Below are 56,074 nucleotides of genomic sequence, written 5' to 3'. Positions count from 1 at the left end.
GCGAACTGCGCCTGGGTCGCGATTACACCCCGCAATTCTGGAACCTGACCGTGTTCGATCCGTTCGGCACCAACGGCGTTGGCACCTCGCAGGTCCTGAACTCGTCGCTCGGCGGCCCGGTCACGGTTCGCGCTTCGAACAGCATCGGCTACTTCCTGCCGGGTAACCTGGGCGGCTTCTACGGCCAGCTCCAGCACTATCGCGGCGAGAACGCAAGCAACGTGGCCAACGACGGCACCGGCAGCGCCATCCGTCTCGGCTACGCCAACGGCCCGATCAACGTTGCTCTGGCTTACTCGAGCACCAAGTACTCGACCGGCGACATCAAGACGACCAACATTGGCGGCCAGTGGGACTTCGCTGTTGCCAAGCTGATGGGCTACTATGACCGCGACCAGATCAGCGGTGGCGCGACCGGCAAGGGCGGCCTGATCGGCGCTCTGGTGCCAGTGGGCCCGGGCGAAATCCGCCTGGCTTACTCCACGTACAAGAACGACCTGGCCGGCACCCCCAAGACCAACAAGTGGGCTCTGGGCTACGTGCACAACCTGTCGAAGCGCACGGCTGTCTACGCAACGTACGCTCAAGCGCGCAACTCCGGCGGAGCCGCTCAGGGTCTGAACGGCGCCATCACCGCAGCCAACACCAACTCGTCTGGCTACGACTTCGGCGTCCGCCACAGCTTCTAAATATCGTGGGGCCGGCGCTGCCGGTCTTTCGATCCAAGGAGATTCAAGCCGCCTTCGGGCGGCTTTTTTGTTTCCGCTGCACCCGCGTCTGATGTTTGCCGGCGTCGACGCGCGCTGCCGCTTGCGAATGCTGGACGGGTGAAGAAAACCCTGAGGTCGGCACGACGCTTGCTCTGCTAGCATCGTCGTTTCCGCCATTTCCGAAATGCTCGCCTTCGTCCTGCGCCGTTTGTTCCAGGCTGTGATCGTCATGACCGCAGTTGCGTTCATCGCCTTCATGCTGTTCCAGTACGTCGGTGACCCGATCGTCTTCCTGCTCGGACAAGACGCCAAGCCCGACCAGATCCGCCAGCTGCGCGTCGATCTGGGGCTGGACCAGCCCTTCTTCGTGCAGTTCTGGCACTTCCTGGTCAACGCCGCCCAGGGCGAGTTCGGCCTGAGCCTGCGCCAGGGCGCCAAGGTGTCGCGCCTGATCGGCGAGCGCTTCCCGGCCACGCTGGAACTGGCGCTGGTGGCCGGCGTGCTGGCGGTGGCGATCGGCATTCCGATGGGCGTCTATGCGGCGCTGCGGCGGGGCACTTTCATGAGCCAGGTGTTCATGACGCTGTCCCTGCTCGGCGTCTCCCTGCCCACCTTCCTGATCGGCATCCTGCTGATCCTGCTGTTCACCGTGGTGCTGGGCTGGTTCCCGAGCTTCGGCCGCGGCGAGGTGGTGCGGGCGGGCTGGTGGACCAGCGGCCTGTTCACCCGCGACGGCTGGCACCACATCGTGCTGCCGGCGATCACGCTGGCGATCTTCCAGCTCACGCTGATCATGCGGCTGGTGCGCGCCGAGATGCTGGAGGTGCTGCGCAGCGACTACATCAAGTTCGGGCGGGCCCGCGGCCTGACCAATCGCGCCATCCACTTCGGCCATGCGCTGAAGAACACGCTGGTTCCCGTCATCACCATCATCGGGCTGCAACTGGGCACGCTGATCGCATTTTCCATCATCACCGAGACCGTCTTCCAGTGGCCCGGCATGGGGCTGCTGTTCATCCAGGCGGTGACCTTCGCCGACATCCCGGTCATGGCCGCCTACCTGTGCCTGATCGCGCTGATCTTCGTGGTGATCAACCTGGTCGTCGACCTGTTGTACTTCGCAGTCGATCCGAGGCTGCGCATGGGCGGCGCTGGAGGACATTGATGCTGTCTCCCCGACTCAAGGCCAATGGCCGGGCCTTCGCCCATATCGCCGCCTTCCATCCCGAGCTGGTGGCGCTGCGCCGCGACCTGCACGCCCACCCGGAACTCGGCTTCGAAGAGGTTTACACGGGCAGTCGTGTGAAGGAAGCGCTCAAGCTGTGCGGCGTGGACGAGATCCACGAAGGCATCGGCAAGACCGGCGTGGTCGGCATCGTCCGCGGCAAGACATCGGCCAGCGGCCGGATGATCGGGCTGCGCGCCGACATGGACGCGCTGACGATGACGGAGAACAACGACTTTCCGTGGCGCTCCACCAAGGCCGGCATGATGCACGGCTGCGGCCACGACGGCCACACGGCGATGCTGGTGGGCGCCGCCCGCTACCTGGCCGAGACCCGCAACTTCGACGGCACGGCGGTGCTGATCTTCCAGCCGGGCGAAGAGGGCTTCGCCGGCGCCAAGGCGATGATCGACGACGGCCTGTTCGAGCGCTTCCCGGTGCAGTCGGTGTTCGCGATGCACAACTGGCCGGCGATGAAGCCTGGCACCGTCGGCATCAATTCGGGTCCGATGATGGCGGCGGCCGACCGGGTGACGATCGAGATCACCGGCAAGGGCGGCCACGGCGCCCACGCCTACCTGACGATCGATCCGGTGCTGGTGGCCGCGCACATCATCACCGCGGTGCAAAGCATCGTCTCGCGCAACGTCAAGCCGATCGACAACGCGGTGGTCAGCCTGTGCGCGATGCAGGCCGGCGACCTGGGCGCGATGAGCGTCGTGCCGGGCAAGGCCACGCTGGTGGGCACGGTGCGCACCTTCAGCCCCGACGTGCAGGAACTGGTGGAGCGGCGGCTGCAGGAGCTGTGCAGCGCGATCGCGCTGGGCTTCGGCGCCTCCGCCTCGGTCACCTTCGACCGCATCTACCCGGCGACCATCAACACGCCGGACGAAGCGGCCTTTGCCGGCGACGTCGCCGAATCGATCGTCGGCGCGCCCAACCTGGTGCGCAACATGGAGCCCAGCATGGGCGCGGAGGACTTCTCCTTCATGCTGCAGGCCAAGCCGGGCGCCTACCTGCGCCTGGGCCAGGGCGGAGAAGGCAGCTGCTTCCTGCACAACAGCCGCTACGACTTCAACGACGACGTCCTGTCCCTGGGCTCGGCGCTGCACGCCAGCCTGGCCGAACAGGCCATGCCGCTGGCAGGATCCCCAATTTCATGAAGACGTTTAACAAGAGGAGCAAGAGATGAACCTGAAGTCGACACCCGTTGCAGCCGCGGTATTCGTGGCATTGGCCTGCCTGGGAACCACGGCCGGCGCCGTCACGCTCAAGATCGGCAACCAGGGCGATGCCCTGTCGATGGATCCGCACTCGCTCAACGAGTCGCTGCAGCTGACGGTGCTGGAGAACGTGTTCGAGACCCTGGTGTCTCGCGGCCCGGACTACAAGCTCACGCCGGGGCTGGCCACCGCCTGGAAGCAGACATCGCCGACCGTCTGGCACTTCGATCTGCGCAAGAACGTGCAGTTCCACGACGGCACGCCCTTCACCGCCGACGACGTGATCTTCAGCTACGAGCGCGCCAAGAGCGACGGCTCCGACATGAAGACCTACGTCGGCCAGGTCAAGGAGATCCGCAAGATCAACGACCACTCGATCGACGTCGTCACCAACGCCCCGTTTCCGATCCTGCCCGAGCTGTTCTACCGCTGGTTCATCATGAGCAAGAAGTGGTGCGAGGCCAACCAGGCCACGCGCCCGGTCGACCGGCGCAAGGGCATCGAGAACGCCGCATCCTTCCGCGCCAACGGAACCGGCCCGTACCGCGTGCGCGAGCGCCAGCCGAACGTGCGCACCACCTTCACCCGCAACGGCAACTACTGGGGCAAGGTCCAGGGCAACGTCGACGAAGTGATCTTCAACGTGATCGGCAACGATGCCACCCGCGTTGCGGCGCTGCTGTCCGGCGAGGTGGACGTGATGGAGCCGGTGCCGGTGCAGGACGTGGACCGCATCAAGTCCGCGTCCAACCTCAAGGTGCTGCAGGGCCCCGAGCTGCGCGTGATCTTCCTGGGCATGGACCAGAAGCGCGACGAACTGCTGTTCTCCAATGTCAAGGGCAAGAACCCGTTCAAGGACAAGCGCGTGCGCCAGGCGTTCTACCAGGCGATCGACATCGAGGGCATCAAGCGCAGCGTGATGCGCGGCGCCTCCACGCCGATCGCCGAGATGTTCCCGGCGCAGGTCAAGGGCTTCGCGCCCGACCTGAACAAGCGGCTGCCGTACGACCCGGAAGCCTCCAAGAAGCTGCTGGCCGAAGCGGGCTACCCGAGCGGCTTCGAAGTGGCCATGAACTGCCCGAACGACCGCTACGTCAACGACGGCGCGATCTGCCAGGCGGTGGCCGCCAACCTGGCACGGGTGGGCGTCAAGATCAAGCTGGAAGTCGAGACCAAGGGCACCTACTTCCCCAAGATCCTGCGCCGCGACACCAGCTTCTACATGCTGGGCTGGACCTCCAGCACGGTGGACGCGCACAACGTGCTGTATTCCATCATGTCGTCGCCGGGTGAGGGCGGCCGCGGCCAGTTCAACCTCGGCGCCTACAGCAACGCCAGGGTCGACGAGCTGACCGAGAAGATCGCCTCGGAGACCGACGACAAGAAGCGCACCGACATGATCCACGAGGCGATCAAGATCCACGAGGACGACATCGGCCACATCCCGCTGCACCAGCAGGCCCTGAACTGGGGCGCCAGGAAGAACATCGAGCTGGTGCAGCTCCCGGGCGATGAAATGGTGTGGAAGTACATCACCGTCAAGTGATGACAGGCACGCAGCAAGGCTGGTTCCATCGGGCCTGGCAAAGTGACGTCGGCTACAGCTTCCGCACCTCGCCGGTGGCGGTGGCTGCGGCCGTGGTCGCCTTCGTCTGCGTGTTCTGCGCGGTGTTCGCCAACGTGGTCGCCCCGTACAACCCGTTCGACCTGGCGACGCTGGAACTGTCCGACGCCTTCCTGCCGCCGGCGTGGGTGAGCGGCGGCAGCTCCAAGTACCTGCTGGGGACCGACGACCAGGGCCGCGACATCCTGTCGGCCCTGATGTTCGGCGCCCGGATCTCGCTGCTGGTGGGGCTGGCGTCGGTGGTGCTGTCGGTGATCGCGGGCGTGAGCCTGGGATTGCTGGCCGGCTTCCTGGGCGGCACGGTGGACGCCATCATCATGCGCGTCTGCGACGTGATGCTGTCCTTTCCGGCGATCCTGATCGCGCTGCTGATCGCCGGGGTCAGCCGCGCGCTGTTTCCCAACGGCAGCGAATACATCGCCTTCGGCGTCCTGATCATCGCGATCTCCATGACCGGCTGGGTTCAGTACGCGCGGACGGTGCGCGGCTCCACGCTGGTGGAGCGCAGCAAGGAGTACGTGCTGGCGGCGCAGGTCACCGGCGTCGCGCCGCTGCGCATCATGCGGCGCCACGTGCTGCCCAACATCCTGGGCCCGGTGATGGTGCTGGCCACCATCCAGGTGGCGACGGCCATCATCACCGAGGCCACGCTGTCGTTCCTGGGCGTCGGCGCGCCGGCCAACTCGCCCTCGCTGGGCACGCTGATCCAGGTCGGCAACAAATTCCTTTTCTCCGGCAACTGGTGGATCACCGTGTTTCCGGGCCTCATGCTGGTCGTGATCGCCCTGTCGGTGAACCTGCTGGGCGACTGGCTGCGCGACGCGCTGAACCCGAGACTGCGCTGAAGCGCCCCCAATGAGCCTGCTCCAAGTCCAGAACCTGGTGGTCGAGTTTCCCGGCCGCCGCGGCACCCTGCGTGCCCTCGACGACATTTCCTTCGAGATCGCGCCCGGCGAGATCCTCGGCGTGGTGGGCGAATCGGGCGCCGGCAAGTCGCTCACCGGCGCGGCCATCATCGGCCTGCTGGAGCCGCCCGGGCGCATCGCGTCGGGCCAGATCATGCTGGAGGGCAGCCGCATCGACAACCTGCCGTACGAGCAGATGCGCCGCATCCGCGGCCGCAAGATCGGCGCCATCTTCCAGGACCCGCTGACCTCGCTCAACCCGCTGTACACCGTGGGCCGGCAGCTGATGGAGACCATCCGGACCCACCTGCCGGTGGACGCGCAGGAGGCGCGCAAGCGCGCGATCGGCCTGCTGGAGGACACCGGCATTCCCGCCGCGGCGGAACGGATCGACCACTACCCCCACCAGTTCTCCGGCGGCATGCGGCAACGGGTGGTGATCGCGCTGGCGTTGGCAGCCGAACCCAAGCTGATCGTGGCCGACGAGCCGACCACGGCGCTGGACGTCTCGATCCAGGCCCAGATCATCCAGCTGCTCAAGCGCGTCTGCCGCGAGCGCGGCGCCGCCGTGATGCTGATCACGCACGACATGGGCGTGATTGCGGAGACCTGCGACCGGGTGGCCGTCATGTACGCCGGCCGGATCGCCGAGAGCGGGCCGGTGCACGAGGTGATCAACCAGCCGGCCCATCCCTACAGCATGGGCCTGATGGCGGCCATCCCCGACATCACCCAGGACCGGGAACGGCTGCACCAGATCGACGGCGCCATGCCGCGGCTCAACGCCATCCCGCCCGGCTGCGCCTACAACCCGCGCTGCCCGCGGGTGTTCGCGCGCTGCCTGGTCGAGCGGCCGGAGCTGCTGGATGCCGGCGCGACGCGCGCGGCGTGCTGGCTGCACGACGCCCACGCCGGGGCCGCGCAATGAGCGCCACCGCGGGCTCCGCACCGCTGGTCCAGGCGCACGACCTGGCCAAGACCTTCGACGTCTCGCCGCCCTGGCTCAACCGCGTGCTGGAGGGCAAGCCGCGGCTGCTGCTCAACGCCGTGGACGGCGTGAGCTTCGACATCGAGAAGGGCCAGACGCTGGCGCTGGTGGGCGAATCCGGCTGCGGCAAGAGCACCGTCGCCAAGCTGCTGGTGGGGCTGTACCGGCCGACCCGCGGCGGCCTGACCTTCGACGGCCAGGATGCCCACGCCGCGTTCAAGACAGCCGAGGGCCGCAAGCTGCGCCGCCGCATCCAGATGATCTTCCAGGATCCCTACGCCAGCCTGAACCCGCGCTGGATCGTGGAGGACATCGTGGGCGAGCCGCTCAAGGAGCACGGCATCGTCACCAACGAGGCCGAACTCGAGGAGCGGGTCGGCGGCCTGCTCAAGTCGGTCGGCCTGTCGCCGCTGGACATGGCGAAGTACCCGCACCAGTTCTCCGGCGGCCAGCGCCAGCGGATCTCCATCGCGCGGGCGCTGGCCACCCAACCCGAGTTCCTGGTCTGCGACGAGCCGACCTCGGCGCTGGACGTCAGCGTGCAGGCGCAGGTCCTCAACATCATGAAGGACCTGCAGCGCCAGCACGGCCTGACCTACCTGTTCATCTCGCACAACCTGGCCGTGGTGCGGCACGTGAGCGACCAGGTCGGCGTGATGTACCTGGGCCGCCTGGTCGAACTCGCCGGCAAGCACCACCTGTTCGACAACCCGCGCCATCCCTACACGCGGATGCTGCTGGACGCGATCCCGAAGATGCACGACACCGGGCGCGCGCGCACGCCGGTGCAGGGCGAGGTGCCCAACCCGCTGAATCCGCCCACCGGCTGCACCTTCCATCCGCGCTGCCCGCACGCCAATGCGCGCTGCAAGGCCGAGCGTCCCGCGCTGCTGACCTTCCAGGGCGTCAAGGTGGCCTGCCACGCGGTCGAGGAAGGCCGGATCTAGCCTCCCGGGTGAGTGACGCTTACGCGTAGCGCTTGCTGCGCAGGTTGTTCTTCATCTCGCGCAGCAACGGCTGCAGGCGCGCGCCGCCGATCCGCAGCGCCACCGAGGTGGCCAGCACGTCGATCACCATCAGGTGCAGCAGCCGCGACACCATCGGGCTGTAGCGGTCGTAGCCCTCCGGATGATCGGCCGCCAGGTGGATGTGACCGGCCGCCGCCAGCGGCGATCCGGTGGCGGTGATGACGATGGTGGTGGCGCCGTTCCTGCGGGCGATGTCGCAGGCGTCCATCAGGTCGCGGGTGCGGCCCGAGTTGGAGACCACCACTACGCAGTCGCCCGGTCCCAGCAGGGAGGCGCTCATCACCTGCATGTGGCCGTCGCTGTACGCGATGGTGTTCACGCCCAGGCGGAAGAACTTGTGTTGCGCGTCCTGCGCCACGATGCCCGAATTGCCCACGCCGTAGAACTCGATCCGCCGGCCGGTCTTGTAGGTTGCCGCCAGCGCCTCGCAGGCCTTGTCGATGGCCACGGTGGAGGCGTCGTTGCGGTATTTCAGGAAGGCGGCGACCGTGTTGTCGATCACCTTGACCAGCACGTCGCTGACCTTGTCGTCGGCGTCCACGCTGCGGTGGATGAAGGGCACGCCCTCGCTGACGCTGCCGGCCAGCTTGAGCTTGAAGTCCGACAGGCCGTCGTAGCCGACGCTGCGGCAAAAGCGCACCACGGTCGGCTTGCTGACGTGGGCCCGCTCGGCCAGTTCGCTCACCGGCAGGTTGGCGAACGACCGCGGATCGGACAGCACGAGGCGCCCCACGCGCTGCTCCGCGGGAGCCAGCGAGGGGATGGAGGCCTTGATGCGATCCAGCATGACAACCTGTTCTCAATCAGTCGGGGACAGAGCTGAAGATCTGTCCGCGCGTCAACACGCTTCCGACCAGCAGTAGCCGTCGCGGGCGATCATTGCGCTCGACGCGCTCGGTCCCCAGGTGCCGGCCGCGTAGGGGCGCGGGCCCTCGGTGTCGGCCGCCCAGTGATCGAGCACCGGCTCGACCCAGCGCCACGCCTCCTCCTGTTCGTCGCTGCGCACGAACAGGTTCAGCCGGCCGTGGATCACGTCCAGCAGCAGCCGCTCGTAGGCGCCCACCCGCTCGGAGCCGAAGCGCTTGTCGAAGTCCAGGTCCAGCTGCACCGGGCTGAGGGCGGCCTGCTGGCGCCGGTTGTCTGCACCTTGCGCCAGCAGGTGCAGCTCCAGGCCGTCGCGCGGCTGCAGGTTGATCACCAGGCTGTTGGCGGCGCCCAGCGGCGACTTGAAGATCGCATGCGGGGCCGGACGGAAGTTGATGACGATGTGGGCGTCGCGCGCTGCCAGCCGCTTGCCGGTGCGCAGGTAGAACGGCACGCCGGCCCAGCGCCAGTTGGCGATCTCGGTGCGCAGCGCAACGAAGGTTTCGGTCGGGCTGTCCGGGTCCACGCCCGCTTCCTGCCGGTAGCCCGGCACCGGCTCGCCGTTGACCACGCCCTCGGCGTACTGGCCGCGCACGACCTCCTGCGACAGCGCCAGCGCGCTCCACGGCTTGAGCGAGCGCAGCACCTTGAGCTTTTCGTCGCGGATCGCATCGGCATGGGCGTTGATCGGCGGCTCCATCGCCACCGCGCACAGCAGCTGCAGCGCGTGGTTCTGCACCATGTCGCGCAGCGCGCCGGTGCTGTCGTAGAAGGCGCCGCGCTTTTCCACCCCCAGGTCCTCGGCGATGGTGATCTGGATGTTGGCGATGGTCTCGCGCCGCCACAGGGGCTCGAACAGCGAGTTGCCGAAGCGCAGCGCGAACAGGTTCTGCACCGACGGCTTGCCCAGGTAATGGTCGATGCGGAAGATCTGGCGCTCGCTGAACGCGCGCCGCACCGTCTCGTTGATCGACCGGTTGGAGGCCAGGTCGTGGCCGAGCGGCTTTTCCAGCACGATGCGGGTCGCCGGCGTGTTCAGGCCGGCCGCCGCGAGCTGCTCGCAGGCGACCGTGAACAGGGACGGCGCGGTGGCCAGGTACATCACCACCGTCTCGGCATTGCGCTCGCGCAGGACCTCGGCCAGGTGCCGGTAGTCGGCCGGCTTGGACAGGTCCACGCGGATGAAGTGCAGCAACGCGGCGAAGCGGTCGAACTCCTCGGCCGACGGCCGCTTGGCCAGTTCCACCTCGTCGAAGCGCGAGCGGATCAGGGCGCGGTACTGCTGGTCGGTGAGCGCGTCGCGGGCGACGCCGATGATGCGGCCGCCTTCGGGCAGCGTGCCGTGGCGGAAGGCCTGGAACAGCGCCGGCATCAGCTTGCGCCAGGCGAGGTCGCCGGTGCCGCCGAACAGGACGAGATCGAAACTCATGGGTGGATCCTGGACATTTCGAAGCCATCCACTGTAACTTAGTTTCATGGGCCGGGCCCGCCGCCGTAACCGCCCGCAGCCGCGGCGCGGCGCTGTGGCGACTGGTGTTTTCCCCGTGGGTTGCGGACAGGTGCCGCCGCTATGCTCGCCAGGTAATCAAATTACCGAAAGTGCAGCATGAAGAACATCCTGGCGGCGGCGCTGCTGGCGGGCTCGGCGATCGGGGCGTCGGCCCAGGGCCAGGTCAACGTGATCTGTTCGGTGCAGGCCGACTGGTGCAACAACATCGCGACCATCTACTCGCGCACCACCGGCACCAAGATCAACGTGGCGCTCAAGGGCTCGGGCGAGGCGCTGGCGCAACTGATCGCCGAGAAGGACAACCCCAAGACCGACGTCTGGTTCGGCGGCACCGGCGACCCGCACCTGCAGGCGGCGGAGCAGGGCCTGACGCTGGAGTACAAGTCGCCGACGCTGTCCCAGCTGCATCCCTGGGCCCAGCAGCAGGCGCAGCAGTCGAAATACCGCACCGTGGGCATCTACTCGGGCCCGCTGGGCTTCGGTTACAACCCCGAACTGCTGGCCAAGAAGAAGCTGCCCGTGCCCAGGACCTGGGCCGACCTGACCAAGCCGATCTACAAGGGCGAGGTGCAGGTGGCCAATCCAGCGTCCAGCGGCACCGCGTACACCATGATCGCCACGCTGGTTCAGTTGATGGGCGAGGAAAAGGCCTTCGACTACCTCAAGGCGCTGCACAAGAACGTCAGCCAGTACACCCGCTCCGGCACGGCGCCGATCAAGGCCGTCGCCCGCGGCGAAACGGCCGTGTCGATCAGCTTCGTGCACGACGGCCCGGGCGAGAAGATGCAGGGCTTCCCGGTGGAGACCATCACGCCGGCCGACGGCACCGGCGCCGAGATCGGCTCCATGAGCATCGTCAAGGGCGCGCGCAACCTGGAAGCCGCCAAGAAGTTCTACGAGTGGGCATTGACGCCGAGCGCGCAGGAGATCGCGTTCGCCGCCAAGTCGTTCCAGGTGCCGTCGAACAAGGCCACCAGGATCGATCCCAACGTGCCGGACTTCCGCAAGATCAAGTTCATCAACTACGACTACGCCAAGTACGGTTCCAGCAGCGAGCGCCGGCGGCTGATCGCGCGCTGGGAAAAGGAAGTCAACTCGCTGCCGCGCTGAGCGGCGCCGGGGCCTGCCGTGCAGCGACGCTCACCGAACTCGGCGCTGCTTGCCTGGTGCGCGGTGGGCGCGCTCGGCTACCTGCTGCTGCCCTGGTATGCGCTGCAGGACGGCAATGGCCTGCTCGCCGTGGACCGCGTGTTGGGCGATGCGGAGACGGCCAACGGCCTGCTGCAGGCCGCCCTCTACGGCCGACCCTGGCTGGCGCTGGGCGCGCTGGGTCTGGCGATTGCGTTCGCCGCCGCCCTGCTGCGGCCGGGCCGCGCCCAGGGCGGCGTGCTGTTGCTCGGCGGGCTGGTCGGTGCGGTGGGGCTCGCCGCCAGCGGCTTCCTGATCGGTGCCAAGGGCTGGAGCTTTGCCTGGCTGAACGCCGCCTTCGGCGAGCTCGGTCGCAACCAGTTCGGCATCGGCTGGGGCGGCTTCATCGCGCTGTCGTCGCTGGTGCTGCTGACGGCCTTCGGGCTGGCGCGGCTGGGCCGCTTCAAGGGCGACCTGTTCGTGGCGGCTGCGGTGGCCGCCTGCGGCACGCTGATGGCGGTGTTCATCCTGTTTCCCGTGCTCAAGGCCCTGAGCAGCGCCTTCCTGGCCGAAGACGGCAGCCTGTCGCTGGCGGCGATGTGGGAGCGCGTGGCCAGCGAACGCAACTTCGGCCTGCAGTGCCTGGCCGGCGGCGTGCGCTGCGGCGTGGCCTGGAACACGCTGTTCCTGGGGCTGATGACGGCGACCGCCACCACGGTGCTCGGCACGATGATGGCGCTGATGGCCGAGCGCACCGGCAAGCGCTTCGGCCGCGCGCTGAACGTGCTGGCGATGCTGCCGATCATCACGCCGCCGTTCGTGGTCGGCCTCGGCCTGATCCTGCTGTTCGGCCGGGCCGGCATCGTCAACCAGCTGCTGGAGCAGGCATTCGGCCTGACGCCCTCGCGCTGGTTCTACGGCTGGTTCGGCGTCTGGATCGCGCAGACCTTCGCCTTCACGCCGATCGCCTTCATGATCGTGCGCGGCGTGGTGCAGGCGGTCTCGCCCAGCCTGGAGGAGGCCTCGCAGACCCTGCGGGCGACGCCGCGCCAGACCTTCCTGACGGTGACGCTGCCGCTGCTCACGCCCGGCCTGGCCAACGCCTTCCTGGTCGGTTTCATCGAGAGCATGGCCGACTTCGGCAACCCGGTGGTGGTGGGCGGCCAGTTCTCCGTGCTGTCCACCGAGATCTTCTTCGCCATCGTCGGCGCGCAGTTCGACCAGGGCCGCGCCGCGTCGCTGGCCTGGATCCTCACGCTGTTCGCGCTGGCCCTGTTCGCCGTGCAGCGGATGCTGCTGGGGCGCCAGAGCTTCACCACCGTCAGCGGCAAGGGCGATGGCGGCGTGGCGATGGCGCTGCCGGCCGGCGTGCGGCGCATCGTCTACGGCGTCGCGCTGCCGTGGATCGCCTTCACCCTGGTGGTCTACCTGTTCGCCTTCGCCGGCGGCTTCGTCCAGACCTGGGGCCGCGATTACACCCCCACGCTGAACCACTTCCGCACCGCGTTCTCGCTGGAGTGGGGCCCGTACGGCATGGTCTGGGCCGGCACGGCGTGGAACTCCTTCTTCACCACCGTCAAGCTGGCCGCGCTGTCGGCGCCGCTGACAGCAGCGGTCGGATTGATGATCGCCTGGCTGCTGGCGCGCACCGAATTCAAGGGCCAGGGACTGTTCGAGTTTTCCGCGCTGCTGGCGTTCGCGATTCCCGGCACGGTGCTGGGCGTGAGCTACATCCTGGCCTTCAACGTGCCGCCCTTCGAGCTGACCGGCACCAGCCTGATCATCGTGCTGTGCTTCATGTTCCGCAACCTGCCGGTGGGCGTGCAGGCCGGCTCGGCCGCCTTCAAGCAGCTGGACCGCTCGCTGGACGAGGCCTCGGTGATGCTGCGCGCCTCCAGCCTGCAGACCCTGCGCTACGTCGTGCTGCCGCTGCTCAAGCCGGCGCTGGTGGCGGCGCTGGTGTACAGCTTCGTGCGCTCGATCACCACCGTGTCCGCGGTCATCTTCCTGGTGACGGCGGAAAACGAGCTGGCGACGACCTACATCATCGGCCGCGTCGGCAACGGCGACTACGGCGTCGCGCTGGCGTATTGCACCGTGCTGATCCTGCTGATGAGCGCAGCGATCGCCATGATCCAGTTCCTCGTCGGCGAACGCCGGCTGGGCCGGCGCAAGCTGGCGGTCCGGCCGGTCCTCAGCGCAACCCCGGGCATCCCATGAGCACTTCCGACGGCATCGAATTGCGCAACGTCAGTAAGCGTTACGGCCAGGACGCTGCGGCGCCGCTGGTGGTCCAGGAGATCAGCTTCAGCGTGCCGGCCGGCACGCTGGCGACCATCCTCGGGCCCTCCGGTTGCGGCAAGACCACCACGCTGCGGATGATCGCCGGGCTGGAAGCGCCAACGGCCGGCCAGATCCTGATCCAGGGCCGGGACGTGACCACGCTGGGCCCGGCCGACCGCAACGTCAGCATGATGTTCCAGAGCTACGCGCTGTTCCCGCACATGAACGTGCTGGAGAACGTCGGCTACGGGCTGAAGATGTCGGGGCTGGGGAAGGAGACGACGCGCCAGCGGGCCCAGGAGGCGTTGCGCAACGTCGGCCTGGTCGGCTTCGACCTGCGCCAGCCGGGCGAGCTGTCCGGCGGCCAGCAGCAGCGCGTGGCGCTGGCCCGCGCGCTGGTGCTGGAGCCGGCCGTGCTGCTGTTCGACGAGCCGCTGTCCAATCTCGACGCCCGGCTGCGGCGCGAAATGCGCGAGGAGATCCGCGCGCTGCAGCAGCGCCTGAAGCTGACCGTGGCCTACGTCACGCACGACCAGAGCGAGGCGCTGGCGGTGAGCGACCAGATCATCGTGATGGACCATGGCGCGATCGCGCAGCGCGGCACGCCGCAGGAGCTGTACGAATTTCCGAAGAGCGAGTTCGTGGCCGGCTTCATGGGCGAGGCCATGTTGTTCCCGGCGCGCGCCGATGCCGCCGGCACGGTGAGCCTGGGGCCGCTGCGGATCGCCTCGCGCCAGGGCGTGGCGCAGGGCGCGGTGAAGGTCGCGGTGCGGCCCGAGGCCTGGCACATCGGCCCGCCGGGCACCGGGCTGGCGGCACGTCTGGCCAAGTCGGCCTATCTCGGCAGCAATTACGAATACAGCTTCGAGACCGAACTCGGGCCGATCTTCGTGGTCTCGCCCGACCTCGGCAACGTGCTGGACGTGGGCGCCGACGTCGGGCTGCGGCTGGCCGACCACGGGGTGTCCGTGGTGCAGGCTTCGTAGCGGCGGCTTGCCTCTGCCGCCGCCTCGCGCGGGATAATGGCGCCATGAACCAACTCGACGCGCTCAAGCAGTTCACCACCGTGGTCGCCGACAGCGGCGACTTCCGCCAGCTGGCCCAGTTCAAGCCGCAGGACGCGACCACCAACCCGTCGCTGATCCTGAAGGCGGTGCAGAAGCCCGACTACGTGCACCTGCTGCGGGAGACCATGGCGCGCTTCGGCAACCGGCCGGTCGACGAGACGATGGATCGGCTGCTGGTGCGCTTCGGCGCCGAGATCCTGTCGATCATTCCCGGCCGCGTCTCCACCGAGGTGGACGCCCGCCTGAGCTTCGACGCCGACGCCAGCTACAGCCGCGCCGAGCGCATCATCGAGCTGTACCAGGCCGAGGGCATTTCCACCGACCGGGTGCTGATCAAGGTGGCTGCCACGTGGGAGGGCATCCAGACGGCGGCGCGGCTGGAGCGGCGCGGCATCCGCACCAACCTCACGCTGCTGTTCTCGTTCTGCCAGGCGGTGGCCTGCGGGCAGGCCAGGGTGCAGCTGATCTCGCCCTTCGTGGGCCGCATCTACGACTGGTACAAGAAGACCGCCGGCAGCGCCTGGGACGAGGCGGCGCAGTCTGGCGCCAACGATCCGGGCGTGCGCTCGGTGCGCCAGATCTACAACCACTACAAGCACTTCGGCATCAAGACCGAGGTGATGGGTGCCAGCTTTCGCAACACCGGCCAGATCGTGGCGCTGGCCGGCTGCGACCTGCTGACGATCAGCCCGGAACTGCTGGCGCAGCTGGCCGCCTCGGAGGCGCCGCTGGCGCGCGCGCTCGATCCGGCGCAGGCCAGGGACATGGCGCTGGAGCCGGTCAACTACGACGAGGCGTCGTTCCGCTTCGCCCTGAACCAGGACGCAATGGCCACCGAGAAACTGGCGGAAGGCATCCGCGCCTTCGCCGTCGACGCCGTCAAGCTCGAACAGTTGATGAAGGCCGCCTGACATGCAGCCTCGCCTTCGCGGCGACCAGGCACCGGCATGGCAGGCGCTGCGCGCGCACGCCGCCAGCCCGGTCGACCTGAAGTCGGCGTTCGCGGCGGACCCGGGCCGCTTCGAGGCGTTCAGCCAGCAGGCGCCGCAGGTTTTTGCCGACCTGTCGAAGAACCGCATCGATGGCGCGGTGCAGTCGCTGCTGTTCCAGCTGGCGCGCCAATGCGGCGTCGAGCAGCACCGCGATGCGATGTTCGCCGGCGAGGCGATCAACAGCACCGAGGGCCGCGCGGTAAAACACTGGCTGCTGCGCAGCCCGCGCGGCGCGTCGGCCGATCCCGATGCGCAACTGGTTCATGCCACGCTGGATGCGATGCTGGACTACGCGGAGCGCATCCGCGCCGACGCCGCGATCACCGACGTCGTCAACATCGGCATCGGCGGCTCCGACCTCGGGCCGCAGATGGCGGTCACTGCCTTGCAGGAGTTCGTGCTGCCGGGCAAGCGCTTTCACTTCGTCTCCAATGTGGACGGCCACGAACTGGCGGCGGTGCTGCGCCAGGTCCGGGCGCAGAGCACGCTGTTCCTGCTCGCTTCCAAGACCTTCACCACCATCGAGACGATGACCAATGCGCGCTCGGCCCGGGCCTGGTTCGATGCGCAGGGCGGCAAGGAGGTGGCGCGCCACTTCGCTGCCATTACCACCAACGTCGCCGAGGCGAAGGCGTTCGGCATCGGGGCCACCTTCGGTTTCTGGGACTGGGTGGGCGGACGCTATTCGATGTGGTCGGCCATCGGCCTGCCGATCGCCATCGCCATCGGCGCGGACGGCTTCCGGCAGCTGCTGGCCGGCGCGCACGAGATCGACCAGCATTTCGCCGGCGCGCCGCTGGAGCAGAACCTGCCCGTGCGACTCGGGCTGCTGGATGTCTGGAACCGCAATTTCCTGGGCATGGGCAGCCGCAGCATCGCGCCGTACCACAGCGCGCTGCGCCGGCTGCCGGCCTACCTGCAGCAGCTGGAGATGGAAAGCAACGGCAAGCGGGTGGACCTGCAGGGCCGGCCGCTGGCGGCCGCCAGTTCGCCGGTGCTCTGGGGCGAGCCCGGCACCAACGGCCAGCACGCCTACTTCCAGATGCTGCACCAGGGCACGGACGTGGTGCCGGTAGAGTTCATCGCCGTCAGCCGCGCCTCCCACCGCCTGGAACGACACCAGGAGCTGCTGCTGGCCAATGCGCTGGCGCAGGCGCAGGCGCTGATGCAGGGCCGGGCCGACCCCGGCGGCCATCGCGACTTCCCCGGCAACCGTCCCAGCAGCTTCCTGCTGCTCGACGAGCTGACGCCCGCCAGCCTGGGCGCGCTGGTGGCGCTGAACGAGCACCGGGTGTTCGTCAGCGGCTCGGTGTGGGGCATCAACAGCTTCGACCAGTGGGGCGTCGAGCTGGGCAAGGTGCTGGCCACCGACATCGCGCAGCGGCTGGAGAGCGGCGACGTCTCCGGCCTGGACGCCTCGACCGCCGGCCTGCTGCGCCGTGTCCGCGCCTCCGGCTGAGCGCGGCCTATCGCGCCGCTGAGCTTCTGAATATCATTGCTGCGGGCAATCCGCCCGACATGAGGAGCCAGAGCAATGGACGAAATCCAAAAATCCGTCAAGACCTGCCTGAACAAATATGCGGACTTCAACGGGCGGGCAGCGCGGCCCGAGTTCTGGTGGTTCGTGCTGTTCTGGATCGTGGTGCTCGCGGTCACCGGCCTGGTCAGCAAATACCTGTACGCCATCGCCGCGCTCGCGCTGGTGGTCCCCGGCCTGGCCGTCGGCGCCCGCCGGCTGCACGACACCGGCAAGAGCGGGTGGTACCAGTTGATCGGCCTGATCCCCCTGGTCGGCGGACTGGTGGTGCTCTACCTGATGGCGCAGCAGGGCGAGCCCGCTGCCAACCGCTGGGGCAGCCCGCCCGACACCGCGCCGATGTCCTCTGCGGTGGCGCCGGGCCAGCAGTAACGCCGGGACGCAGACAAAAAAAGGCCGCTCGAAAGCGGCCTTTTTGCTGATTCACTGCCGCGCGGGCAGCGAACGGAGGGCTTACATGTCCATGCCGCCCATGCCACCCATGCCGCCCATGCCGCCGCCAGGCATGCCGCCGGCGCCGGACTCTTCCTTCGGCGCTTCGGCGACCATGGCTTCGGTCGTGAGCATCAGGGAAGCGACCGATGCGGCGTTCTGCAGTGCAGTGCGCGTCACCTTGGTCGGGTCCAGGATGCCCATTTCGATCATGTCGCCGTAGGTGTCGTTGGCGGCGTTGAAGCCGTAGTTGCCCTTGCCGGCCAGCACGGCGTTCACGACGACGGAGGCTTCGCCACCGGCGTTGTAGACGATCTCGCGCAGGGGCGATTCGATGGCCTTCAGGACCAGCTTGATGCCGGCTTCCTGGTCGGCGTTGTCGCCCTTGATGACGCCAGCGGACTGCTTGGCGCGCAGCAGCGCGACGCCGCCGCCGGCCACGATGCCTTCTTCCACTGCAGCGCGGGTGGCGTGCAGGGCGTCTTCGACGCGGGCCTTCTTTTCCTTCATCTCGACTTCGGTGGCCGCGCCGACCTTGATCACCGCAACACCGCCGGCCAGCTTGGCCACGCGCTCTTGCAGCTTTTCACGGTCGTAGTCGCTGGTGGCTTCCTCGATCTGGACGCGGACCTGCTTGACGCGCGCCTCGATGTCGCCGGCAGCGCCGCCGCCGTCGATGATCGTGGTGTTTTCCTTGCCCACTTCGATGCGCTTGGCCTGGCCCAGGTCGGCCAGGGTGACCTTCTCCAGCGTCAGGCCGACTTCTTCGGCGATGACCTTGCCGCCGGTCAGGATGGCGATGTCTTCCAGCATGGCCTTGCGGCGGTCGCCGAAGCCCGGAGCCTTGACGGCGACAACCTTCAGGATGCCGCGGATCGTGTTGACCACCAGGGTCGCCAGCGCTTCGCCTTCGACTTCTTCGGCGATCACCAGCAGCGGACGGCCCGACTTGGCCACTTGCTCCAGCACGGGCAGCAGGTCGCGGATGTTGCTGATCTTCTTGTCGTACAGCAGCACGAACGGGTTATCCAGCAACGCCGACTGCTTTTCCGGGTTGTTGATGAAGTAGGGCGACAGGTAGCCGCGGTCGAACTGCATGCCTTCGACGACGTCCAGTTCGCTGTCCAGCGACTTGCCGTCTTCCACGGTGATCACGCCTTCCTTGCCGACCTTGTCCATCGCGTCAGCGATGATCTTGCCGATGGCTTCGTCGCTGTTGGCCGAGATGGAGCCGACCTGCGCGATTTCCTTGGAGGTGGTGGTGGCCTTGGAGGCCTTCTTCAGCTGCTCGACCAGGGCGTGCACGGCCTTGTCGATGCCGCGCTTCAGGTCCATCGGGTTCATGCCGGCGGCCACGTACTTCATGCCTTCGCGGACGATGGCTTGCGCCAGCACCGTGGCGGTGGTGGTGCCGTCACCGGCGATGTCGCTGGTCTTGGAAGCGACTTCCTTGACCATCTGCGCGCCCATGTTCTGCAGCTTGTCCTTCAGCTCGATTTCCTTGGCCACGGACACGCCGTCCTTGGTCACGGTGGGGGCACCGAAGGAGCGCTCCAGCACCACGTTGCGGCCCTTCGGGCCCAGGGTCACCTTGACCGCGTTGGCCAGGATGTTCACACCCTCGACCATGCGCGCGCGGGCGTCGCCGCCGAAGATCACGTCTTTTGCTGCCATGTTGATTACTCCAATGATTCAGTTGAAATGGGGGATCGGATCGGTTGGGGACAGAGCGACCTGCGCGCGATGCGCGTGCCGGTCAGTCCCGCAAAGTCACTTGGTTTCGACCACCGCGAACAGGTCTTCTTCCTTCATGACCAGCAGTTCGTCGCCATCGACCTTGACGGTCTGGCCGCTGTACTTGCCGAACAGGACACGGTCGCCGACCTTGACGCCGACGGCGCTGATCTCGCCCTTGTCGTTCTTCTTGCCCGGGCCGACAGCCAGCACTTCGCCCTGGTCGGGCTTTTCAGCGGCGTTGTCCGGAATGACGATGCCGGAAGCGGTCTTGGTTTCGCTGTCGATACGCTTGACGATCACGCGATCGTGCAAAGGACGAAGTTTCATTGCATCTCCTAGAGAAACTGGATGGAAATTGAGGCGCCAAGGAAGTTAGCGCTCAGTCACGCATTGGAATCGGGGCTGTTAGCACTCAACTCCAGCGAGTGCTAATGATAAGCACTTTTGCAGTGACTTCAACTGGGACGGCAAAAAATCAGCCGCCGGCATCCGAAGACTTGTGGGTTCATATTTAGAATAGACAGTCACTCTTGTAACAAATGGAACGACCCTGATGCTGGACAACCTCAACGTGATCGCCTTCGGCAAGCACGACATCGACAACACCCTGAGCAAGCTCTCCAACGTGGAGATCGACCGGCTGGCGTTCGGCGCCGTGCAGCTCGACGCCGCCGGCAAGATCCTGAAGTACAACGCCGCCGAGGCAGGCATCACGGGCCGCAGCGCCGCCAGCGTGATCGGCCGCAATTTCTTCACCGAGGTGGCGCCGTGCACGGACGCGCCGAACTTCCGGGGCGTCTTCGACGCAGGCGTGAAGAGCGGCGAACTGAACGCGATGTTCGAGTACCTGTTCGACTACAACATGGCGCCGACCAAGGTGAAGATCCACATGAAGAAGGCCTTCGCCGGCGACACCTACTGGATCTTCGTCAAGCGCCTGTGATGCCCGCGGCTGAAGGCATGGCCGCCGGCGGCTGGTGGCGGTGCCGCACCGTGCTGCGGCGCTTCGTCGCCGACCTGGTCGAGGGCGAACTGGTGCGGCAACGCCGCAGCGCCACGGGCCGGGCGCGGCCCTGGCCGCAGGAGCTGGCATTCGACGCCGATCTCGGGGTCGATTCCCTCGAGCTGCTTGGCCTGGCGGCCGCCCTGGCCGAGAGCCTGCACCTGCACGAATCGGGCATCGAGGACTACCTGCTGCGCGAGCGCACCCTCGGAGGCTGGCTGGACGTGGCGCAGGCGGGTCTGGAGCGCCATTCCAGCCAGCTCACCTTCCGCACGTCCGGCAGCAACGGAGCGCCCAAGGCCTGCCGCCACAGCCTGGCCGGATTGCAGCAGGAGGTCGAGCACCACGCGCGCGTGGTCGGCAACCGGCGCCGCGTGCTGTCGGCCGTGCCCAGCCACCACATCTACGGCTTCCTGTTCAACCTGCTGCTGCCGCGGGCGCTGGGCCTGGGGGCGGACGCATTCGTCGACCTGCGCGACAGCAGCCCGGCGTGGCTCGCCCGCGGGGCGCGGCCCGGCGACCTGGTGGTCGCCCATCCGGATTACTGGCAGGCGGTGGCGCGGGCCGTGCCGTCCTTGGCGCCGGACGTCGTCGGCGTGACGTCCACCGCGCCCTGTCCGGACGCCGTCAGCGCCGCGGTCGAGGCCGCCGGCATTGCCCGGCTGGTCCATGTCTACGGTTGCTCGGAGTCGGGCGGGATCGGCTGGCGCAGCGGCTGGCGCGATCCGTACCGCCTGCTGCCGCACTGGGACTTCGTGCAGGGCGAGGACCGGCTGGTGCGGCGCCGGCCCGACGGATCGGCCGAGGAGATCGCCTGCCAGGACCGGCTCGACCGGCTCGGTGAGGACCTGTTTCGCGTGGCGGGCCGGCGTGACGAGGCGGTGCAGGTGGGCGGCGTGAACGTGTTCCCATCCCGAGTCGTCGCGGCGCTGCTGGAGCATCCGCTGGTGGAACAGGCCGCCGTTCGCCTGATGCGGCCGGACGAAGGAAGCCGCCTGAAAGCCTTCGTCGTGCCGGCTGCCGGCGTGCAGGGCGAGGCGTTGTTGCGTGAACTGGACGGGTGGACCGCCACCCGGCTGACAGCGGCGCAGCGGCCCCGGGCGATCCGGATCGGCGGGCGGCTGCCGGTCGGCGCCGGCGGCAAGGCCGCCGACTGGAGCATCGACGGCAAGGACGCAGCAATCTAGCGCTTCGCCCGGGGCGCCGCCGCTTGCCCGATATAGTCGACGGCGATGGACGACGTGCATGGCAGTTGACGAAGAGGGCAGGGGCGGGCGCGCGCGGCGCTACGCGGCAGCGGCGCAGGCCCACGTGGAAGGCCTGCACCCCTCGATCCGCGGCCTGCTGTGGGCGGCGGCGTCGGGCTTGCTGTTCGTCGTGCTCAATGCCGTCATGCGGGGGCTGTCGCTGGCGCTCTCGCCGTTCCAGACCCAGTTCCTGCGTTATGTCTTCGGGCTGCTGGTGATGCTGCCCTTCGTCCTGCGCAGCGGCGTCGGCGCCTACCTGCCGCACCGGATCGCGGGGCAGTTCCTGCGCGGCGGCGTCCACACCCTGGGCCTGTGCGTGTGGTTCCTTGCCATTCCCCACATCTCGCTGGCCGACACCACGGCGCTGGGCTTCACCACGCCGATCTTCATCATGATCGGCGCCGTGCTGGTGCTGGGGGAGCGCCTGCGCTGGGAGCGCTGGGTGGCCGCGCTGATCGGGTTTGCCGGGGTGCTGATCGTGGTCGCGCCCAAGCTCAGTGGCAGCGGCGGCGGCTTCCTGCTGGTGATGCTGGCCTCCAGCCCGTTGTTCGCCGCCTCGTTCCTGTTGACCAAGACCCTGACCAGGTTCGACCGGACCGAGGTGATCGTGGTCTGGCAGGCCATCACCGTCGCGCTCTTGAGCATGCCGCTGGGGCTGATGCAATGGCATTCCCCGTCGCCGTGGCAATGGGTGAGCTTCGTCCTGTGCGGCGTGCTGGGCAGCGCGGGCCACTACTGCCTGACCCGCTCCTTCACGGTGGCCGACATTTCCGCCACGCAGTCCGTCAAGTTCCTGGACCTGGTGTGGGCCGCGGCGCTGGGCTGGGTGATGTTCTCCGACCTGCCCAGCCGCTCGACCCTGGTCGGCGGCGCCGTGATCGCCGGCTCCACGCTGTGGATCGCGCGGCGGGAAAGCCGGCGCGCAGCGGCCTGATCGCGGCTACTCCTTCAGCCGGAATGCGGCGGCGCCGCCGTCGGTGTTGGCTTCGATCTCCCAGCGGCGGCGATGGAAGGCCTCCAGCGCCGGCCGGTGCGCGATCGAGACCAGCGCGCCGTCGACCTTCGCCAGCCGCGCCAGCAGGGTCCGGTACAGGCCTTCCTCGGTCTTCGGATCGAGCGCGCTGGTGGCTTCGTCGGCCAGCAGCCAGCGCGGGTTCTTCAGCAGCACCCGCGCGATCGCCAGCCGCTGGCGCTCGCCGCCGGACAGCTTCTGGCTCCAGGCGTCCTCGTCGTCCAGCCGCGCGGCCAGCTGCGGCAGCATCGCGTCGACCAGCGCCTGCTGCAGCGCCGGCTCCGTGTAGCGGGAGGCCGGCTCGGGATAGGCCACGGCGTCGCGCAGCTTGCCGTCCGGAAAGTAGGGGTTCTGCGGAATGCACATCACGTCGTCTGGCAGATCCACCTTGCCGGTGCCGAACGGCCAGATGCCGCCGATGGCCCGGAACAAGGTCGATTTGCCGCTGCCCGACGGCCCCTTGATCAGGACCGAGTCGCCCGGATTGACGCGCAGCGAGAGCTTCGACAGCAGCAGTTTTCCGTTCGGCAGCGTGATGTCCAGGCCGTCCGTGGCCAGCGCTGCGGCGCCGGTGGCCATGGCCGGGCCCTGGGTGGCAGACTGCGCGCTCAGGCTGTCCTCGAAGCTGGTCAGGCGGTCGGTGGTCGCGCGCCAGGCGGCCAGCGAGCTGTAGTTGTCGACGAACCAGGCCAGCGAATCCTGCACCTGCCCGAAGGCCGAGGAGATCTGCATCAGTTCGCCCAGCTGGATCGCGCCGCTGAAAAAGCGCGGCGCCGCCACCAGGAACGGGAACACGATCGCCGCCTGGCCGAAGAAGCTGGTGAACCAGATCAGGTTCTTCTGCGCCCTGATCAGGCGCAGGTAGTTGACCAGCACCCGCGAGAAGCGCAGGTCCAGGTGATCGCGCTCCACCGGCTCGCCCTTGTCCAGCGCGATCGCTTCGCTGTACTCGCGCACCCGGATCATGTGGTGGCGGAAATCAGCCTCGTAGCGCTGCTGCTGGAAGTTCAGCGGGATCTGCCGGCGCCCGATGTAATGGGTGATCACGCTGCCGACGATGCAGTACGCGATGGCCGCCCACACCATGAAGCCGTGGATCACGTACGTGCCGCCGCCGGCCGAGAAGGTGAATCCGCCGCTCAGCCCCCACAGGATGCCGACGAAGCTCGCCAGCGTCACCAGGGAATTGAGCAGGCCCATCGACAGGCCCACCGTGTAGCCGGTGAAGAGATTCAGGTCTTCCTGGATCCGCTGGTCCGGGTTGTCGGGCGCATCGCTGGTGGAATAGCGCGCCAGCTCCATGCGGTAGAACGCCTTGGCAGCCAGCCACCGCTGCAGGTAATGGTCCGTCATCCAGGCGCGCCAGCGCACTTCCAGCAGCTGGGTCATGTAGAACTTGTAGACCGCGATCACGATGAAGCCGAAGGCCAGGTAGGTGAAGCGTCCCAGCTGCTGCCAGAACACGGCCTGGTCGCGGTTCTGCAGGGCGTCGTAGAACAGCCGGTTCCATTCGTTGATCTGCACCGACATGTAGACCGTGCCCAGGTTCAGCAGCACGATCGCCAGCAGCATGCCGCGGGCCCTCCAGCGGTCCTCCGAGCGGAAATAGGGGGCGGCGAGCGCCCAGACCTTGCGCGCGGTGCTGCGGACCAGCGCGATCTTGGAGACCAGTTGCATGCGATGAGCCCCTTCTTCGGAAGGAGGCCATCCTAGCCTCTTGCCGGACCGCGTGTGGCTCAGGCGCGCGGGTTGGAAACGCCGCTGTTGACGTGGCCCGACGGCACGTGCCGCGCCGCATGGTTCACGTGGCCGGTCTGGTCGTCGAAGAAGAAGTCGGGCTCGAACTCGCGCAGGAATTCGCCCTTGGCCAGGCCGCCGAGGAACATCGCCTCGTCGACGTGGATGTTCCAGTCCATCAGCGTGCGGATGGCCCGCTCGTGCGCGGGCGCGCTGCGCGCCGTGACCAGCGCGGTGCGGATCTTCATTGCCGGCGTGCCGGCCTGCTGCAGCCGGTGCAGCGCCGCCAGCAGCGGCTTGAACGGCCCCTCGGGCAGCGGCTGGGCCGCCTTGCTCGATTCGTGCTGCTGGAACGCGTCCAGGCCCTGGGCCTGGAACACCTGCTCCGCTTCATCGGAAAACAGCACGGCGTCGCCGTCGAAGGCGATCCGCACTTCGTCCGGATAGTTGCTGCCGGCCAGCACCGATTCGGTCAGCACCCGGGCGGCGGGAAAGCCCGCCGCCAGCGCCTCGCGCACGTCGTCGGCGTTGGCCGAGAGGAACAGGTGCGCCCGCAGCGGCCGCAGGTAGCGGAACGGCGAGCGGCCCTGGGTGAACACGCCGCGCTCCAGCTTGATCTGGTTGGCGGCGCCGGAGCGGAAGATCCGCATGCCCGACACCGGATCGTTGCGCGACAGGATCACCACCTCCACCCGCTGCGCCGTGCTGTCGTTGAAGGCCAGCAGCTTCTTGATCAGGGAAAAGGCGATGCCCGGCGGCGCCGGCTGGTCCAGCCGCGCCAGCTGCAGGTTCATGTAGGCCTGCGGGTCGCCGCTCTCGAAGATCCGGTTCTCTTCCTCGAGGTTGAACAGGGCGCGCGAGGAGATCGCGACCACCAGCTTGTTGTCCAGGGATGCAGCCATCGGGCTACTTCACCCACTGGTTCAGCTGGATGATCGGCAGCAGCACCGCCAGCACGATCAGCATCACGACCAGGCCCATGGTCACGATCAGCAGCGGCTCCAGGATGGTGGCCAGCTGCATCGCGCGGCGCTGCACCTCGGTGCTCAATTGCGTGGCCGCGCGCTGCAGCATCACCGGCAGCTGGCCGGTCTGCTCGCCCAGCCGCGCGAACATGCTGAGCAGGCCGGGGAAGCGCTTCTTCTGCGCGATGGCGGAGGCCAGCGGCGCGCCTTCGCGCACCAGGATCGTGGCGTCCAGCGCGTCGGCCCGCATTGCGCGGTTGCTCAATGTCTCGGCTGCCGCCTGTAGCGCCTTCAGGATCGGCACGCCGGCGCCGGCCAGCATCGCCAGCGTGTTGGCGAAGCGGGACGCGTTGTAGCCGCGCGCCAGCCGGCCCAGCACCGGCAACTGCAGCCAGGCGGCATCGAAGCGCTCGCGGAAGGCCTCGTTGCGCAAGGCGGCGCGCAGGCCGAAGGCGCCCAGCACCAGCACGATCAGGGCGATCCAGCCGTACTGCCGCACCATCGCGCTCACGGCCAGCATGGCGACGGTGAGAAAGGGCAGCGCGTGCTTGCTGCCGGCAAAGACGTTGGCCACCTGCGGCACCACGTAGGCTACCAGGAACAGCACGATCGCGATCGCCACCAACGTCACGATCGCAGGGTAGAGCGCCGCGCCGACCAGCCGCGCTTTCAGGGTCTGGCGCTCTTCCAGGTCGTCGGCCAGCCGCTCCAGCACCAGGCCCAGGTGGCCGCTCTGCTCGCCGGCATTGACCACCGCGATGTAGATGTCCGAGAACTCGCGCGGATGCTGCGCCAGCGCCTTGGCGAACGAGGAGCCGGCGTTGACCTCGGCCCGCAGCGAGGCGACCAGGTTGCGCTCTTCTTCCTTCTCGGCTTCGTCGGTCAGCGCGGTGAGGGCGCGTTCCAGCGGCAGGCCCGAGGTGACCAGGCCGGCGATCTGCCGGGTCCAGATCGCCAGGCCGGTGGCGTTGAACACCGGCCGGCCGAACAGCCGCATGCCCAGGCCGAAGTTGCGTTCGTTCGCGGCACCGGCCGCGCCCGCGCCCACGGGCGAGACCTGCAGCGGCACCAGCGATTGCGCGCGCAGCTGGCTGCGCGCCGCCTTGGCGGTGTCGGCCTCCAGCACGCCCTTGAGGGTGCCGCCTTGGGCGTCGAGGGCTTCGAAGGAATACGCGGGCATGGGGCCATTATCCGGATTCGCGGCGGCACGCCGCCACGCCGGCGCGCGGCTCAGGCCTGGCGCAGCCGGAAACGCTGCAGCTTGCCGGTCTCGGTGCGCGGCAGGCTGTCCACGAATTCGATCTCGCGCGGGTACTTGAAGGGCGCGATGCTGGCCTTCACGTGGTCCTGCAGCGCTTTCACCATCACATGGTCGCCGTTGTGACCGGGCTTGAGCACGCAGAAGGCCTTGACGATCATCCCGCGCGCCTCGTCCGGCTTGCCGATCACGCCGCATTCGGCCACCGCCGGATGGCGCAGCAGCGCATCCTCCACCTCCGGCCCGCCGACGTTGTAGCCGGAGGTGATGATCATGTCGTCGGCGCGGGCGTCGAAGAAGAAGTAGCCGTCCTCGTCCTGGTGGAACGCGTCGCCGGGGTAGTTCCAGCCGGCCTTGACGTAATTGGCCTGGCGCGGGTCGTCCAGGTACTTGCAGCCGGTGGCGCCCATCACCGCCAGCTTGCCCACGGTGCCGCGCGGCACCTCGTTGCCGTCGTCGTCCACCACCTTGGCCCGGTAGCCGGGAACCACCTTGCCGATCGCCCCGCGCCGCACCTCGCCCGGGGGTGACGAGATGAAGATGTGGAACATCTCGGTGGCGCCGATGCCGTCGGTCATCTCGATGCCGCTGGCATCCTTCCACAGCTGGCGGGTGGCGTCGGGCAGGCCTTCGCCGGCGCTCACGCACAGCCGCAGCTTGCCGACGCCGTGCTGGCGCGCGAACGGCGCCATCTGGCGGTAGAAGGTGGGCGCGGTGTAGCAGATGGTGGCGCCGACGTCGTTGATGGTGCGCACCATGGTTTCCGGCGTGTACGGCGCGTCCGGGAAATGGACCGAGGCGCCGCCCCACATCGTGAAGATCAGCAGGCCGCCCAGGCCGAAGGTGAAGGCCAGCGGCGGCGAGCCGACCACGATGTCGTCCGGCGTCGGCCGCAGCACGTGGCGCGGCCAGGTCTCGCAGGCGGCCAGCACGTCGCGGTGGGTGTGGATCGCGGCCTTGGGCTTGCCGGTGGTGCCGGAGGTGAAGGCGAGCAGCGCGATGTCCTCCGCGGCGGTGGGACAGGCGGCGACAGGGGCGGGCGGCGCGGCATTGGCGGGCTGGGCCTGGGCATCGCCCGCCGCATTGAACACCACCACCGTGCGCAGCAGCGGGCGCTCCAGCCGCGCCAGGTCCAGTTCGTCCAGCAGCTTCAGCTCGCACAGTGCGACGGCCGGCTGCGCCTTGTCGATGATGTCGCCCAGCTCGCGCGAGCGCAGCAGCGGCATGGTCGGTACCGCCACCAGGCCGGCCTTGACCACCGCCAGCCAGGCCAGCGCGAGGCCGATGGAATTGCCGCCACGCAGCAGCACGCGGTTGCCCGGCGCCAGGCCGAGGTCCTGCGTCAGCATCCGGACGATGGCGTCGACGCGTTCGCGCGCCTGGGCGTAGGTCAGCGTCAGGCCGCTGGAGCGCAGCATCGGCCGGTCGCCGAACCCTTTCTCCGGCGCCTTGTCGAGCAACTCCTCCACCAGGTTCAGTTGCGCCGGGAATTGCAGCTCCGGCGCGTCGAGCAGCAGCCGCGGCATCAGGTCCGGCGGCGGCAGCCGCTCATGGACGAAACGATCGACCTGTGCGCTCATGCGTTCACCTCGGGGCCTTGCCTGGCGTGCTCCTTGACCTTGCCGAGCAGCTTGTGCAGCACGGCGATCTCCTTGTCCGTGAGGCCGGCAAAGGCATCCACCACCCATTGCGCATGGCTGGCTGCCATCTCCTGGAACGCCTTGCGCCCCTTGGGGGTGAGCAGCACGCGGTAGGCCCGGCGGTCGCCCTCGACGTCCACCCGGTCCACCAGCCCTTCGGCAGCCAGCTGGTCGGTGATGCCGGTGACGTTGCCGCCGGTGACCATCATCCGGCGCGACAGCTCGTTCATCTTCAGTCCCTCGGGCGAGCGTTCGAGCTGGGCCATGAGGTCGAAGCGCGGCAGCGTGGTGCCGAACTGCGAGCGCAGCTCGCTGCGCACCTGCTTTTCGATCAGCTGGGTGCAGGTCAGCAGCCGCAGCCACAGGCGCAGCGCGTCCGGTTGCCCGCCGTGGGCGCGCGCTTCCATGTCCATCACCGGCTCTCCGCTTGTCATCTAAATAGTTTAAGCCTCAACGAATTGCTGTCAACCGGGCGCTGCCCTCGGGTGGCAGGGAGAAAGCGCAGCCGTCCTACAACTGTCGTGTTGACTGCGGGCGGCAACATTCGCAAGAATTTGCATATGAACGCTCTGGTGCGAAAGATCGAGTCCCGCCTGGCGGGTTTGCCTGTTCCGGTTGCGATCCAGCTGCCCGCTGGCCAGCGGGTCGGGCCTGCCGCCGCCGCCGTCACCCTGTCCTTCAAGGACTGGTCGGGGCTGGCGACGATGGCAGCCGGCCAGATCGGGCGCATCGCGGAAGACTTCGTCGAAAGCCGGGTGCAGCTCGAAGGCCGGATGCGCGACCTGATGGCGGTGGCGGCCCGGCTGGTCCCCGGCAGCCCGGTGGAGAGCAATGCCAGCTGGTTCACCCAGCTGGCGCGCCGGGCCCGCTCGATCGCCCACCACTCGCCGCAGAAGGACGCCGAGCAGATCCAGTTCCATTACGACGTCTCGGACGATTTCTATGCGCTGTGGCTGGACCCGCGCCGGGTCTATTCCTGCGCCTATTACGCCAGCGCCGACATGTCGCTGGCGCAGGCGCAGGAAGCCAAGCTGGACCACATCTGCCGCAAGCTGATGCTCAGGCCCGGCGAGCGCTTCCTGGACATCGGCGCCGGCTGGGGCGGACTGCTGATGTGGGCGGCGGAGCATTACGGGGTCAACGCCACCGGCATCACGCTGTCGAAGAACCAGCACGCCCACGTGAACCGGCTGATCGACGCCCGGGGCCTGAAGGGCCGGGTCAGGATGGAACTGCGCGACTACCGCGAGCTGGACGAAGGGCAGGGCTTCGACAAGATCGCCTCGGTCGGCATGTTCGAGCACGTCGGCGAAGCCAACATGAACGCCTATTTCGGCAAGGTGCGGCGCCTGCTCAAGCCGGGCGGGCTGGTGATGAACCACGGCATCACGGCTGGCGGGGTGGGCAACAGCCAGGTCGGCGCCGGCATGGGCGACTTCATCGGCAAGTACATCTTCCCCGGCGGCGAATTGCTGCACATCAGCCATGTGCTCAAGGACATGGCGCTGGCCGGCCTGGAGATGGTGGACACCGAGAACCTGCGGCCGCATTACGCCCGCACGCTCTGGGCCTGGTCCGACGGGCTGGAGGCGCGGCTGGACGAGGCGCGGGCGGTGCTGGCGTCCACGCTCAGCGCGCCCGAGGCGGAGCGGGTGCTGCGCGCCTACCGCCTGTACCTGGCCGGTTGCGCGATGGGGTTTGAGCAAGGCTGGACTTCGCTGCACCAGATCCTGGCGACCCGGCCCGACCACGACCTGCAGTCCGGCTCGCTCAAAGGCGCACAATCGACCTATCCGTTCAAACGCGACTACATCTACCGTTGATGCTCTACAAGTTCAAATCCAAGGCGGCCGGTGACCTGATCATGCTGGAGCCCAATGGCCGGCAGGTGCTGCAAATCATCGGCAAGGAGCCGGGTGCCAAGGGCATCATCGAGCCGGGCCAGATGGCGTCCGCGATCCAGGCGCTGGAAGCCGCGATCGCGCGCGACGAAGCCGACCAGAAGCAGGCCGAGGCGGACGCCCAGGCCAAGGGCGACAAGCCGGTGCGGGCCGAAGGCATCTCGCTGCGCCAGCGCGCAGTGCCGTTCGTCGACATGCTGCGGCGCGCCGAGAAGGAAGGCGAAGACATCGTCTGGGGCGTGTAGCCCGCAGCCGATGCCCCCGGCGGCCTCAGTCCACCTTGGCGCCGGAATCCTTCACCACCTTCGCCCACTTGCGGTGCTCGCTCTCGATCAGTTGGGCGAATTGCGCCGGCGTGTTGCCGCTGGGGATCGCGCCCTGCGCCAGCAGTTTCTCCTTGATCGCCGGCGTCCCCAGTGACTTCGCCACTTCCTGCTGGATGCGGTTGACGATCTCGGGCGGGGTGCCGGCCGGCGCCAGCAGGCCGAACCACGAACTGGCGTCGAAGCCCTTCAGGCCCGCCGCCTGCTCGATGGTGGGCACGTCCGGCAGCGCGGCGGAGCGCTGCGCGCTGGTGACCGCCAGGGCCTTGAGCTTGCCGGCCTTGATCTGCGGCATCGACGACGGCAGGTTGTCGAACATCACGTCCATCGTTCCGCTGACCATGTCCATCAGCGCCGGACCGGAACCGCGGTACGGGAAGTGGACCATGTAGGTGCCGCTCATGCTCTTGAACAGCTCGCCCGCCAGGTGGATCGAGGTGCCGTTGCCGCTGGACGCCATGTTCAGCTTGCCGGGATGGGCCTTGGCGTAGCGGATGAAATCGGCGACGTTGTTGATGCCCAGGGCGCGCGCCTTCTCGGTCTGCATCACCATCACGTTGGGCACGCCGGCCACCAGCGTGATCGGCGCGAAGTCCTTGATCGGGTCGTAGGGCAGCTTGGCGTACAGCGCACGGTTGATGCCGTGCGTGCCGACCGTTCCCATCAGCAGCGTGTAGCCGTCCGGCGGCGAGTGGGCCACGATTTCCGCACCCACGTTGCCGCCGGCACCGGCGCGGTTGTCGACGATGAAGGGCTGGCCGAAGGCCTTGGACAGTTCCGGCGCGATCGCCCGCGCCAGGATGTCGGTGGTGCCGCCGGCCGCGAACGGCACGACGATGCGCACCGCCTTGGTCGGCCAGTTGCCCTGTGCCGCCGCCGGCAGGGCGGCCAGGCACAGCAGGCTGGAGGCGAGGGCGAGCGCGGCGCGGCGGCCGGGACGGACGAATGGGTTCAATGCGCTCTCCTGCGGGGGCTCAGTCGGCGTAGACGCCGGCGGCCTTGATGATCGGGCTCCACTTGGCGATTTCGGACAGCACGAACTTCTTGTGCTCGGCCGGTTCCATGCGCTTGTCGCTGACGACCACCGCGCCCAGGCTTTCCTGGCGCTTGATGAACTCGGGGTCCTTCAGGGCGATCTTGAGCGCGTCGTTGATCTTCTTCTGCACGTCGGCCGGCGTGCCCTTGGGCGCGTACAGGCCGTGCCAGATCGTCACCTGGAAGTCCTTCAGGCCCACTTCCTGCAGCGTCGGCAGGTCCTTGAGCGCCGGAATGGTCAGGCGCTTGGCGGTGGTCACCGCGAACGCCTTCACCTTCTTGGCCTCGATCTGGCTGGTGGTGTTGGTGCTCTGGTCGCACATCAGGTCGATCTGGCCGCCGATCAGGTCGGTCATCGCCGGGCCCGTGCCCTTGTACGGGACCGGCACCATGTCGGTCTTGACGGCGCTCTGGAACAGCAGCCCGCACAGGTGCGAGGCCGAACCGACGCCGGCGTTGCCCAGGTTGATCTTGCCCTTGTTCTGGTGGATCCAGGTGGTGAGCTCGCGGAAGTTGCTGGCCGGCAGCGAGGGCTTGCCGATCAGCGTCATGGGCACGTCGTTGACCATGCCCAGGTATTCGAAATCGCTTTCCACCTTGAACGGGATGTTGCGCACCAGGGTCGGCATGGTGGCCATGCCCACGTGGTGCAGCAGCAGCGTGTAGCCGTCCGGCGCTGCGCGCGCCACCTTGTTGGCGCCGATCGAGCCGCCGGCGCCGGAGGCGTTGTCGACCACGATGGTGGCGCCGCCCAGGGGCTTGCGCAGCGCTTCGGACAGGTCGCGCGCGACGCGGTCGGTCGGGCCGCCGGCGGCGAAGGGCACGACGATGGTGATCACCTTGTCCTTTTGCGGATAGTCGGCGGCATGGGCGCCGAACGCAAGGCCGGCCAGCGCGGCCAGCGACACGAGCGACAGGGCGATTTTCTTCATGGATGGCGCTCCTTCTTGGATGAGGCCCAGATGGTAAGTGCCGCAGCCGGCCTTTCCATGGCGGGAATTACGTAGCGCCCTTGTGTTCATTTGTAGCTGCGCGCGTCCTCGATCACCTTGCCGTCATTGGGCAGGCTGCCGGGGGCGAACAGCTGCACCTCGGCCCGCAGCTTCGTCACGTCGCGGATCGCCTGCCCGATGCGCTGGTCCAGCCCGTCGGCCGCGGCGGCCGCCTCCACCTGCAGCGTCATCGCGTCGTTGGCCATCTCGCCGCTGACCACCAGCCGGCCCTTGAGCAGCTCGGGAAAGCGGCGCAACACCTCGGCCACCTGGCCCGGATGGACGAACATGCCGCGCACCTTGGTGGTCTGGTCGGCGCGTCCCATCCAGCCGCGGATCCGGGCGTTGGTGCGGCCGGTGGGGCAGGCCCCGGGCAGCAGCGCCGACAGGTCGCCGGTGCCGAAGCGCACCAGCGGGTAGTCCGGGTTCAGCGTGGTGACCACCAGCTCGCCGACCTCGCCCGCGGGCACCGGGTCGCCAGTGCCGGGTCGCACGATCTCCACGATCACGCCTTCGTCCAGCACCAGGCCCTCGCGCGCCTCGGTCTCGTAGGCGATCGATCCCAGGTCGGCGGTGGCGTAGCACTGGTAGCCGGTGACGCCGCGCTCGGCCAGCCAGTCGCGCAGGCTGGGCGGAAAGGCCTCGCCGCCGACCATCGCCTTGCGCATGCTGGGCAGCGGCACGCCCATCTCGGCGGCCTTCTCCACGATGATCTTCAGGAAGCTGGGCGTGCCCACATAGCCGGCCGGCCGCAGTTCGGCGATCGCGTTGACCTGCTGCTCGGTCTGGCCGGTGCCGCCGGCGAACACGCTGCAACCCAGCGTGTGGGCGCCGGTCTCCATCATCGAGCCGGCCGGCACGAAGTGGTAGCTGAAGCAGTTGTGGATCAGCTCGCCGCTGCGAAAACCGGCGGCGAACAGCGCCCGCGCCAGCCGCCAGTAGTCGGGCCGCGCCCCCTGCGGTTCGTAGATGGTGCCGGGGCTGGCGAAGACGCGCGGCATCCGCGGGCCGTAGCGCACAGCGCTGAAGCCGCCGAAGGGATCGGCCTGGCGGCCCTGCACCTGCAGTTCGAGCAGTTCGTGCTTGCGGATGACGGGCAGGCGCGCCAGCGCGCCGCGGCTGGTGATGGAGGCCGCGTCGATGCCGGCCAGGATGCTGGCGAAGGCGGCGCTCTCGCGCTGCGCATGGGCCACCTGCGCCGGCAGTGCCGCCATCAGCTCCGCTTCGCGCTGCGCAGGGTCGCGCGTCTCGAGGGCGTCGAAATAGCTGTTCATTCGATGGTCCATCCCTTCAGGCCAGCCAGCGCTTGCGCCGCTTGTAGCTCTTGACGTCGCGAAAGCTCTTGCGCTCGCCGCCGCCCACGCCCAGGTAGAACTCCTTGACGTCCTCGTTGGTGGCCAGTTCGGCGGCCGGGCCGTCCATCACCACGCGGCCGCTTTCCATGATGTAGCCGTAGGTGGAGTAGCGCAGCGCCATGCTGGTGTTCTGCTCCGCCAGCAGGAAGGTCACCCGTTCCCTGGCGTTGAGGTCCTTCACGATCTCGAACACCTCCTCGACGATCTGCGGCGCCAGCCCCATCGACGGCTCGTCCAGCAGCACCATGCTCGGGTTGGCCATCAGCGCGCGGCCGATGGCGCACATCTGCTGCTCGCCGCCCGAGGTGTACGCCGCCTGCGAAGTGCGCCGCTGCTTCAGGCGCGGGAAATAGGCGTAGACCTTGTCCAGGTTGGCGGCGATTTCCGCCTTGTTGCGGCGCGTGTAGGCGCCGGTCAGCAGGTTCTCCTCGATGGTGAGGTGGGCGAAGCAGTGGCGCCCCTCCATCACCTGCACCACGCCGCGCTGCACCAGGTCGGCGGGGGACAGGTTCTCGATGCGCTCGCCGCGCAGCTCGATCGAGCCCTTGGTGACCGCGCCGCGCTCTCCCTTGAGCAGGTTCGACACGGCGCGCAGCGTGGTGGTCTTGCCGGCGCCGTTGCCGCCCAGGATGGCGACGATGCTGCCCTCGGGCACCTGCAGCGACACGCCCTTGAGCACCAGGATCACGTGGTTGTAGATGACCTCGATGCCGTTGACGTTCAGGACGATGTTGGATGTGCTCATGAATGTGTTCACCAAATGAAAGGCTCTGGCCTTTCATTTGGCGGCTCGTGGGAGCCGCTGCCCCTCCCGCCAGGCGGGAGGGGTTGGGGAGGGTGCCGTCAATCCCTGGCAATTGCCAGCGGATCGGCGCAGCCGATCAAGACTGGCAGTCCGCCGCGGTACGGCGCGCCATCTTCTTGTCCGCCAGGTATTTCTCGGCGCCGGCCTTGACCATCGGCTTGATGATCTGCTCGTCGGCCTGGATGAAATCGGAGCTGAAGACCCACTTGCTGCCGTCCCAGGTCTGCACGCGGGCCCAGGTGGAGCCCATGTGGTCGGAGCAGCTGGTGGACAGCGGCCGCATCACGCCGGCGAAGCCCAGCGCGTCGAGCCGCTTCTGGTCCAGCGCCAGGTTCTCCAGCCCCCAGCGCACCTGCTCGCCGGTCATGACCTTGCCCTTGCCGAAGCGCTCCTGCGCCCGCCGCACGGCCTCCACGCCCAGCATCTGGATGATGACGCCGCGCGTGTACAGCACTGTGCCGACCTCGTCGCGCGGGCCGGTGCCCTGGCCCTTGCCGTGCACATACTTCAGGATGTCCTGGATCACCTTGGGCTGCTGGCCCGAGGTGTTGAGCGCCAGCGCGTTGTAGCCCTTGGCGCCTTCACCCACGTCCTTCACGTCCGGCTCCGCGCCCGACCACCAGACGCCGTACATCTTCTCGCGCGGATAGCCGGTGGCCTGCGCTTCCTTCAGCGCGGTGGAGTTCATCACGCCCCAGCCCCACAGCAGCACGTAGTCCGGGCGCATCTGGCGCACCTGCAACCAGGCGGCCTTCTGCTCCACGCCGGGCGCAGTGACCGGGATCAGCTCCAGGTTGAAGCCGTGCATCTTGGCGCGCTCCTGCAGCAGCGGGATCGGCTCCTTGCCGAACGGCGAGTCGTGGTAGACCAGCGCGATCTTCTTGCCCTTGAGCTTGTCGAAGCCGCCTTCCTTCTTGGCGATGTGCTGGATCAGGATGTCGGCGCCGGTCCAGTAGCTTCCCATCAGCGGGAAGTTCCACTTGAAGGCCTGACCATCCTGCGACACCGACAGCCCGTAGCCCAGCGTGATCAGCGGGATCTTGTCGGTGGGAACCTTCTCGGTCAGCGCGAAGGTGATGCCGGTGGCCTGCGGATCGAACAGCGCGACGCCGGGACGGCTCTTGAGGCGTTCGTAGCACTCGACGCCGCGGTCGGTGGCGTAGCCGGTTTCGCATTCCTCGAAGGTCAGCTTGACGCCGTTGACCCCGCCGTCGCGGGCGTTGATCATCTTGAGGTAATCCTGCTTGCCGTTCGCCCAGGGCGTGCCGTTGGGCGCGTAGGGTCCGGTGCGGTACGAGAGCAGCGGGAAGAACTGCTCCTTGGCCTGGGCGAAGGCGCTGGGCGCCATCGCGACGGCCAGCAGGGTGGCCAGGACATACTTCGAAAGCTTCATTGGTGTCTCCTGTGATGAAGGGAAGCGGGACGGGAACTCAATGCGGGAACGGCCACAGGCGCAGCTTCTGCTTGCCGGTGGACCAGAGCTTGGCCAGGCCGTGCGGCTCGACGATCAGGAACCACACGATCAGGCCGCCGAAGATCATCAGCTCGGCGTGGGCGATGCCGGCGGTGCCGATGTCGGCGTTGACCAGCCGGGCCAGCTGCGGCAGGAACTGGTTCAGCGCGATCGGCAGCACCACGATGAAGGCGGCGCCGAAGAAGGCGCCCATGATCGAGCCGAGCCCGCCGATGATCACCATGAACAGCAGGCGGAACGACAGCTCCACCGAGAACGCCGCCGGCTCCCAGGAGCCGAGGTAGACGAAGGCCCACAGCGCGCCGGCGACGCCGATGATGAAGGAGCTGACGGCGAAGGCGCTGAGCTTGGCGTACATCGGCCGGATGCCGATCACGGCGGCGGCCACGTCCATGTCGCGGATCGCCATCCATTCGCGGCCGATCGCGCCGCGCACCAGGTTCTTGGCCAGCAGCGCGATCACGGCCAGCAGCACCAGGCAGAACCAGTACTTGCCGATCGCGCTGTCGATCGAGACGCCGAACACCTGCAGGCTGTTGACGGACACCGAGCCCGAGGGCGAGTCGTTGGTCAGCCACTTGATCCGCAGGAACATCCAGTCGCTGAAGAACTGCGCGGCCAGCGTGGCGACGGCCAGGTACAGCCCCTTGACCCGCAGGCTGGGCAGGCCGAACAGGATGCCGAACGCAGTGGCGCAAAGCCCGCCCAGGATCAGCGCCAGCACCAGCGGCATGCCCGGCACGCGCACGAAGAAATTGAAGGCGCCGTACGCGCCGACCGCCATGAACGCGCCCGAGCCCAGCGAGATCTGGCCGCAGTAGCCCACCAGGATGTTCACGCCCAGGGCGGCCAGCGCCATGATCAGGAACGGGATCAGGATGGCGCGGAACATGTAGTCGCTGGCCATGCCCGGCACGACGACGAAGGCCACCACCAGCAGCAGCGCGATGAAGACGCGGTCCTGCGCGATCGGGAAGATCTGCTGGTCGGACCGGTAGCTGGTCTTGAACTGGCCGTTTTCTCTGTACAGCATGGCGTCAGACCCGATCGATGATTTTCTCGCCGAACAAGCCCTGCGGCCGGATCAGCAGCACGCCCAGCGCGAGCACGTAGGCGAACCAGATCTCGATGCCGCCGCCCACCATCGGGCCGATGTACACCTCCGACAGCTTTTCGCCGACGCCGATGATCAGCCCGCCCAGGATGGCGCCGGGCACCGAGGTGAGGCCGCCCAGGATCACGACCGGCAGCGCGCGCAGCGCCACGGTCGCCAGCGAGAACTGCACGCCCAGCTTGCTGCCCCAGATCATTCCCGCCACCAGCGCGACAACGCCGGCGACGCACCAGACGATCACCCAGATCCGCCCCAGCGGAATGCCGATCGATTGCGCCGCCTGATGGTCGTCCGCCACCGCACGCAGGGCGCGGCCGGTGCCGGTCTTCTGGAAGAACAGGCTCAGGAGCACGACCAGCACGGCGGCGATCAGCGCGGCATACAGGTCTTCCTTGTTGATCAGGATGCCGCCCGGGAACACCTTGTCCAGCACGAAGACCGGGTCCTTGGGCATGCCGATGTCGATCTTGTAGATGCTGCTGCCGAACAGCGTCTGGCCCAGGCCCTCGAGGAAATAGGCGATGCCCAGGGTGGCCATCAGCAGGGTCGCGCCTTCCTGGTTCACCAGGTGGCGCAGCACCAGCCACTCCACCAGCCAGGCCACCACGAACATCAGCGCGCCGGCCAGCACGAAGGCCAGCAGGTCGGCCGCCACCTTGTTCTGCAGCCCCGTCAGCTGCGGGATCCATTCCGACAGGCGCGCCATCGCCAGCGCCGCGAACAGCACCATGGCGCCCTGGGCGAAGTTGAACACGCCGGAGGCCTTGAAGATCAGCACGAAGCCGAGCGCCACCAGCGAATAGAGCATGCCGGCCATCAGGCCGCCGAGCAGGGTTTCGAGAAAGAAGGCCATCTGGTTGGTCTCAGTGCGAAGTGCCGAGGTAGGCCCGGATCACGTCCTCGTTGGCGCGGACGTCCGCGGGCGTGCCGTCGCCGATCTTCCTGCCGTAGTCCAGCACCACGACGCGGTCGCTGATGTCCATCACCACGCCCATGTCGTGCTCGATCAGGACCACCGTGGTGCCGAACTCGTCGTTCACGTCCAGGATGAAGCGGCACATGTCCTGCTTCTCCTCCACGTTCATGCCGGCCATCGGCTCGTCCAGCAGCAGCACCTGCGGCTCCATCGCCAGCGCCCGTCCCAGGTCCACCCGCTTCTGCAGCCCGTAGGACAGCTGGCCGACCGGCGTCTTGCGGTGGGCCTGGATCTCCAGGAAGTCGATGATGTGTTCGACGAATTCGCGCTGCTCGATCTCTTCGCGCTGCGCCGGGCCGATCCGCAGCGCCTGCAGCAGCAGGTTGCTTTTGATCTTGAGGTTGCGGCCGGTCATGATGTTGTCCAGCACGCTCATGCCCTTGAACAGGGCCAGGTTCTGGAAGGTGCGGGCCACGCCCATCTCGGCCACCTGCCGGCTGTTCATGTGGCGGAAGGTGCGCCCGCGCAGGCTGATGCTGCCCTGCTGCGGCTGGTAGACGCCGTTGATGCAGTTGAGCATCGAGCTCTTGCCGGCGCCGTTGGGGCCGATGATGGCGCGGATCTCGTGCTCGCGGACGTCGAACGAGATGTCGGTCAGCGCCTTGACGCCGCCGAAGGCCAGCGAGATGTCCTTGACCTCCAGGATCACCGGGCCCAGCCGGCGGCCCGCCGGCGCCGCGCCAGGGGGGGCGGTGTCCATGGTTGCGGCGTCGCCCATGATCTTCACGCCGCCGCCTTCACCGGCGCGAAGGTCCTGGTGTCGGCGATCTTCAGCGTCGCGCTCACCGAGCCGGTGCGCCCGTCCTCGAAGCGCACCTGCGTCTCCACGTACTGCTCGTTCTTGCCGCCGTACAGCGCGTCGACCAGCACCTGGTACTTGTCGGCGATGAAGCCGCGCCGGACCTTGTTGGTGCGGGTGAGTTCGCCGTCGTCCGCGTCCAGCTCCTTGTGCAGGATCAGGAAGCGGCTGATCTGCGAGCCGGCCAGCAGGGCGTCGCTGGCCAGGTCGGCGTTGACCTTCTCCACGCAGTCGGCGATCAGCGCATAGACCTCGGGCTTCTGCGCCAGGTCGGTATAGCCGGAATAGGGCAGGTTGCGGCGCTCGGCCCAGTTGCCGACGGCGTCGAAGTCGATGTTGATCATCACGCAGACCCGGTCGCGCTTGTCGCCGTAGGCCACCACTTCCTTGATGTAGGGGAAGAACTTCAGCTTGTTCTCGACGTACTTGGGCGCGAACATGGCGCCGTCGTTGGCGCCGCCGACGATGCGGCCGACGTCCTTGACGCGGTCGATGATCTTCAGGTGGCCGTGGGCGTCCAGGAAGCCGGCGTCGCTGGTGTGGTACCAGCCGTCGGCCGTCAGCACTTCGGCGGTGGCCTGCGGGTTCTTGTAGTACTCCTTGAGCAGCCCCGGCGAACGCACCAGGATCTCACCGTTGTCGGCGACCCTGATCTCAACGCCGCTGATCGGCACGCCCACCGTGTCCGAGCGGGCCTGGTCATCGGGCTGCAGGCAGACGAACACCGCGGTCTCGGTGGAGCCGTACAGCTGCTTGAGGTTGATGCCGATCGAGCGGTAGAACGAGAACAGGTCGGGGCCGATCGCCTCGCCCGCCGTGTAGGCGACGCGCACCCGCGAGAAGCCCAGGTTGTTGCGCAGTGGCGCGTAGACGGCGATGTTGCCGATGGCGTACTTCAGGCGGTCCCAGGCCGACACCGGCTTGTGGTCCATCAGCGCCGGTCCGACCCGCCGCGCCAGGTCCATGAAGGCCTGGAACAGCTTGCGCTTGACGGCGCTGGCGTCTTCCATCCGGATCATCACCGTGGTCAGCAGTCCTTCGAAGATCCGCGGCGGCGCGAAGTAATAGGTGGGGCCGATCTCCTTCAGGTCGATCATCACGGTGGCGGCCGACTCCGGGCAGTTGACGATGTAGCCGCAGGCCAGCCACTGCGCGTAGCTGAAGATGTTCTGGCCGATCCAGGCCGGCGGCAGGTAGGCCAGCACTTCTTCCTTGTCGGTCAGCTTGTCGAACCGCGCCCCCGCTTCGGCCCGGTCCAGCAGCGTGCGGTGGGTGTGGACCACGCCCTTGGCGTTGCCGGTGGTGCCGGAGGTGAAGAACATCGCCGCGACGTCGTCGGGGCTGGCCTTCTCCACCTCGGCGCGGAAGAATCCGGGCTGCGCGGCGGCGAACCGCCGGCCCTGTTCGAGCAGGGCGTCCACCGACGACAGGCCCGGCTCGCTGTAGTTGCGCAGGCCGCGCGGGTCGTCGTACCAGAGCGCGACCAGCTGCGGGCATTGGGAGCGCACCTCCAGCAGCTTGTCGACCTGCTCCTGGTCCTCGGCGAAGGCGAAGCGGACGTCGGCGTTGTTGATCGGGAAGACGCACTCGGCGGCCACCGCGTCCTGGTACAGCGGGATCGGGATCGCGCCCAGCGACTGTGCCGCCAGCATGGTGGCGTACAGCCGCGGCCGGTTGGTGCCGACCACCACGATGTGTTCGCCGCGCGCAAGCCCGGCCTGGTGCAGGCCGCAGGCCAGCTGCTCCACCATTTGCGCCATGGCCTGCCAGCTGAGGCTCTGCCAGATGCCGTATTCCTTTTCGCGCATCGCGGCGGCGGCCGGCCGCTGCGCAGCATGCTGCAGCAGCAGTCGCGGAAAGGTGGTCTCCATCGCTTGAATCCTCGGTTCGTCGGTGGCGCTGATGCTAGGAGCCGCTTTGACGCCACGTTGTCTTTCCAACGACAATCCTAGGGAATGTCCTGATAGGACCTGCCCCGACCTTGACCCGGATCAACAGCGCGTACTTCCACCCCGATGGCCCACGACATCCCCCTCTACCAGCGCAAGCGCGACCCGACGCCGGCGGAGCTGGCCGGCATCCCCTGGCTGCGCTCGCTCGAGCCGGGCGAGCGCGATCGCGCGGCGGCGCAGGTGACGGTCGGCGATGCCTTGCCGGGCGACTACGTGTGCCGCATCGGTCGGCCGGTGACCTACTGGTTCGGCGTGGTGGAGGGCCTGCTGAAAATGAGCAGCGACAACGCGCAGGGCCAGACCATGACCTTCACCGGCGTGCCGCCCGGGGGCTGGTTCGGGGAGGGCACCGCACTCAAGCGCGAAAGCTACCGCTACAACATCCAGGCGCTGCGCAAGAGCGTGGTGGCCGGCCTGCCGGTGGACAGCTTCCACTGGCTGCTGGACCACTCCATCGGCTTCAACCGCTTCGTGATGGACCAGCTCAACGAGCGGCTGGGGCAGTTCATCGCCGCCCGCGAGATCGACCGCATGGGCAACCCGGACGTGCGGGTGGCGCGCAGCCTGGCGGCGCTGTTCAATCCCGTCCTCTATCCCGGCGTCGGCGAGATCCTGCGCATCACGCAGCAGGAACTGGGCTACCTGGTCGGCCTCTCGCGCCAGCGCGTCAACGAATCGCTGCGGGCGCTGGAAGCGCAGGGCACCATCCGGGTCGAATACGGCGGCCTGCGCGTGCTCAATCTGGAGGCCTTGCGCTCCAGCAAGTCGCAGCCCCGGCCGCGCGCGCCGGCCGGCGCGGACGCCACCCACTCAACGACTTCCACCGCATGACCGAATCCACCAACACCTCCCGCCTGAACAAGCGCATGGCCGAACTGGGCATGTGCTCGCGCCGCGAAGCCGACGACTGGATCGCACGCGGCTGGGTCCGCGTCAACGGCCAGCTCGCGCCCATGGGGCTGCAGGTGACGCCCGATGCCCGCATCGAGGTCGATCCCAAGGCCCGCGGCCAGCAGGAGCAGCAGGTCACGATCATCATGAACAAGCCCATGGGCTATGTCAGCGGCCAGGCCGAGGACGGCCACCAGCCGGCGGTGACGCTGGTGCAGGCCGGCAGCCACTGGAACGGCGATGCGACGCGCCTGCGCTTTGCGCCGTCGCAGCTGCGCGGGCTGGCGCCGGCCGGGCGGCTGGACATCGATTCGATCGGCCTGCTGGTGCTGACGCAGGACGGCCGCATCGCCCGCCAGCTGATCGGCGAGGACTCGGGCATGGAGAAGGAATACCTGGTGCGCGTCACCTATGGCGACGTCGCCGCCGACGTGCAGAAGGCCTTTCCGCCGGCGCAGCTGGCGCGCCTGCGCCACGGGCTGAGCCTGGACGGACAGGCGCTCAAGCCGGCACAGGTGGAGTGGCAGAACCCGGAGCAGCTGCGCTTCGTGCTCAAGGAGGGCAAGAAGCGGCAGATCCGCCGGATGTGCGAGCAGGTGGGGCTGAAGGTGGTGGGGCTGAAGCGGATCCGCATCGGCCGCGTTGTGCTGGGCAACCTGCCTGTCGGACAATGGCGCTACCTCGGTCCGCAGGAGCGCTTCTAGGCGCACGTCCCCATGAAATTCCGCAGCGTCGCGCTCGCCGTCCTTTCGCTGGTCGCCCTGCAGGCGCAGGCCCAGGGTGTGGTCAACGCCCTGTGCAGCACCGACGCCTCCTGGTGCGAGGCGGCGGCCGCGGAGTTTTCGCGCGCCACCGGCATCAAGGTCAACCAGGCCCACAAGGGCACGGGCGAGATCGGGGCGCAGCTGCGCGCGGAGTCGGCCAATCCCAAGACCGACATCTGGTGGGGCGGCACCGGCGACCCTTTCCTGCAGGCGGCCGAACAGGGCCTGCTGGAGCCTTACCGGCCGCCCTACATCAACGACCTGCACGAATGGGCGGTGCGCCAGTACGCGATGTCCGGCAACATGGTCGGCGGGTTTTATACGAGCGCGATCGGCTTCGGCTACAACACCGAGGTGCTGAAGAAGAGGCACATCCCGGAGCCGAAGTGCTGGGCCGACCTGGTCAAGCCGGTTTACAAGGGCGAGATCGAGATCTCCCACCCGGCGACCAGCGGCACGGCCTACACCATCATCGCGGGCCTGGTGCAGCTGATGGGCGAGGACGCCGCCTTCGATTACCTCAAGAAGCTGCACAAGAACACCACCACGTACACCCGCAGCGGCCAGGCCCAGGCGCCCAACGTGGCCAAGGGCGAAGTCGGCGTGGGCGTGAGCTTCATCTTCGGCTTCGACAAGTGGCGCTACGACAAATTCCCGGTGAAGACGGCCGCGCCCTGCGAGGGCACCGGCTACGAGGTGGGCGGCATCGCGCTGGTCAAGGGTGCGCGCAACATGGACAACGCGAAGCGCTATTACGACTGGCTGATGAGCCCGGCTGGCCAGTCGATCGGCGGCAAGGTCGGCAGCCTGCAGTCGCCGGCCAACAAGACCTTCAAGCCGGACGCCCGCATCCCGTCGATGGCCGAGGTGAAGCTGATCAAGTACGACTTCGAGAAGTACGGCAGGGCGGCGGAGCGCAAGCGCCTGATCGAGCGCTGGACCCGCGAGGTGGAGGCGCTGCCGCGCTGAGCCGCTAACGGCCAGCTAAGACAGGCGGCGCATCATCCAGTCTGGATTGAACAGGTTCCGGGAGAAACCATGCGTGTGCTGCTGGTCGAAGACGACGAGATGATCGGCCAGAGCCTGCGCGACGCCCTGGATGCCAACGGCTGGTCGGTCGACTGGGTGAAGGACGGCCTGCTGGCGCAAAGCGCGCTGGCCGACGGCGACTACGCCTGCGTGCTGCTGGACCTCGGTTTGCCCAAGCGCGACGGCGTCGAGGTGCTGCGCAAGGCGCGCAGCGAAGGCAACCAGACGCCGGTGCTGGTGCTGACGGCGCGCGATGGCCTGGACGACCGCGTGGCCGGCCTGGACATCGGTGCCGACGACTATCTGGTCAAGCCCTACGAATTCCGCGAACTGCTGGCCCGCATGCGGGCCGTGATCCGCCGCCGCGACGGCAGCGCGCACTCCATCATCGGCAGCCCCGAGGTCCAGCTGGACTTGACCACCCGCGAAGTGCTGGTGCAGGGCGAGCGCTCGCAGCTGTCGGCCCGCGAATACGCCTTGCTGCATGCGTTGCTGGAGCGGCCGGGCGCCATTCTGTCGCGCGACCAGCTGGAGAACCGAATCTACGGCTGGGGCGAAGAGGTGAGCAGCAACGCGGTCGACGTCCTGATCCACGGCATGCGGCGCAAGCTCGGCGCCGACACCATCCGCAATGTGCGGGGCCTGGGCTGGCGGATCGCCGGCGACCCGGCGCCGCGGGAGCGGCTGTGATGGTGCACGTCTTTCCGCGCGGGTCGATGTGTTCGCTGCGGCGCGCGCTGCTGCTGTGGCTGGTGCCGCTGTTCATCCTGGTCGGCCTGGCGTCGGCCGCCTTCGCCTACTGGTCCTACGGCCGCATGGTCGACACGTTCATGGACGACCAGATGGAGCAGCTGGCCCAGTCGATCTCGTCCAACGAGGGCTACATGCCGCAGATGGTCCTGACGCTGGAGCGGGCCCATCAATGGGGCACCTACGTGACGCAGGTGTTCGGCGGCGACCGCGCGCTGCAGGTGACGACCCTGCCGGAGCTGCGCGCCGGCCTGCAGCCGGAACAGGGCTTCCACGACCTGCAGCAGGACGGCAGCGGCTGGCGCGTCTTCACCACCGCCGCCAGCCCCACCGGGCACCGGGTGCAGGTGCTCCAGAGTTCCCAGTTCCGCAGCCGGCTGGCGGTGGAGCGGGCCGGCGCCGCCATCGTGCCGATCCTGCTGCTGCTGCCGCTGGCCATGCTGGTGCTGTGGAGCGTGGTGGCGGCGGTGTCTCGGGCGGTGCAGGACATCGGCCGCCAGGCGGCGCAGCAGGACGAGCACAACCTCTCGCAGCTCACGCTGGAGCGGGTGCCGGCCGAAATCAAGCCGCTGGTGACCTCGTTCAACAGCCTGCTGGCGCGACTGCGCGACGCTTTCGCGGCGCAGCATCGCTTCGTCCAGGATGCGGCCCATGAACTGCGCACGCCGATCACCGCGGTCGCACTGCAGCTGGAAAACGTGCGCCGCGACCTGCCCGCAGGCGCCTGCAGGCAAAGCTTCGCCCAGCTGGAAAGCGGCGTGCAGCGGGCCCAGCGGCTGGTGGACCAGCTGCTGAAGATGTCGCGCCAGGAGGCTGCGACGCCGGATCCGGCGGCGACCGTGGACCTGGAGGCGCAGCTGCGCGAAAGCATCAATACGCTGATCGGGCTGGCGGACCAGCGCAACATCGACCTGGGCCTGGTGGCCGGCGCCGGCGCGCCGCCTGCGGCGCTGCGCTGCGCCTGCGGCGACCTGCGCAGCGTGCTGGACAACCTGATCGAGAACGCACTGCGCTACACCCCCGAGGGCGGCGTCGTCGACGTGCGCGTGCTCAACGAGGGCGGCAAGCCCGCGGTCGAAGTGGTGGACAACGGCCCGGGCATTCCCGAGGACATGCTGCCCCGCGTGTTCGACCGCTTCTTCCGGGTGCCGGGCAACGGCGCCCGCGGCAGCGGCCTGGGCCTGGCAATCGCGCAGAGCGCGGCGCAACGCTGCGGCCTGCGCATCGCGCTGCGCAATCGCGAGGACGGCAGCGGGCTGGTGGCGCGGGTCGAGCCGGCTTAACGCGGCGCTCTTGTCCGCGCCCGCCCTGGCGACGCCAGGTCAATCCCGTATGTTCATGTGAATTATTTGCCTACACGGTAGGGCACTTTTCCTTACCTCTGGCTGCTTCTCGGCGCGCACGATGGACGCAACCGAGAAGTAGCAGCCCGATGAGGAAAAGTATCAGACCTCGCCGTGGTCCCCAGTCATTCGCAGCGCGACGAGTGCTTTGCTTGTTGCTCGCATCCTTGATTTGTTCGGCCACCAGCGCTGGCGCAACCGAGGCGACCACGACTCTTTCATTGAGTGCCACCGTCCTCAAACGCGCGACGCTCACCGTGCTCAAGCAGCCGGCCTCCATCCTGGTGACGGAAGCGGACGTGGCGCGTGGCTACCTGGCGGTGCCGTCCGCGGTTCAGGTCGCGGTGCAGACCAACAGCCCGGCCGGGTACGTGCTTCTCGTTGCGGCCCAGGACGATTTCGTGCGCGAGATCGTGATGTCGGGCCTGGACTCGGACATTCAGTTGGGCGCTGCTGGAGGACTCGTGTTCCAGCGGGGCGGGGTCCGTGGCGTGACGCGAAAGAACCTCGACCTGAGATTCCGCCTTGTCCTGGCCAAGGGCGCCCAGCGCGGAGAGCACCCGTGGCCGGTGCAACTCTCGGTGACGCCACTTTGATTCGGGGCCGCAGGCAAGGGGCTCAAGGCGATGCTTTGCAGATGACGTCGCCGACATCGATGAACGGCTCGTTCGAAACCGGAATGACCAGTTCGAAGCTGCAGGTCGTCTGGTCCACGGCCGCTGTGGCTGGGTATCTTCCGGGCAAGAGGTTTTCCACGTAGAATTCGCCGCCGCGGCCGACCGGCAGCAGGACCATCCTGCCATTGCCGGCGAGCGAGACTTCACCTTGGTCCGGCCTCGTGATCGATCCGTCATGGTCGACCTTCAGCTTGCCGAGAACCCCTTGCATCTTCGTCACCGGGAAATCCAGAAGCACGCCGCCGCGCGCAGGCGGGGCCACCCGCTTGCTCGTCGCGGCAAATGCGTAGTCGATCGGCATGTTCTGCGGGAGCAGTGCGACCTGGTTGTCGTGATACGAAGACAGCGACGTGATGAGCAGCTGTCCGCGACCATCGGTCACGCCCACCGGCTGGCCGTTCACGGTGACAGGGACTCCGCCCAGGCTGCCGGTCCGGACCAGGCCGAAGCTGTCCGTGATCGGTCGGCCGATCGCCAGGTTCCGGCCGATGACGGCGAGCCCGCCGGCAACGGTGTAACGGTAGGAGCCTTCTTCTGATGGCGTGGTGCCCACGCCGTGCTGGCGGCCCAGATCCGCGCGGAATATCGCAGCAGGAGCGTTGTATTGGGTCGAGAGCCTGAGCTTTAAGCTGTCGCCTGCCGGGCCGCGCGTGTGACTGGCGGAAAGGTCGTAGCCCAAACCCTCGCCCAGTGGTTGGGCGCGGTCCAACTGGACGGATTCGGTCTGGCTTTGAGAATTGCGCTGGTAGGTACTCGCCAGCCGGCGCTCGCTGTCAATGTTGAAGTTCAGGTTGACGAACAGCTCGTTGCGGGTTCCCTGCGAATCTTTGACATGGCCCAGGCTCGCAGCGAGGGTGGCGCGTCCCGCGAGCAGCGGGACCGTGTAGCTCAAGGATGTGTCGCTGCGGCTGTCGAATACGGCGACGGAATAGGCTTGCGCAGCCGAGGCGGCGCTGGGCACCTGGTTTGAGTGCCCGAAGGAAACCGATCGGCTGATTGAAATCGAACCGAACGTGTCGAAGCTATAGCCAACTGACAAGCTGCCGTCGAATTTCCGGCCACTGATAACTGCCGGGTCGCTCAACGCGATATAGCGGCGGGAGTCACGCCGCAAGGAGGCGGATACGCTCCAGTTGCGAGACTGGTAGTCATAGCCCACCAGGGCGGAATAACCGCGGGTGCCATCGATCGAGCTCGCGGCGACGGCGACATTCAGGACGCCGGCCCTGCCCAGAACGAAGGTCGCGGTAGGACCCGCGTTGTAGAGCCCACGCCTGCCTTCACCCCGGACACCGAGCGTGACGGCGTTGGTCAGTCCATAGCGGTGGTACATCACCAGCGCGGGAGGCCCGTAGTTGTTGCTGACTGCGCCGTACCCGCGTCGCATTGCACCAAATGCGTAGCTGTAATCGTGCAATCCTGGCCGCAGGGGTTCGCTGCTGAAGTACAGCGGGAATTCGAGCTGCTGAACGCGCCCGAACGCGTCACGCAGCAGCACCTGAACCGATCGGGCGCCGCCATAACCGGCCACGTCGCGCAATTCGAAGGGGCCGGGTTGGACTCTTTCAGACCGGATCTTCTGGCCGTCGACGTACACCTCCAGATCGCTCGGCAGGGTGGCTACTCCGTTGATGTTGTGGACGGGGTTGGGGTTCAGATACGGGTCGAGATCGTAGAGCTTGCTGATGCCCACACCGCCAATGATCGCGCCGTTGCCAAGGTCGCGCGACGTGGCAAAGAAATCGCCGGCGACGAAGTGGCGCAGCGTGTTGCGGTCGTCCCTGCTGACGTTGCTCATGAGGCGAACGAACTTCTTCTGGCCGTCGGGCGTACGAATGGTGTTCCCGTTGCCCAAGGCAAGGAAATCGCCCATCCGCAGGCCGAGCTCGCCGGCGAAGTCCGCATCGGCTCTGGCCTCGGGGCCGGCCGCCCCGTAGCTGAGCGAATAATTGAAGAATCCACTCGGCTGCGAGAGATCGGCGGGAGGCGCGCGGCGGCGGGCGGCCAGGTCGACCGTGTTCGAAGGCAACAAGGCCGGATCGGCCATGATCCGCAGCGTGAGCGTCTTTTGATCGAAGTCGAATGTCACGCCACCGATCGACCGCAGGCTGACGTGGGGCTCGCCCTCCAGCATCATGATGGGACCCGCCGGTGCGGCGAAGCCCGCCGCCACCAGGTCGGATACCTTGACGAGGAAGTCGCCGTCGGCCGTGCGGCTCAGGAAAAACTCGCCCTTCGGCTCGGTGTTGACCGTGACCGCGAGAACGATCGGCTCCACGGCGGGTCCTGCCCCTGCCGTCTGGGCGGCCGCCTGGGCAACCGCCGCCTGGGGGGCCAGCAGCACGCAGAGTAGGGCGGAGAGCGCAATGTCGCTCCATCGCGGCGCTCTCACGAACACATGGCCCTGCCGACCTCCAGCTTGCCGTTTCGAGTGAGCTTGTCCGTCTTGAATTCGATCTCCAGGCGCGCCAGCTTCACGCACTGTTCGTGCGGCACGCTCGTGCTGTAACGCTTCGTGGAACCGGCGAGCAGGTAGCGGTCTGCCAGGGTGATCGCATAGATCTCCTTGCCCTGGCCATCGAAGCCGGTCAACCGAATGCCTTCCACCACCTGATGCTGGTTGCCCAGGTTGTGTGCCGACAGCGAAAGCTCGCCGCGCGCCAGGCTGACCGCTTCGATTTCGAGCCGGTCCTCGGTCCTGAGGGGCTTGACGAAGATGGGCGCGCCGAAGCGGATCAGGACATTCATCTGGGCGCCCTTGCGATCTGCCGGCTTCGCGGCTCCAGGCAGTTCCTCGATGAAAAGGCGGTAGGTCTTTTCCCGCGCGGGTGATGGATACCTGGCGCCGACGCGGATCACGCCTTCATCGCCGGCTTCGACGGACATCAGCCTCGGGAAAAAAACGAGATCCTGCGTTTGCGTGTACGTATCCCGGCCTTCGGCGTCCTGCGTCCACTCCATGGCCTGCATCTGGAAGGAAAGCTTCTCCTTGCCCTCGTTGCGTACGGTAATCACTCCGCTGCGTGAGGTGGGACTCATCTCGAGCCGGATCGGGTCGACCAGAAAGTCGCCGGCCCGGCCTGCGGTAGATGCCGCAAGCATCATGCACACCAGCACGTGTCTGGCGAGGAACGCAGCAACAGTGTTCATGGTCGGCGTCATGGCGGTGTCGGCGCGCGCCTCGCGACGTCACGGCGACACGGTGAGGACCACCGTGTCGGAATACGCGCCGGCCGCCGCGTTCTGATAGTTGGAGCCGAGGATCGTGGCCGTCAGGGTCGGGATCACGGCCCAGCGGTTGTTCCCCGGCTTGCGGCGGGTCCACGGCCCGGTACCCGTCCAGGCACTTGCGTTGCTGCTCACGGTGTAGGGAATGAAGTTCGCACCGCTTCTGAGCCGTCGGGTGCCGCCGGAAAAATTCAATCCATTGCCCGCGGACAAGGTCATGTTTTGGGTCAGAGGCGTGCAGTTTCCGACGTTGTCGGAGTTGATCGTGCCAACCGTGAGGCTCGCGATCACCGTCGTTCCGACGCTGGGGTCAAGAACACCGAAGCTCAAGGAGAGGGTCCCGACCGCGCGGAAGAAGCAGTTGGGTGCAGCGAGCGCCGATCCAGGGGCAAGCAGGGAGCAAAGCGCGACGCCCACGGCTGCCGATCGCAGCAATCGCGCTGGGCCATCAGAAGGGGGGCGTGGATTCACTTGGGCGAAAAAAAGGCCGCGCGCACGAGGAAAGGTGCAGATGCGGCTTTCGATTCAAAGGCCGGCTCGCCGGCCACCACTCAGGAGTTCAAGGCGCCACAGTCAGGACAACGGTGTCGTTGTACGTGCCTGCGCTGACGTTTTGGTAGGAGGCGGCGACGATCTGGCCGGTAATCGGAAAGGTCTTGTCCTGACCTGACCCGAAACCGGTGCCTGCAACGGCGGCGCCGACCGTCAGGGTGTAAGGGATGAAATCACCCGACGTCGCGTCCTTCATGCGGTTGCCGCCGGAATTCCACAGGCCGCTGTCGGCGCTCAGTGTTCCTGGCGTAACACCTTTGGTGCACTTGTAGGTCACAGGGACAGTCAGGGCGCCAGAAATGGGACCAGCCGCTGACGGATCGACCGCCGCGCCGAACGACATCGTCGTTGCCACGCTGCTGAAGCGGCACTGGCTGGTGATCGTGGCAGTTACGCTGAGGTTTTGCGTGTCGGCAAAGGCCACGGCATACATGCCGGCAAGGGCCGCGAACACCAGGGCTCGGGAAAGTGCGAAACGGATGGGCTGCATGTTCGAAACCTTTGGAGAAGGTGAGCGTCGACGTGGACCGGCGTCGGGCTCAAGGGGTTAAGTGAATTCCCTAGGCGGCCCTAAGTATATTCAGCCTGTAACGAGTTGCAATGATATTCCCTACGAAAAGGCAATGATTTACCTGTAATAAAGCTCGCTTCCCGGGCATTTGTCACGGTCAGTTACGTACGCGTTGGCTGTGACAGTCGGGTGGCTGCCGCTCCACTTCCGGCTGCGTCGCGCCCGTACACTCGCGGGCCGGTCGATAGGCCTCACTCAAGACAGATTCTTGAAAAGCGGCCAGTCGCCCTGACGTTCCGTGCGTTCTTCCATACCGTCCCATGACCCAAAAACAAACCCTTTCCTTCCAGGCCGAGGTCGCCCAGCTGCTGCACCTCGTGACCCACTCGCTCTATTCGAACAAGGAGATCTTTCTGCGCGAGCTGATCTCCAATGCCTCGGACGCCTGCGACAAGCTGCGCTTCGAAGGACTGAACGACAACGCGCTGTACGAGGACGCCCCCAACCTCGAGGTGCGGGTCAGCTTCGACAAGGCCGCCCGCACCCTGACCATCACGGACAACGGCATCGGCATGTCCGAACAGGAGGCAATCGACCACCTGGGCACGATCGCCAAGAGCGGCACCCGCGAATTCATGGGCCGGCTGTCGGGCGACCAGAAGGCCGATGCGCAGTTGATCGGGCAGTTCGGCGTGGGCTTCTACTCCGGGTTCATCGTTGCCGACAAGATCACGGTGGAGTCGCGCCGCGCCGGCCTGCCGGTCGACCAGGGCGTGCGCTGGACCAGCGGCGGCGCCGGCGATTTCGAGGTCGAGCCCATCACCCGGCCCGAGCGCGGCACGTCGGTCACGCTGCACCTGCGCGACGATGCCCAGGAGTGGCTGAACACCTGGAAGCTCAAGAGCGTCATCGCCAAGTATTCCGACCACATCTCGCTGCCGATCCTGATGCGCAAGGAAGAGTGGAAGGAGGGCGAGGACAGCAAGGGCGGCGAGATGGTCCTCACCGACGAGTGGGAGACGGTCAACCAGGCGAGCGCGCTCTGGAGCCGCCCGAAGAAGGACATCACGCCCGAGCAGTACCAGGAGTTCTACAAGCAGATCAGCCATGACACCGAACCGCCGCTGACCTGGTCGCACAACCGGGTGGAGGGCGCGACCGAGTACACGCAGCTGCTGTACATCCCGTCGCATGCGCCGTTCGACCTGTGGAACCGCGACAAGGCGGCCGGCGTCAAGCTGTACGTCAAGCGCGTGTTCATCATGGACGACGCGGAAGCGCTGCTGCCGGTGTATTTGCGATTCGTCCGCGGCGTGATCGATTCGGCCGACCTGCCGCTGAACGTCAGCCGCGAACTGCTGCAGGAAAGCCGCGACGTGCGGGCCATCCGCGAAGGCTCCACCAAGCGCGTGCTCTCGATGCTGGAAGACCTGGCCAAGCTGGAGAAGGAGGACGCCGCGACCGCCGAGGACAAGGCCAAGTACGCGCAGTTCTATTCGGAGTTCGGCGCCGTTCTGAAAGAGGGCCTGGGCGAGGACTTCGGCAATCGCGAGCGGCTGGCGAAGCTGCTGCGCTTTGCCTCGACCACCTCGGACGCGACCAGCGTTTCGCTGGCGGACTACAAGGCGAGGATGAAGGAAGGGCAGGAGGCGATCTACTACATCACCGCCGACAGCCTGCCGGCGGCTAGGAACAGTCCGCAGCTGGAGCTGTTCCGCAAGAAGGGCATCGAGGTGCTGCTGATGACGGACCGCGTCGACGAGTGGGCGCTGAACCACCTGCAGGATTTCGACGGCACGCCGATGCAATCGGTCGCGCGCGGGGCGGTGGATCTCGGCAAGCTGCAGGACGACACGGAGAAGAAGGCCGCCGAGGAAGCGGCGGAGGCGTTCAAGCCGGTGCTGGAGCGCCTGAAGGCCGCGCTGAAGGACAAGGCCGAGGACGTTCGCGTCACCACGCGCCTGGTCGATTCGCCGGCCTGCCTGGTGGTGCAGGACGCCGGCATGAGCATGCAGCTGGCGCGGATGCTCAAGCAGGCCGGCCAGAAGGTGCCCGAGGTCAAGCCGGTGCTGGAAGTGAACGCCGGCCATCCGCTGGTGCGCAAGCTCGAGACGTCGGAGCACTTCGACGACCTGGCCAACATCCTGTTCGACCAGGCCCTGCTCGCCGAGGGCGGCATGCCCGAGGACCCGGCCGGCTACGTGCGGCGGGTCAACGCGCTGCTGGCCTGATCAGCGCTCGCGCTGCAGGGGGAAGTCGGTGGTGGTGGTGCTGCGCACGACCACCGATACCGCCACCGGGTCGCGCTGCACCGGCCCCCACGGCAGCGGCACGTTGTCGGTCTGGATCTGCAGCACGTGGGCGCCCGCCGCCACCCATGGGAATTCGTACCGGCCCTGCGCGTCGGTTCGCGCGACGAAGCGGCGGTCCAGGACGACCGTGATGTTCGGCGTTCCCGCCTCGGACGCGTCACGCCGGCCATTGCTGTCGGCGTCGAAGAAAACGGTGCCGTTGACACTGCCGGCCCCCACGCCCGGCGCACCGCCCAGCGGCGCGCTGACGGTGCCAGCCCGATCTTCGTAGCGAAGAATGAGCTGCAGGCTGCGGCTGGCCGGCGTCGGGATGACCGGCTCCAGCGTTGCAGCCGTCAACGCCGAGACGATCTGCGCGGATTGCGGATCCTGCCCGCGGGCCTCGGTGTAACGGCCGATCAGCGACCAGTTCAGGTTGTAGCGCCACGAAATGCCGATGTTGGCATTGAGCGCGTCACTGGTCGCGCCATGCGCGCCGCGCACGCTGGCATCGACCGACAGTTGGCTGGAGGGTGCGTAGGCGGCCAGCAGCCCCCAGGACCGCACGCTGGCGGTCACCCCGCTGTCGCTGCGGCTTTGTTCCAGCCCGAGCGAGGTGGAGAGGGCGAACGGCAAGGGCACGGCCCACGCCTGGTCGACGCCCGCGAACAAGGTGCGGATCGCACCGGCATGCTGGACGTTGCCGCGCCACTGCGTCTGGCCCCAGTCCGAAGTGTGGTCCCAGCTCAGTTGAACCGACTGGCCCGAGCCGTTGCCATTGCGCAGCGACAGCGTGGCGCCGAACATGTTGCGCTTGTCCAGGCTGTAGCGGCCGTAGACATTTCCAAACACGCTGCGGCCGGACAGGCCGCTCACGCTGGCGCTCGCCTCCAGGGTCCAGCCAAGGTTCCAGCGGCGGGCGGAGGTGTCGGCGCGCCAGTACGCGCCCTTCAGGTCGCTGGCCATTGTCGAACTGCCCCAGCGCAGGTTGGGTTGCAGGTAATAGATCCCGCCCGAGTTCTGTAGCCAGTCGGTGCGCCAGGCCGCATCGAGCCAGCCACCGGCGGCGCGGTCGCCGCCGTTGCTGCTGCTTTCCATCCAGTTGCCCTGGACGCGCAGGCCCCCGCTGCGCAGCGGGATCGGGTCGGTGCGGCCCGGCGTGAACGTGGTTGCCCACGGCGCCGCGCCTTCCCAGGCCAGTGCTGTCCACAGCGAGCGGGCGCTCAATCCGGACGCCGATCCCGCCTCCGAGACGTTGTGCGCATCGACGACCTCCACGGCAGCCTCGGTGCGGGACAGGCCGTTGCGTTGCCCTGCCAGCTGCATCTGGCCCCCGGCGGAACTCACCCGGCCAGCCGCCGGGCTGAAGCCGTTGACGTCGATCCCGGTAAACAGGCCGGGATTGCCGCTGGCGGCGTTCAGATCGATGTCCTCGCCCCGATACCAGTGGCCGGCCAGGCCGGAGATCGGGATGAAGGGCAGGAACACCCGGCCCAGGGAGCGCGCCAGCGGGGGCGACGCGGTGCTGATGTCGCCGGCACTGTGGTCGCCATACCAGCCGGCATCCAGGGGCATGGCGCGCTGGTCGACTCGCCAGCTTCCCCGGCCGGAAGACGAACTGCTGCCGCGATCGGGCCCCGAGGCGTCGATCTGCTGCGAATTCAGGCTGCCTGAGACCGACAGGGCGCCGTAATTGGGCGTGTCCAGGTAGCCGGAAAACTGGATGGCGCGCGACAGCGACGAGGAGGGCCCCTTCTGCGACGACAGCGAGTAATCGAGCCGCAGGCTGCGCGCCCAGCCTTCAGAGTTGATCGTCTCCGGTTCGCCTTCTGGAGCCTGGTTTGCCTGCGGACCGGTTTCCAGCACGCGATCGACGTAGGCGGGCGGGGTTGTGCCAGCCTCCTGGGCGTTAACGGCGGCGGGCGCCAGTGCGGCGAAGGAAAGTGCGGCCGCCAGCGCCAGCGCCAGCGCCGGCAGCGGACCTGTTGAACGACTGCGTGGCTGTCGACTGGGTTGAGCGGTGGCGGCGCCGGGCTTCACTGGACGAAGCGCTGCTCAAAATCCTGCGACTGTTTCTTGCCCCATTCCAGCTTGCCCTTGACCGTGACCGGAAAGGTCAAGGTGACCGGCGCGTCGACGTCGCCCTGGCGCGTCGCGTTCAACGGGATCACGCGGGTTTCCCCCGGCAGGATCGGGTAGCCGCGGGCCACGAAGTCCAGCGGGGTGTTGTTGGCGTCCGTGCCGGTGAGGAAACCATCCAGGCGGCCATGCGCCAGTCCTGTGTTGCGCACGCGAAGCACGGGCGCCTGGCGGCCGTCCACCGCTTGCACCGCCGTGCCCACGATGCTCAATTCCGGCTGGACCCCGCCGATGCCGACGTAGACGATCACCGCCAGCCGGGCGTTGAAAGGCACGACCAGGCCGCCCGCGTTGGTGCTCTCCTGCTGCCCTTCGACCAGGATGGCGAAGCGGCATTCCATGGGCGGCGTCCCGGGCGGCGGCGCCACCTCGAAACGGTACCGATAAGGCTTGCCGGCGGTCACGGTCAGTTGGCGGCGTTCGATGGTCACCCAGGGGCGGCAGCTGCCGGGCGTCAGTTCTTCCTTGAAATTGACGCCGCCGTCCGGCTCGTAGGTCCAGTCGGCAGTCTTGAGCGACAGCGCCGCGGCCTGCGCCGAGCCGTTGGTGATCTCCATCGTCTGGCGCAGCACATCGCCGGCCTTGGCTTCGAGTTCGAAGCGCGGCGGCGAGATCGCCACCGCGAATTCGGCGCTGGCGGTGAACGCCGGAAAGGCCAGAGCCAATGCCAGCAAGCGTGACCGTGATGTCATGGCAAATCAACTTCGAAAAAGAACTGCAGGGTCTGGATATCGGCCATGTTGCGCCCGTCGGTGCTCAGCGTCATGTCGATGGTCTCCTCGATCCGCGCGCTGCTGGCAACCCCGTTGAAGATGAGGGTGCGACCGCCCGAGCGGACCGTGCCGGGCAGCAGGCGACCCTGGGTGCGCCAGCTGGCCGACACCGGGTCGCCCGTGACCGGGGCCAGGCCCATGAACAGGCGAACCTGCTGGTTCAGGAACGGCGCCATGTTCAGGCGCAGCGCCACCCGGACCGCGCCGTCCACGTTGTTGTCCTGCGCCCGGCTGGGAGCCGGTTTTCTCCAGCGCATCGGGACCACCGGCTGGTTGACGATGGTG

The 56,074-nt window shown here is 67.6% G+C and carries 50 protein-coding genes (2 of these 50 only partly in view); 25 read left to right on the top strand and 25 right to left on the bottom strand.

Annotated features, from left to right (window positions below; genetic code table 11):
• The 7 genes from ACFPOE_RS01615 to ACFPOE_RS01585 all read left to right on the top strand — a co-directional run.
• Positions 1–689, top strand: partial view of a porin gene (locus ACFPOE_RS01615; RefSeq protein WP_376848248.1) — the 3' portion only. 364 nt of this gene lie to the left of the window's left edge; the window shows 689 of its 1,053 coding nt (coding positions 365–1,053); the start codon falls outside the window, past its left edge; it ends in the stop codon at positions 687–689.
• 205 nt (positions 690–894) lie between these two features.
• Positions 895–1,875 carry an ABC transporter permease gene (locus ACFPOE_RS01610; RefSeq protein WP_376848247.1) on the top strand — a complete coding sequence of 327 codons (981 nt, stop codon included), beginning with the start codon at positions 895–897 and terminating at the stop codon, positions 1,873–1,875.
• Positions 1,875–3,098 carry a M20 aminoacylase family protein gene (locus ACFPOE_RS01605; protein ID WP_376848246.1) on the top strand — a complete coding sequence of 408 codons (1,224 nt, stop codon included), beginning with the start codon at positions 1,875–1,877 and terminating at the stop codon, positions 3,096–3,098. Before ACFPOE_RS01610 ends, ACFPOE_RS01605 begins: the two co-directional genes overlap by 1 nt.
• A 25-nt stretch (positions 3,099–3,123) precedes the next feature.
• The gene (locus ACFPOE_RS01600; RefSeq protein ID WP_376848245.1) at positions 3,124–4,704 is read left to right on the top strand and encodes an ABC transporter substrate-binding protein; all 1,581 of its coding nucleotides are present in this window, start codon (positions 3,124–3,126) and stop codon (positions 4,702–4,704) included.
• Positions 4,704–5,627, top strand: coding sequence for an ABC transporter permease (locus ACFPOE_RS01595; protein ID WP_376848244.1), 924 nt, complete (start codon positions 4,704–4,706; stop codon positions 5,625–5,627). The genes ACFPOE_RS01600 and ACFPOE_RS01595 overlap by 1 nt, the downstream gene beginning before the upstream one ends.
• Positions 5,628–5,637: 10 nt before the next feature.
• A complete protein-coding gene (locus ACFPOE_RS01590) occupies positions 5,638–6,615 on the top strand; it encodes an ABC transporter ATP-binding protein (RefSeq protein WP_376848243.1) in 978 nt (325 codons plus the stop codon).
• Positions 6,612–7,622 carry an ABC transporter ATP-binding protein gene (locus ACFPOE_RS01585; protein ID WP_376848242.1) on the top strand — a complete coding sequence of 337 codons (1,011 nt, stop codon included), beginning with the start codon at positions 6,612–6,614 and terminating at the stop codon, positions 7,620–7,622. Before ACFPOE_RS01590 ends, ACFPOE_RS01585 begins: the two co-directional genes overlap by 4 nt.
• Positions 7,623–7,641: 19 nt before the next feature.
• Here ACFPOE_RS01585 and ACFPOE_RS01580 read toward each other — a convergent pair whose 3' ends face one another.
• Both ACFPOE_RS01580 and zwf read right to left on the bottom strand, forming a co-directional pair.
• Positions 7,642–8,490, bottom strand: a complete 849-nt coding sequence (locus tag ACFPOE_RS01580; protein WP_376848241.1) for a MurR/RpiR family transcriptional regulator — start codon at positions 8,488–8,490, stop codon at positions 7,642–7,644.
• A gap of 51 nt (positions 8,491–8,541) precedes the next feature.
• Positions 8,542–9,996, bottom strand: a complete 1,455-nt coding sequence (zwf, locus tag ACFPOE_RS01575) for a glucose-6-phosphate dehydrogenase (RefSeq protein WP_376848240.1) — start codon at positions 9,994–9,996, stop codon at positions 8,542–8,544.
• A gap of 177 nt (positions 9,997–10,173) precedes the next feature.
• Between zwf and ACFPOE_RS01570 the strand changes: the two genes are divergently transcribed.
• The 6 genes from ACFPOE_RS01570 (at position 10,174) to ACFPOE_RS01545 (ending at position 17,456) form a co-directional block, all read left to right on the top strand.
• Complete coding sequence (locus ACFPOE_RS01570; protein WP_376848239.1) at positions 10,174–11,187, top strand: ABC transporter substrate-binding protein; 1,014 nt, start codon at positions 10,174–10,176, stop codon at positions 11,185–11,187.
• A gap of 18 nt (positions 11,188–11,205) precedes the next feature.
• Positions 11,206–13,425 (top strand): ABC transporter permease, encoded by a 2,220-nt coding sequence (locus ACFPOE_RS01565; RefSeq protein WP_376848238.1) that lies wholly within the window; start codon positions 11,206–11,208, stop codon positions 13,423–13,425.
• On the top strand, positions 13,422–14,474 hold the full coding sequence (locus ACFPOE_RS01560) for an ABC transporter ATP-binding protein (protein WP_376848237.1): 1,053 nt from the start codon (positions 13,422–13,424) through the stop codon (positions 14,472–14,474). The genes ACFPOE_RS01565 and ACFPOE_RS01560 overlap by 4 nt, the downstream gene beginning before the upstream one ends.
• Positions 14,475–14,518: 44 nt before the next feature.
• Positions 14,519–15,466 (top strand): transaldolase, encoded by a 948-nt coding sequence (tal, locus tag ACFPOE_RS01555; protein ID WP_376848236.1) that lies wholly within the window; start codon positions 14,519–14,521, stop codon positions 15,464–15,466.
• Position 15,467: 1 nt separating this feature from the next.
• Positions 15,468–17,006 (top strand): glucose-6-phosphate isomerase, encoded by a 1,539-nt coding sequence (pgi, locus tag ACFPOE_RS01550; RefSeq protein ID WP_376848235.1) that lies wholly within the window; start codon positions 15,468–15,470, stop codon positions 17,004–17,006.
• Between the two features lie 75 nt (positions 17,007–17,081).
• Positions 17,082–17,456: a DUF805 domain-containing protein gene (locus ACFPOE_RS01545; RefSeq protein ID WP_376848234.1), complete on the top strand. Its 375-nt coding sequence runs from the start codon at positions 17,082–17,084 to the stop codon at positions 17,454–17,456.
• Between the two features lie 81 nt (positions 17,457–17,537).
• Here ACFPOE_RS01545 and groL read toward each other — a convergent pair whose 3' ends face one another.
• Together groL and ACFPOE_RS01535 are read right to left on the bottom strand one after the other, a co-directional pair.
• Positions 17,538–19,190, bottom strand: coding sequence for a chaperonin GroEL (gene groL, locus ACFPOE_RS01540; protein ID WP_376848233.1), 1,653 nt, complete (start codon positions 19,188–19,190; stop codon positions 17,538–17,540).
• A 96-nt stretch (positions 19,191–19,286) separates the two neighbouring features.
• Complete coding sequence (locus tag ACFPOE_RS01535) at positions 19,287–19,580, bottom strand: co-chaperone GroES (protein WP_376848232.1); 294 nt, start codon at positions 19,578–19,580, stop codon at positions 19,287–19,289.
• Between the two features lie 226 nt (positions 19,581–19,806).
• On the opposite strand from ACFPOE_RS01535, the gene pyp reads away from it, so the two are divergent.
• Genes pyp through ACFPOE_RS01520 form a run of 3 tightly spaced genes read left to right on the top strand, consistent with a single transcriptional unit; the run spans position 19,807 to position 22,437 of the window.
• Positions 19,807–20,196 carry a photoactive yellow protein gene (pyp, locus tag ACFPOE_RS01530; RefSeq protein ID WP_376848231.1) on the top strand — a complete coding sequence of 130 codons (390 nt, stop codon included), beginning with the start codon at positions 19,807–19,809 and terminating at the stop codon, positions 20,194–20,196.
• Positions 20,196–21,443, top strand: coding sequence for an AMP-binding protein (locus ACFPOE_RS01525; protein WP_376848230.1), 1,248 nt, complete (start codon positions 20,196–20,198; stop codon positions 21,441–21,443). Before pyp ends, ACFPOE_RS01525 begins: the two co-directional genes overlap by 1 nt.
• Positions 21,444–21,501: 58 nt before the next feature.
• On the top strand, positions 21,502–22,437 hold the full coding sequence (locus tag ACFPOE_RS01520; protein WP_376848229.1) for a DMT family transporter: 936 nt from the start codon (positions 21,502–21,504) through the stop codon (positions 22,435–22,437).
• A 6-nt stretch (positions 22,438–22,443) separates the two neighbouring features.
• On the opposite strand, the gene ACFPOE_RS01515 is transcribed toward ACFPOE_RS01520, so the two are convergent.
• From ACFPOE_RS01515 to ACFPOE_RS01495, 5 genes are read right to left on the bottom strand one after another with little or no spacing between them, the layout of a single operon-like run.
• On the bottom strand, positions 22,444–24,192 hold the full coding sequence (locus ACFPOE_RS01515; RefSeq protein ID WP_376848228.1) for an ABC transporter ATP-binding protein/permease: 1,749 nt from the start codon (positions 24,190–24,192) through the stop codon (positions 22,444–22,446).
• A 59-nt stretch (positions 24,193–24,251) separates the two neighbouring features.
• Complete coding sequence (locus ACFPOE_RS01510; RefSeq protein ID WP_376848227.1) at positions 24,252–25,154, bottom strand: 5'-nucleotidase; 903 nt, start codon at positions 25,152–25,154, stop codon at positions 24,252–24,254.
• A 4-nt stretch (positions 25,155–25,158) separates the two neighbouring features.
• Positions 25,159–26,397: a type II secretion system inner membrane protein GspF gene (gene gspF, locus ACFPOE_RS01505; protein WP_376848226.1), complete on the bottom strand. Its 1,239-nt coding sequence runs from the start codon at positions 26,395–26,397 to the stop codon at positions 25,159–25,161.
• 50 nt (positions 26,398–26,447) lie between these two features.
• Positions 26,448–28,055 carry an AMP-binding protein gene (locus ACFPOE_RS01500; RefSeq protein WP_376848225.1) on the bottom strand — a complete coding sequence of 536 codons (1,608 nt, stop codon included), beginning with the start codon at positions 28,053–28,055 and terminating at the stop codon, positions 26,448–26,450.
• A complete protein-coding gene (locus ACFPOE_RS01495; protein WP_376848784.1) occupies positions 28,052–28,528 on the bottom strand; it encodes a MarR family winged helix-turn-helix transcriptional regulator in 477 nt (158 codons plus the stop codon). The genes ACFPOE_RS01500 and ACFPOE_RS01495 overlap by 4 nt, the downstream gene beginning before the upstream one ends.
• Before the next feature lie 147 nt (positions 28,529–28,675).
• On the opposite strand from ACFPOE_RS01495, the gene ACFPOE_RS01490 reads away from it, so the two are divergent.
• Positions 28,676–29,938, top strand: coding sequence for a class I SAM-dependent methyltransferase (locus ACFPOE_RS01490; protein ID WP_376848224.1), 1,263 nt, complete (start codon positions 28,676–28,678; stop codon positions 29,936–29,938).
• A complete protein-coding gene (locus ACFPOE_RS01485; RefSeq protein ID WP_376848223.1) occupies positions 29,938–30,261 on the top strand; it encodes a DUF1840 domain-containing protein in 324 nt (107 codons plus the stop codon). Before ACFPOE_RS01490 ends, ACFPOE_RS01485 begins: the two co-directional genes overlap by 1 nt.
• Before the next feature lie 25 nt (positions 30,262–30,286).
• On the opposite strand, the gene ACFPOE_RS01480 is transcribed toward ACFPOE_RS01485, so the two are convergent.
• From ACFPOE_RS01480 to ACFPOE_RS01440, 9 genes are all read right to left on the bottom strand, one after another.
• Positions 30,287–31,294, bottom strand: coding sequence for a tripartite tricarboxylate transporter substrate binding protein (locus tag ACFPOE_RS01480; protein ID WP_376848222.1), 1,008 nt, complete (start codon positions 31,292–31,294; stop codon positions 30,287–30,289).
• 19 nt (positions 31,295–31,313) lie between these two features.
• Positions 31,314–32,306, bottom strand: a complete 993-nt coding sequence (locus ACFPOE_RS01475) for a tripartite tricarboxylate transporter substrate-binding protein (RefSeq protein ID WP_376848221.1) — start codon at positions 32,304–32,306, stop codon at positions 31,314–31,316.
• An 86-nt stretch (positions 32,307–32,392) separates the two neighbouring features.
• A complete protein-coding gene (locus ACFPOE_RS01470; protein ID WP_376848220.1) occupies positions 32,393–33,640 on the bottom strand; it encodes a phenylacetate--CoA ligase family protein in 1,248 nt (415 codons plus the stop codon).
• A gap of 16 nt (positions 33,641–33,656) precedes the next feature.
• Complete coding sequence (locus ACFPOE_RS01465; RefSeq protein ID WP_376848219.1) at positions 33,657–34,466, bottom strand: ABC transporter ATP-binding protein; 810 nt, start codon at positions 34,464–34,466, stop codon at positions 33,657–33,659.
• Positions 34,467–34,602: 136 nt separating this feature from the next.
• The gene (locus ACFPOE_RS01460; protein ID WP_376848218.1) at positions 34,603–35,919 is read right to left on the bottom strand and encodes an ABC transporter substrate-binding protein; all 1,317 of its coding nucleotides are present in this window, start codon (positions 35,917–35,919) and stop codon (positions 34,603–34,605) included.
• 37 nt (positions 35,920–35,956) lie between these two features.
• Positions 35,957–37,033 (bottom strand): branched-chain amino acid ABC transporter permease, encoded by a 1,077-nt coding sequence (locus ACFPOE_RS01455; RefSeq protein ID WP_376848217.1) that lies wholly within the window; start codon positions 37,031–37,033, stop codon positions 35,957–35,959.
• Between the two features lie 4 nt (positions 37,034–37,037).
• Complete coding sequence (locus tag ACFPOE_RS01450) at positions 37,038–37,967, bottom strand: branched-chain amino acid ABC transporter permease (protein ID WP_376848216.1); 930 nt, start codon at positions 37,965–37,967, stop codon at positions 37,038–37,040.
• Between the two features lie 10 nt (positions 37,968–37,977).
• Positions 37,978–38,808 (bottom strand): ABC transporter ATP-binding protein, encoded by an 831-nt coding sequence (locus ACFPOE_RS01445; RefSeq protein WP_376848783.1) that lies wholly within the window; start codon positions 38,806–38,808, stop codon positions 37,978–37,980.
• A 5-nt stretch (positions 38,809–38,813) separates the two neighbouring features.
• Positions 38,814–40,760 carry an AMP-binding protein gene (locus ACFPOE_RS01440; RefSeq protein ID WP_376848215.1) on the bottom strand — a complete coding sequence of 649 codons (1,947 nt, stop codon included), beginning with the start codon at positions 40,758–40,760 and terminating at the stop codon, positions 38,814–38,816.
• Positions 40,761–40,904: 144 nt separating this feature from the next.
• On the opposite strand from ACFPOE_RS01440, the gene ACFPOE_RS01435 reads away from it, so the two are divergent.
• From ACFPOE_RS01435 to ACFPOE_RS01410, 6 genes are all read left to right on the top strand, one after another.
• On the top strand, positions 40,905–41,672 hold the full coding sequence (locus ACFPOE_RS01435; protein ID WP_376848214.1) for a Crp/Fnr family transcriptional regulator: 768 nt from the start codon (positions 40,905–40,907) through the stop codon (positions 41,670–41,672).
• On the top strand, positions 41,669–42,436 hold the full coding sequence (locus ACFPOE_RS01430) for a pseudouridine synthase (RefSeq protein WP_376848213.1): 768 nt from the start codon (positions 41,669–41,671) through the stop codon (positions 42,434–42,436). Before ACFPOE_RS01435 ends, ACFPOE_RS01430 begins: the two co-directional genes overlap by 4 nt.
• Positions 42,437–42,448: 12 nt before the next feature.
• On the top strand, positions 42,449–43,465 hold the full coding sequence (locus ACFPOE_RS01425; RefSeq protein ID WP_376848212.1) for an ABC transporter substrate-binding protein: 1,017 nt from the start codon (positions 42,449–42,451) through the stop codon (positions 43,463–43,465).
• Positions 43,466–43,534: 69 nt separating this feature from the next.
• Positions 43,535–44,215 (top strand): response regulator, encoded by a 681-nt coding sequence (locus ACFPOE_RS01420; protein WP_376848211.1) that lies wholly within the window; start codon positions 43,535–43,537, stop codon positions 44,213–44,215.
• Positions 44,215–45,558, top strand: coding sequence for a sensor histidine kinase (locus tag ACFPOE_RS01415; protein ID WP_376848210.1), 1,344 nt, complete (start codon positions 44,215–44,217; stop codon positions 45,556–45,558). The genes ACFPOE_RS01420 and ACFPOE_RS01415 overlap by 1 nt, the downstream gene beginning before the upstream one ends.
• A 281-nt stretch (positions 45,559–45,839) precedes the next feature.
• On the top strand, positions 45,840–46,214 hold the full coding sequence (locus ACFPOE_RS01410; protein ID WP_376848209.1) for a hypothetical protein: 375 nt from the start codon (positions 45,840–45,842) through the stop codon (positions 46,212–46,214).
• A 22-nt stretch (positions 46,215–46,236) separates the two neighbouring features.
• On the opposite strand, the gene ACFPOE_RS01405 is transcribed toward ACFPOE_RS01410, so the two are convergent.
• The 4 genes from ACFPOE_RS01405 to ACFPOE_RS01390 form a co-directional block, all read right to left on the bottom strand.
• Entirely contained in the window at positions 46,237–48,573 is a 2,337-nt protein-coding gene (locus tag ACFPOE_RS01405; protein ID WP_376848208.1) for a fimbria/pilus outer membrane usher protein, read from the bottom strand.
• Positions 48,574–48,683: 110 nt separating this feature from the next.
• On the bottom strand, positions 48,684–49,457 hold the full coding sequence (locus ACFPOE_RS01400; RefSeq protein ID WP_376848207.1) for a fimbrial biogenesis chaperone: 774 nt from the start codon (positions 49,455–49,457) through the stop codon (positions 48,684–48,686).
• A gap of 27 nt (positions 49,458–49,484) precedes the next feature.
• Complete coding sequence (locus ACFPOE_RS01395) at positions 49,485–49,940, bottom strand: spore coat protein U domain-containing protein (protein ID WP_376848206.1); 456 nt, start codon at positions 49,938–49,940, stop codon at positions 49,485–49,487.
• Positions 49,941–50,082: 142 nt separating this feature from the next.
• Positions 50,083–50,565: a Csu type fimbrial protein gene (locus tag ACFPOE_RS01390; protein ID WP_376848205.1), complete on the bottom strand. Its 483-nt coding sequence runs from the start codon at positions 50,563–50,565 to the stop codon at positions 50,083–50,085.
• 341 nt (positions 50,566–50,906) lie between these two features.
• Between ACFPOE_RS01390 and htpG the strand changes: the two genes are divergently transcribed.
• Positions 50,907–52,817 (top strand): molecular chaperone HtpG, encoded by a 1,911-nt coding sequence (gene htpG / locus ACFPOE_RS01385; RefSeq protein WP_376848204.1) that lies wholly within the window; start codon positions 50,907–50,909, stop codon positions 52,815–52,817.
• Here the strand turns inward: htpG and ACFPOE_RS01380 are convergent, their stop codons facing one another.
• The 3 genes in view from ACFPOE_RS01380 to ACFPOE_RS01370 are tightly spaced (each overlapping or abutting the next) and all read right to left on the bottom strand, a layout consistent with a single transcriptional unit that may run on beyond the window.
• Positions 52,818–54,917, bottom strand: a complete 2,100-nt coding sequence (locus ACFPOE_RS01380) for a hypothetical protein (RefSeq protein WP_376848203.1) — start codon at positions 54,915–54,917, stop codon at positions 52,818–52,820. It abuts the gene before it with no gap.
• Positions 54,914–55,708, bottom strand: coding sequence for a fimbrial biogenesis chaperone (locus tag ACFPOE_RS01375; protein ID WP_376848202.1), 795 nt, complete (start codon positions 55,706–55,708; stop codon positions 54,914–54,916). The genes ACFPOE_RS01380 and ACFPOE_RS01375 overlap by 4 nt, the downstream gene beginning before the upstream one ends.
• Positions 55,705–56,074, bottom strand: partial view of a hypothetical protein gene (locus ACFPOE_RS01370; protein WP_376848201.1) — the 3' portion only. It continues 125 nt past the right edge of the window; only the last 370 of its 495 coding nucleotides appear in the window; the start codon falls outside the window, past its right edge; it ends in the stop codon at positions 55,705–55,707. The genes ACFPOE_RS01375 and ACFPOE_RS01370 overlap by 4 nt, the downstream gene beginning before the upstream one ends.

Origin of the sequence: Caenimonas terrae (assembly GCF_042655405.1) — a bacterium.
Lineage (GTDB): Bacteria > Pseudomonadota > Gammaproteobacteria > Burkholderiales > Burkholderiaceae_C > Ramlibacter > Ramlibacter terrae_A.
The sequence above is the reverse complement of the archived record's forward strand: the minus strand, read 5'-3'. Positions and strand labels throughout refer to the sequence as shown.

What these genes read in the sequence shown, in the direction of transcription:
- ACFPOE_RS01610 (WP_376848247.1), top strand. Translation starts at nt 895, where the DNA reads ATGCTCGCCTTCGTCCTGCGCCGTTTGTTCCAGGCTGTGATCGTCATG.
- ACFPOE_RS01605 (WP_376848246.1), top strand. Translation starts at nt 1,875, where the DNA reads ATGCTGTCTCCCCGACTCAAGGCCAATGGCCGGGCCTTCGCCCATATC.
- ACFPOE_RS01600 (WP_376848245.1), top strand. Translation starts at nt 3,124, where the DNA reads ATGAACCTGAAGTCGACACCCGTTGCAGCCGCGGTATTCGTGGCATTG.
- ACFPOE_RS01595 (WP_376848244.1), top strand. Translation starts at nt 4,704, where the DNA reads ATGACAGGCACGCAGCAAGGCTGGTTCCATCGGGCCTGGCAAAGTGAC.
- ACFPOE_RS01590 (WP_376848243.1), top strand. Translation starts at nt 5,638, where the DNA reads ATGAGCCTGCTCCAAGTCCAGAACCTGGTGGTCGAGTTTCCCGGCCGC.
- ACFPOE_RS01585 (WP_376848242.1), top strand. Translation starts at nt 6,612, where the DNA reads ATGAGCGCCACCGCGGGCTCCGCACCGCTGGTCCAGGCGCACGACCTG.
- ACFPOE_RS01580 (WP_376848241.1), bottom strand. Translation starts at nt 8,490, where the DNA reads ATGCTGGATCGCATCAAGGCCTCCATCCCCTCGCTGGCTCCCGCGGAG.
- zwf (WP_376848240.1), bottom strand. Translation starts at nt 9,996, where the DNA reads ATGAGTTTCGATCTCGTCCTGTTCGGCGGCACCGGCGACCTCGCCTGG.
- ACFPOE_RS01570 (WP_376848239.1), top strand. Translation starts at nt 10,174, where the DNA reads ATGAAGAACATCCTGGCGGCGGCGCTGCTGGCGGGCTCGGCGATCGGG.
- ACFPOE_RS01560 (WP_376848237.1), top strand. Translation starts at nt 13,422, where the DNA reads ATGAGCACTTCCGACGGCATCGAATTGCGCAACGTCAGTAAGCGTTAC.
- tal (WP_376848236.1), top strand. Translation starts at nt 14,519, where the DNA reads ATGAACCAACTCGACGCGCTCAAGCAGTTCACCACCGTGGTCGCCGAC.
- pgi (WP_376848235.1), top strand. Translation starts at nt 15,468, where the DNA reads ATGCAGCCTCGCCTTCGCGGCGACCAGGCACCGGCATGGCAGGCGCTG.
- ACFPOE_RS01545 (WP_376848234.1), top strand. Translation starts at nt 17,082, where the DNA reads ATGGACGAAATCCAAAAATCCGTCAAGACCTGCCTGAACAAATATGCG.
- groL (WP_376848233.1), bottom strand. Translation starts at nt 19,190, where the DNA reads ATGGCAGCAAAAGACGTGATCTTCGGCGGCGACGCCCGCGCGCGCATG.
- ACFPOE_RS01535 (WP_376848232.1), bottom strand. Translation starts at nt 19,580, where the DNA reads ATGAAACTTCGTCCTTTGCACGATCGCGTGATCGTCAAGCGTATCGAC.
- pyp (WP_376848231.1), top strand. Translation starts at nt 19,807, where the DNA reads ATGCTGGACAACCTCAACGTGATCGCCTTCGGCAAGCACGACATCGAC.
- ACFPOE_RS01525 (WP_376848230.1), top strand. Translation starts at nt 20,196, where the DNA reads ATGCCCGCGGCTGAAGGCATGGCCGCCGGCGGCTGGTGGCGGTGCCGC.
- ACFPOE_RS01520 (WP_376848229.1), top strand. Translation starts at nt 21,502, where the DNA reads ATGGCAGTTGACGAAGAGGGCAGGGGCGGGCGCGCGCGGCGCTACGCG.
- ACFPOE_RS01515 (WP_376848228.1), bottom strand. Translation starts at nt 24,192, where the DNA reads ATGCAACTGGTCTCCAAGATCGCGCTGGTCCGCAGCACCGCGCGCAAG.
- ACFPOE_RS01510 (WP_376848227.1), bottom strand. Translation starts at nt 25,154, where the DNA reads ATGGCTGCATCCCTGGACAACAAGCTGGTGGTCGCGATCTCCTCGCGC.
- gspF (WP_376848226.1), bottom strand. Translation starts at nt 26,397, where the DNA reads ATGCCCGCGTATTCCTTCGAAGCCCTCGACGCCCAAGGCGGCACCCTC.
- ACFPOE_RS01500 (WP_376848225.1), bottom strand. Translation starts at nt 28,055, where the DNA reads ATGAGCGCACAGGTCGATCGTTTCGTCCATGAGCGGCTGCCGCCGCCG.
- ACFPOE_RS01495 (WP_376848784.1), bottom strand. Translation starts at nt 28,528, where the DNA reads ATGGACATGGAAGCGCGCGCCCACGGCGGGCAACCGGACGCGCTGCGC.
- ACFPOE_RS01490 (WP_376848224.1), top strand. Translation starts at nt 28,676, where the DNA reads ATGAACGCTCTGGTGCGAAAGATCGAGTCCCGCCTGGCGGGTTTGCCT.
- ACFPOE_RS01485 (WP_376848223.1), top strand. Translation starts at nt 29,938, where the DNA reads ATGCTCTACAAGTTCAAATCCAAGGCGGCCGGTGACCTGATCATGCTG.
- ACFPOE_RS01475 (WP_376848221.1), bottom strand. Translation starts at nt 32,306, where the DNA reads ATGAAGAAAATCGCCCTGTCGCTCGTGTCGCTGGCCGCGCTGGCCGGC.
- ACFPOE_RS01470 (WP_376848220.1), bottom strand. Translation starts at nt 33,640, where the DNA reads ATGAACAGCTATTTCGACGCCCTCGAGACGCGCGACCCTGCGCAGCGC.
- ACFPOE_RS01465 (WP_376848219.1), bottom strand. Translation starts at nt 34,466, where the DNA reads ATGAGCACATCCAACATCGTCCTGAACGTCAACGGCATCGAGGTCATC.
- ACFPOE_RS01460 (WP_376848218.1), bottom strand. Translation starts at nt 35,919, where the DNA reads ATGAAGCTTTCGAAGTATGTCCTGGCCACCCTGCTGGCCGTCGCGATG.
- ACFPOE_RS01455 (WP_376848217.1), bottom strand. Translation starts at nt 37,033, where the DNA reads ATGCTGTACAGAGAAAACGGCCAGTTCAAGACCAGCTACCGGTCCGAC.
- ACFPOE_RS01450 (WP_376848216.1), bottom strand. Translation starts at nt 37,967, where the DNA reads ATGGCCTTCTTTCTCGAAACCCTGCTCGGCGGCCTGATGGCCGGCATG.
- ACFPOE_RS01445 (WP_376848783.1), bottom strand. Translation starts at nt 38,808, where the DNA reads ATGGGCGACGCCGCAACCATGGACACCGCCCCCCCTGGCGCGGCGCCG.
- ACFPOE_RS01440 (WP_376848215.1), bottom strand. Translation starts at nt 40,760, where the DNA reads ATGGAGACCACCTTTCCGCGACTGCTGCTGCAGCATGCTGCGCAGCGG.
- ACFPOE_RS01435 (WP_376848214.1), top strand. Translation starts at nt 40,905, where the DNA reads ATGGCCCACGACATCCCCCTCTACCAGCGCAAGCGCGACCCGACGCCG.
- ACFPOE_RS01430 (WP_376848213.1), top strand. Translation starts at nt 41,669, where the DNA reads ATGACCGAATCCACCAACACCTCCCGCCTGAACAAGCGCATGGCCGAA.
- ACFPOE_RS01425 (WP_376848212.1), top strand. Translation starts at nt 42,449, where the DNA reads ATGAAATTCCGCAGCGTCGCGCTCGCCGTCCTTTCGCTGGTCGCCCTG.
- ACFPOE_RS01420 (WP_376848211.1), top strand. Translation starts at nt 43,535, where the DNA reads ATGCGTGTGCTGCTGGTCGAAGACGACGAGATGATCGGCCAGAGCCTG.
- ACFPOE_RS01415 (WP_376848210.1), top strand. Translation starts at nt 44,215, where the DNA reads ATGGTGCACGTCTTTCCGCGCGGGTCGATGTGTTCGCTGCGGCGCGCG.
- ACFPOE_RS01400 (WP_376848207.1), bottom strand. Translation starts at nt 49,457, where the DNA reads ATGACGCCGACCATGAACACTGTTGCTGCGTTCCTCGCCAGACACGTG.
- ACFPOE_RS01390 (WP_376848205.1), bottom strand. Translation starts at nt 50,565, where the DNA reads ATGCAGCCCATCCGTTTCGCACTTTCCCGAGCCCTGGTGTTCGCGGCC.
- htpG (WP_376848204.1), top strand. Translation starts at nt 50,907, where the DNA reads ATGACCCAAAAACAAACCCTTTCCTTCCAGGCCGAGGTCGCCCAGCTG.
- ACFPOE_RS01375 (WP_376848202.1), bottom strand. Translation starts at nt 55,708, where the DNA reads ATGACATCACGGTCACGCTTGCTGGCATTGGCTCTGGCCTTTCCGGCG.